Source organism: Paenibacillus pectinilyticus, assembly GCF_001700435.1.
GTDB classification, from domain to species: Bacteria; Bacillota; Bacilli; order Paenibacillales; family NBRC-103111; genus Paenibacillus_E; species Paenibacillus_E pectinilyticus.
Map to the genome: position 1 here is coordinate 346029 of NZ_LYPC01000011.1, position 57671 is coordinate 403699.

51 protein-coding genes (2 of these 51 cut by a window edge) are annotated in these 57671 nt (G+C 44.3%); 19 read left to right on the plus strand and 32 right to left on the minus strand.

Annotated elements, in window-relative coordinates; all coding sequences use genetic code 11:
* On the minus strand, window positions 1-1935 hold the 5' portion of the coding sequence (locus A8709_RS05310) for an MMPL family transporter (RefSeq protein WP_065851130.1). 294 nt of this gene lie to the left of the window's left edge; the window shows 1935 of its 2229 coding nt (coding positions 1-1935); the start codon lies at window positions 1933-1935; its stop codon lies beyond the left edge, outside the window.
* Between the two features lie 165 nt (window positions 1936-2100).
* On the opposite strand from A8709_RS05310, the gene A8709_RS05315 reads away from it, so the two are divergent.
* Together A8709_RS05315 and A8709_RS05320 are read left to right on the plus strand one after the other, a co-directional pair.
* Window positions 2101-2787: a response regulator transcription factor gene (locus A8709_RS05315; RefSeq protein ID WP_065851131.1), complete on the plus strand. Its 687-nt coding sequence runs from the start codon at window positions 2101-2103 to the stop codon at window positions 2785-2787.
* A complete protein-coding gene (locus A8709_RS05320) occupies window positions 2784-3896 on the plus strand; it encodes a sensor histidine kinase (protein ID WP_065851132.1) in 1113 nt (370 codons plus the stop codon). Before A8709_RS05315 ends, A8709_RS05320 begins: the two co-directional genes overlap by 4 nt.
* Window positions 3897-4014: 118 nt before the next feature.
* On the opposite strand, the gene A8709_RS05325 is transcribed toward A8709_RS05320, so the two are convergent.
* The 6 genes from A8709_RS05325 to A8709_RS05350 form a co-directional block, all read right to left on the minus strand.
* On the minus strand, window positions 4015-6147 hold the full coding sequence (locus A8709_RS05325) for a chitobiase/beta-hexosaminidase C-terminal domain-containing protein (RefSeq protein WP_065851133.1): 2133 nt from the start codon (window positions 6145-6147) through the stop codon (window positions 4015-4017).
* Between the two features lie 122 nt (window positions 6148-6269).
* Entirely contained in the window at window positions 6270-6902 is a 633-nt protein-coding gene (locus A8709_RS05330) for a response regulator transcription factor (protein ID WP_065851134.1), read from the minus strand.
* 3 nt (window positions 6903-6905) lie between these two features.
* The gene (locus A8709_RS05335; protein ID WP_065851135.1) at window positions 6906-8135 is read right to left on the minus strand and encodes a sensor histidine kinase; all 1230 of its coding nucleotides are present in this window, start codon (window positions 8133-8135) and stop codon (window positions 6906-6908) included.
* A 217-nt stretch (window positions 8136-8352) separates the two neighbouring features.
* Entirely contained in the window at window positions 8353-12732 is a 4380-nt protein-coding gene (locus tag A8709_RS33995; protein WP_065851136.1) for an RCC1 domain-containing protein, read from the minus strand.
* A gap of 168 nt (window positions 12733-12900) precedes the next feature.
* A complete protein-coding gene (locus tag A8709_RS05345) occupies window positions 12901-14091 on the minus strand; it encodes an epoxide hydrolase family protein (protein ID WP_084224685.1) in 1191 nt (396 codons plus the stop codon).
* Between the two features lie 85 nt (window positions 14092-14176).
* The gene (locus tag A8709_RS05350) at window positions 14177-14572 is read right to left on the minus strand and encodes a MarR family winged helix-turn-helix transcriptional regulator (protein WP_065851137.1); all 396 of its coding nucleotides are present in this window, start codon (window positions 14570-14572) and stop codon (window positions 14177-14179) included.
* A 143-nt stretch (window positions 14573-14715) separates the two neighbouring features.
* On the opposite strand from A8709_RS05350, the gene A8709_RS05355 reads away from it, so the two are divergent.
* The 3 genes from A8709_RS05355 (at window position 14716) to wrbA (ending at window position 16858) form a co-directional block, all read left to right on the plus strand.
* Complete coding sequence (locus A8709_RS05355; protein ID WP_167357006.1) at window positions 14716-15591, plus strand: helix-turn-helix domain-containing protein; 876 nt, start codon at window positions 14716-14718, stop codon at window positions 15589-15591.
* A 209-nt stretch (window positions 15592-15800) separates the two neighbouring features.
* A complete protein-coding gene (locus tag A8709_RS05360) occupies window positions 15801-16217 on the plus strand; it encodes a nuclear transport factor 2 family protein (protein ID WP_065851138.1) in 417 nt (138 codons plus the stop codon).
* A 26-nt stretch (window positions 16218-16243) separates the two neighbouring features.
* Window positions 16244-16858 carry an NAD(P)H:quinone oxidoreductase gene (gene wrbA, locus A8709_RS05365; RefSeq protein ID WP_065851139.1) on the plus strand — a complete coding sequence of 205 codons (615 nt, stop codon included), beginning with the start codon at window positions 16244-16246 and terminating at the stop codon, window positions 16856-16858.
* A gap of 90 nt (window positions 16859-16948) precedes the next feature.
* Here the strand turns inward: wrbA and A8709_RS05370 are convergent, their stop codons facing one another.
* The 7 genes from A8709_RS05370 to A8709_RS05400 form a co-directional block, all read right to left on the minus strand.
* Window positions 16949-17485 (minus strand): VanZ family protein, encoded by a 537-nt coding sequence (locus tag A8709_RS05370; RefSeq protein WP_065851140.1) that lies wholly within the window; start codon window positions 17483-17485, stop codon window positions 16949-16951.
* A gap of 37 nt (window positions 17486-17522) precedes the next feature.
* Window positions 17523-18389 (minus strand): VanY-A/VanY-F/VanY-M family D-Ala-D-Ala carboxypeptidase, encoded by an 867-nt coding sequence (gene vanY / locus A8709_RS05375; RefSeq protein WP_065851141.1) that lies wholly within the window; start codon window positions 18387-18389, stop codon window positions 17523-17525.
* A gap of 101 nt (window positions 18390-18490) precedes the next feature.
* Entirely contained in the window at window positions 18491-19576 is a 1086-nt protein-coding gene (locus A8709_RS05380) for a HAMP domain-containing sensor histidine kinase (protein WP_065851142.1), read from the minus strand.
* The gene (locus A8709_RS05385; protein ID WP_065851143.1) at window positions 19569-20255 is read right to left on the minus strand and encodes a response regulator transcription factor; all 687 of its coding nucleotides are present in this window, start codon (window positions 20253-20255) and stop codon (window positions 19569-19571) included. The genes A8709_RS05380 and A8709_RS05385 overlap by 8 nt, the downstream gene beginning before the upstream one ends.
* A gap of 130 nt (window positions 20256-20385) precedes the next feature.
* Window positions 20386-21036, minus strand: a complete 651-nt coding sequence (locus A8709_RS05390; protein WP_065851144.1) for an MBL fold metallo-hydrolase — start codon at window positions 21034-21036, stop codon at window positions 20386-20388.
* 20 nt (window positions 21037-21056) lie between these two features.
* Window positions 21057-22262, minus strand: coding sequence for a multidrug efflux MFS transporter (locus A8709_RS05395; protein WP_065851145.1), 1206 nt, complete (start codon window positions 22260-22262; stop codon window positions 21057-21059).
* 44 nt (window positions 22263-22306) lie between these two features.
* Window positions 22307-22882, minus strand: coding sequence for a cysteine hydrolase family protein (locus tag A8709_RS05400; RefSeq protein ID WP_065851146.1), 576 nt, complete (start codon window positions 22880-22882; stop codon window positions 22307-22309).
* Window positions 22883-23004: 122 nt separating this feature from the next.
* Between A8709_RS05400 and A8709_RS05405 the strand changes: the two genes are divergently transcribed.
* Window positions 23005-23616: a TetR/AcrR family transcriptional regulator gene (locus tag A8709_RS05405; RefSeq protein ID WP_065851147.1), complete on the plus strand. Its 612-nt coding sequence runs from the start codon at window positions 23005-23007 to the stop codon at window positions 23614-23616.
* A 150-nt stretch (window positions 23617-23766) separates the two neighbouring features.
* Window positions 23767-23922, plus strand: a complete 156-nt coding sequence (locus A8709_RS05410; protein ID WP_065851148.1) for a carbon storage regulator — start codon at window positions 23767-23769, stop codon at window positions 23920-23922.
* A gap of 107 nt (window positions 23923-24029) precedes the next feature.
* Here A8709_RS05410 and A8709_RS05415 read toward each other — a convergent pair whose 3' ends face one another.
* A complete protein-coding gene (locus A8709_RS05415) occupies window positions 24030-28397 on the minus strand; it encodes a helix-turn-helix transcriptional regulator (RefSeq protein ID WP_208607640.1) in 4368 nt (1455 codons plus the stop codon).
* 490 nt (window positions 28398-28887) lie between these two features.
* On the opposite strand from A8709_RS05415, the gene A8709_RS05420 reads away from it, so the two are divergent.
* Together A8709_RS05420 and A8709_RS35390 are read left to right on the plus strand one after the other, a co-directional pair.
* Window positions 28888-29067, plus strand: coding sequence for a carbon storage regulator (locus tag A8709_RS05420; protein ID WP_065851150.1), 180 nt, complete (start codon window positions 28888-28890; stop codon window positions 29065-29067).
* 180 nt (window positions 29068-29247) lie between these two features.
* Window positions 29248-31566, plus strand: coding sequence for a flagellin N-terminal helical domain-containing protein (locus tag A8709_RS35390; RefSeq protein ID WP_065851151.1), 2319 nt, complete (start codon window positions 29248-29250; stop codon window positions 31564-31566).
* 93 nt (window positions 31567-31659) lie between these two features.
* Here A8709_RS35390 and A8709_RS05430 read toward each other — a convergent pair whose 3' ends face one another.
* Together A8709_RS05430 and A8709_RS05435 are read right to left on the minus strand one after the other, a co-directional pair.
* Entirely contained in the window at window positions 31660-32625 is a 966-nt protein-coding gene (locus A8709_RS05430) for a right-handed parallel beta-helix repeat-containing protein (RefSeq protein WP_065851152.1), read from the minus strand.
* Between the two features lie 106 nt (window positions 32626-32731).
* Window positions 32732-33085: a DoxX family protein gene (locus A8709_RS05435; protein ID WP_065851153.1), complete on the minus strand. Its 354-nt coding sequence runs from the start codon at window positions 33083-33085 to the stop codon at window positions 32732-32734.
* 142 nt (window positions 33086-33227) lie between these two features.
* On the opposite strand from A8709_RS05435, the gene A8709_RS05440 reads away from it, so the two are divergent.
* A complete protein-coding gene (locus A8709_RS05440) occupies window positions 33228-33599 on the plus strand; it encodes a winged helix-turn-helix transcriptional regulator (protein WP_065851154.1) in 372 nt (123 codons plus the stop codon).
* Between the two features lie 104 nt (window positions 33600-33703).
* Here the strand turns inward: A8709_RS05440 and A8709_RS05445 are convergent, their stop codons facing one another.
* Window positions 33704-34279, minus strand: a complete 576-nt coding sequence (locus A8709_RS05445; RefSeq protein WP_065851155.1) for a cysteine hydrolase family protein — start codon at window positions 34277-34279, stop codon at window positions 33704-33706.
* Window positions 34280-34406: 127 nt separating this feature from the next.
* On the opposite strand from A8709_RS05445, the gene A8709_RS05450 reads away from it, so the two are divergent.
* Together A8709_RS05450 and A8709_RS05455 are read left to right on the plus strand one after the other, a co-directional pair.
* A complete protein-coding gene (locus A8709_RS05450; RefSeq protein WP_084224688.1) occupies window positions 34407-35018 on the plus strand; it encodes a TetR/AcrR family transcriptional regulator in 612 nt (203 codons plus the stop codon).
* 157 nt (window positions 35019-35175) lie between these two features.
* Window positions 35176-35490 carry a hypothetical protein gene (locus tag A8709_RS05455; RefSeq protein ID WP_065851156.1) on the plus strand — a complete coding sequence of 105 codons (315 nt, stop codon included), beginning with the start codon at window positions 35176-35178 and terminating at the stop codon, window positions 35488-35490.
* A 65-nt stretch (window positions 35491-35555) separates the two neighbouring features.
* Here the strand turns inward: A8709_RS05455 and A8709_RS05460 are convergent, their stop codons facing one another.
* Window positions 35556-35981, minus strand: a complete 426-nt coding sequence (locus A8709_RS05460; RefSeq protein ID WP_065851157.1) for a NucA/NucB deoxyribonuclease domain-containing protein — start codon at window positions 35979-35981, stop codon at window positions 35556-35558.
* Complete coding sequence (locus A8709_RS34420; RefSeq protein ID WP_167357007.1) at window positions 35978-36133, minus strand: hypothetical protein; 156 nt, start codon at window positions 36131-36133, stop codon at window positions 35978-35980. Before A8709_RS34420 ends, A8709_RS05460 begins: the two co-directional genes overlap by 4 nt.
* A 302-nt stretch (window positions 36134-36435) precedes the next feature.
* Here A8709_RS34420 and A8709_RS05465 point away from each other — a divergent pair, with 302 nt between their 5' ends.
* Together A8709_RS05465 and metE are read left to right on the plus strand one after the other, a co-directional pair.
* A complete protein-coding gene (locus A8709_RS05465; protein WP_167357008.1) occupies window positions 36436-37323 on the plus strand; it encodes an HD-GYP domain-containing protein in 888 nt (295 codons plus the stop codon).
* A 132-nt stretch (window positions 37324-37455) separates the two neighbouring features.
* A complete protein-coding gene (metE, locus tag A8709_RS05470) occupies window positions 37456-39750 on the plus strand; it encodes a 5-methyltetrahydropteroyltriglutamate--homocysteine S-methyltransferase (RefSeq protein WP_244163100.1) in 2295 nt (764 codons plus the stop codon).
* 23 nt (window positions 39751-39773) lie between these two features.
* On the opposite strand, the gene A8709_RS05475 is transcribed toward metE, so the two are convergent.
* Both A8709_RS05475 and A8709_RS05480 read right to left on the minus strand, forming a co-directional pair.
* Window positions 39774-40715 carry a LysR family transcriptional regulator gene (locus A8709_RS05475; protein ID WP_065851158.1) on the minus strand — a complete coding sequence of 314 codons (942 nt, stop codon included), beginning with the start codon at window positions 40713-40715 and terminating at the stop codon, window positions 39774-39776.
* Between the two features lie 5 nt (window positions 40716-40720).
* On the minus strand, window positions 40721-43888 hold the full coding sequence (locus A8709_RS05480; protein WP_065851159.1) for an ATP-binding cassette domain-containing protein: 3168 nt from the start codon (window positions 43886-43888) through the stop codon (window positions 40721-40723).
* A gap of 194 nt (window positions 43889-44082) precedes the next feature.
* Here A8709_RS05480 and A8709_RS05485 point away from each other — a divergent pair, with 194 nt between their 5' ends.
* Together A8709_RS05485 and A8709_RS05490 are read left to right on the plus strand one after the other, a co-directional pair.
* Window positions 44083-44463 (plus strand): MerR family transcriptional regulator, encoded by a 381-nt coding sequence (locus tag A8709_RS05485; protein WP_065851160.1) that lies wholly within the window; start codon window positions 44083-44085, stop codon window positions 44461-44463.
* 15 nt (window positions 44464-44478) lie between these two features.
* Window positions 44479-45240 (plus strand): SDR family oxidoreductase, encoded by a 762-nt coding sequence (locus A8709_RS05490; RefSeq protein ID WP_065851161.1) that lies wholly within the window; start codon window positions 44479-44481, stop codon window positions 45238-45240.
* 65 nt (window positions 45241-45305) lie between these two features.
* On the opposite strand, the gene A8709_RS05495 is transcribed toward A8709_RS05490, so the two are convergent.
* Entirely contained in the window at window positions 45306-45767 is a 462-nt protein-coding gene (locus A8709_RS05495) for a phage tail protein (protein WP_065851162.1), read from the minus strand.
* A 147-nt stretch (window positions 45768-45914) separates the two neighbouring features.
* Window positions 45915-47345, minus strand: a complete 1431-nt coding sequence (locus tag A8709_RS05500) for an MDR family MFS transporter (RefSeq protein ID WP_244163101.1) — start codon at window positions 47343-47345, stop codon at window positions 45915-45917.
* Window positions 47346-47495: 150 nt separating this feature from the next.
* Here A8709_RS05500 and A8709_RS05505 point away from each other — a divergent pair, with 150 nt between their 5' ends.
* Window positions 47496-48125, plus strand: a complete 630-nt coding sequence (locus tag A8709_RS05505) for a TetR/AcrR family transcriptional regulator (protein ID WP_065851163.1) — start codon at window positions 47496-47498, stop codon at window positions 48123-48125.
* 68 nt (window positions 48126-48193) lie between these two features.
* Here the strand turns inward: A8709_RS05505 and A8709_RS05510 are convergent, their stop codons facing one another.
* Together A8709_RS05510 and A8709_RS05515 are read right to left on the minus strand one after the other, a co-directional pair.
* Window positions 48194-48796: a class I SAM-dependent methyltransferase gene (locus A8709_RS05510; RefSeq protein ID WP_065851164.1), complete on the minus strand. Its 603-nt coding sequence runs from the start codon at window positions 48794-48796 to the stop codon at window positions 48194-48196.
* Window positions 48797-48850: 54 nt separating this feature from the next.
* Window positions 48851-49453 carry a TetR/AcrR family transcriptional regulator gene (locus A8709_RS05515; protein ID WP_065851165.1) on the minus strand — a complete coding sequence of 201 codons (603 nt, stop codon included), beginning with the start codon at window positions 49451-49453 and terminating at the stop codon, window positions 48851-48853.
* A gap of 127 nt (window positions 49454-49580) precedes the next feature.
* Here A8709_RS05515 and A8709_RS05520 point away from each other — a divergent pair, with 127 nt between their 5' ends.
* Window positions 49581-50273 (plus strand): SDR family NAD(P)-dependent oxidoreductase, encoded by a 693-nt coding sequence (locus A8709_RS05520; protein ID WP_065851166.1) that lies wholly within the window; start codon window positions 49581-49583, stop codon window positions 50271-50273.
* A 25-nt stretch (window positions 50274-50298) separates the two neighbouring features.
* Window positions 50299-51186 carry an SDR family NAD(P)-dependent oxidoreductase gene (locus A8709_RS05525; protein WP_065851167.1) on the plus strand — a complete coding sequence of 296 codons (888 nt, stop codon included), beginning with the start codon at window positions 50299-50301 and terminating at the stop codon, window positions 51184-51186.
* Window positions 51187-51243: 57 nt separating this feature from the next.
* On the opposite strand, the gene deoB is transcribed toward A8709_RS05525, so the two are convergent.
* The 6 genes from deoB to A8709_RS05555 form a co-directional block, all read right to left on the minus strand.
* Window positions 51244-52431, minus strand: a complete 1188-nt coding sequence (deoB, locus tag A8709_RS05530) for a phosphopentomutase (RefSeq protein WP_065851168.1) — start codon at window positions 52429-52431, stop codon at window positions 51244-51246.
* A gap of 32 nt (window positions 52432-52463) precedes the next feature.
* A complete protein-coding gene (locus tag A8709_RS05535) occupies window positions 52464-53645 on the minus strand; it encodes a NupC/NupG family nucleoside CNT transporter (RefSeq protein ID WP_065851169.1) in 1182 nt (393 codons plus the stop codon).
* A gap of 125 nt (window positions 53646-53770) precedes the next feature.
* The gene (deoD, locus tag A8709_RS05540) at window positions 53771-54484 is read right to left on the minus strand and encodes a purine-nucleoside phosphorylase (protein WP_065851170.1); all 714 of its coding nucleotides are present in this window, start codon (window positions 54482-54484) and stop codon (window positions 53771-53773) included.
* 210 nt (window positions 54485-54694) lie between these two features.
* On the minus strand, window positions 54695-56131 hold the full coding sequence (locus tag A8709_RS05545; RefSeq protein ID WP_065851171.1) for an AcpB/EbpR/MafR family transcriptional regulator: 1437 nt from the start codon (window positions 56129-56131) through the stop codon (window positions 54695-54697).
* Between the two features lie 100 nt (window positions 56132-56231).
* Window positions 56232-56732: a PIG-L family deacetylase gene (locus A8709_RS05550; RefSeq protein ID WP_065851172.1), complete on the minus strand. Its 501-nt coding sequence runs from the start codon at window positions 56730-56732 to the stop codon at window positions 56232-56234.
* Window positions 56722-57671, minus strand: the 3' portion of a protein-coding gene (locus tag A8709_RS05555) for a glycosyltransferase (protein ID WP_065851173.1). It continues 154 nt past the right edge of the window; 950 of the gene's 1104 nt are visible here — the last part of the coding sequence; the start codon falls outside the window, past its right edge; its stop codon occupies window positions 56722-56724. The genes A8709_RS05550 and A8709_RS05555 overlap by 11 nt, the downstream gene beginning before the upstream one ends.

Sequence of the window (57671 nt, forward strand, 5' to 3'; positions counted from 1 at the left end):
TTTGCGCCAAATGCTCGAGATCATGAAGATATTGTAATCCTCGCCTAGCGCCACTAAGAATACGAAAGCGTAAATCGGAATCGGGCCTTGCATGGCCGCCGAGCCATACAAATAATGAATAACCAGCCACCCTAAACCAAGAGCCGCACAGTAGGACAAAAGCACCGTGCCAATGAGGTAAATCGTTGCGATCACGGATCGCAGATACACGAATAGTAACAGCATAATGAGCCCAATAATCATGGGAAAAACAACGCGCATATCCCGCTCCGTGGTGATCTTGGTGTCGTACTGCTGCGCAGTCTGACCTGCAATCCACACGTGATCCAACGGCGCTTGCACACCACTTGTTTGGAGTGCTTCTACAGCGGCCTGACGCAGATCAGGGATATGCCGCATCGCTTCCATCGCATACGGATTCATCTTCAACTGAATATCGTAAGCAACGATTTGCGCATTATGCTGGCCAGCCTGAGGGCTGGACACTTGGGCTACATAAGGTAATGCAGCCAGTTTTTGAGCCATCGGCACATCCTTGCCCTGCGTATCGATGATCACCTTGATGGGCGCAAGCTGCCCCGGTGAGAATTGTTTCTCAATCTTTGCAAATCCTTCGCGCGACGCCATATTCTTCGGAAAAGAGGAGAGCATATCATACGTGAACTTGATTTGTGTTGCACATAACGCGGCTCCGCCGAGTACAATCGCCGCGATAGAGATAATCAGCCATGGCCGCTTGATGACAAGCGCACCCATGCGGTTGCGCGGTGCTTGCTCCTGCAGCGGGGCTGGTTTCCCCTTTTGCCTAGCGAGATCGGCCTCCATCTCTCCTGTCTTAGGAATAAACGGCCAAAAGGAGCCTCGCCCGATGATAGCGAGCATCGCCGGAACTAACGTCAAGCTAGCCAACCCCATAATAAGAATGGCCACGCTGAAAGGTACTGCAAACCGCTGGAAGGTGCCATATTCCGCCGCCAATAACGTGATTAAGGAGAGTACGACAGTGAAGCCGCTCATCGCGATTGCCCCCGAAGAATCGAACATTGCGCTGCGTAATGCTTTGGTTTTGTCTCCCTCCGTCTTAAGCAGCTGCCTGAATCTGGAGATGAGGAATAGACAATAATCCGTCCCTGCTCCAAAAAGGAGTACCGTCATAATGGACGTTCCCTGCGTCTCCACCGTTATCCAACCTTCTCCTGCCATCCACCCTAGCAACGGAGTTATCACCAAGTAAGCAATCCCTACGGCAAGCAACGGAATGAGTGCTAAGACCGGCGAACGGTAAATAAGCAGCAACAACACAAGCACCAATAGCACTGTCCCGATCATAACCGGAAGATCCGCGTTACCGAATAGGGCATCCGCATCGATGCCAATTCCCACAGGGCCTGTTACTCTAGCGCTCAATTCACTTTGTGAATCGGCAGCTGCTTGAAATGGATCCGCGCCAAAAATAGTTTTGGCAATCTCCTGCACCGCCAGCACGCTTTCCTTCATCTGACCTTCATCCGTCTGCCTATTGAACATAATTGGTAGAATTAGTGTGCTTCCGTCCTTCGACAGCTGCTCTCTCACCTTCTGTGACGGCATCTGATGCAGCGGAATGATCGAGGTTTGGCCAGGAACAGGCTGTGCCGACAGCATCTCCGTAAGCTTAAGTACGTGTTGCAAATCAGCGTCGGTTAACCCTGTTTCGCGGTGCCATACGACCAGAGCGGGAATATCCGAGCCACTCGGAAACTCCACTTCGGAAACAAGATTCGCCTGAACCGATGGCTTCGTACTGCTTAAATTCGGCGCGTTATTCACAACTTGTTTATTAACCGCAGGTAGAAATAAGCTAAGCATACCTGCGGCAACCAGCCAAACGAGGAATGTCACCCATTTACTTTTTCGCCCCGTTACCCACTTACTAAGACTATATGTGCGATTCATATGCCATCATCTCCCTATTTGCTTGTTGAAACTGACTCCAACCAATCTAACAAGCAAATGTGGTGAACTTATGGAGATTGTCTATCGTTTATGTGGTAACGAGGATTTCCCGTCTTGGGCGTGTATAATATGGCGTATAAGCAGCGAAAGCAGTGGAGGTTAACCGTGGAAAATACCATTCTTGTCGTAGATGATGAAGCGAAAATTCGAGATATTCTCGTCCCCTTTTTGAAAGAGGAAGGATTCCGTGTCCTTACTGCCGGTACAGGCAAACAAGCCCTGCAAATGGCTCAAAGCGATAAGCCAGATTTGGTTGTTCTGGATTGGATGCTCCCCGAAATGAGCGGCATTGACGTCTGTCGTGAGCTGCGGAAATTAAGTCAAATCGGCATTATCATGCTGACAGCGAAAACGGAAGAAATCGACAAAATCGTTGGGCTTGAAGTCGGTGCGGATGATTATTTAACAAAGCCTTTTAGCTTGCGGGAACTGTCCGCTAGAATCCGCTCGGTACTGCGCCGGACACATGGACATGTGGAACAAACCCCATTCCTGCAGCGGGGCACGCTCACGATATCCGAATCGAGCTGCCAGGTTTGGAAAGATGGCAATGAGCTCTCGCTAACGCCGACCGAGTTCAAGCTTCTACTGACACTAGCAGCCAAACCAGGCATTGTGTACAGCAGGCTGCAGCTGTTACAAGCGGCTATGGAGGATGATTTCTTAAATTATGAGCGTACCGTCGATACTCATATCAGTCATTTGCGCAAAAAAATAGAAGACGACCCGGCGAATCCGTCCTATATTCTAACTGCCTATGGATTTGGCTATAAATTCGGTGGCTCATTATGAGTGTTAGGACCAAATTGTTCGGTGCTATGGCTATTCTCATTCTTTTTGTCGGGGTTGCTTACTTGGCTAGCTCACAAGGATATCTACGGAACCATCTGCCTGATCTCGTTGCCGCCTTGGAACAGGAAAGCCTTGATCATCAGGGCTGGCCGCATGCAGCCGAGCTGGAGCAAGGTATGTATACCACGATGATGCATGTCGCATTCAAGGTGATCGGCGTATTCTCTGTCATCGCACTGCTGATAGGTTATTGGTTGTCGCGCGTCCTGACATCTCCGCTGAATCAACTAACAGCGGCCATCAGCCGCATTGGCAAAGGCGATTTGAGCACCGTCATTCCCATTACAACTCAGGATGAGTACGGGAAAGTCGCAGAAGCGTTGAATTGGATGACGGCAAGCTTAGCCCGCTCCGAGGAAGTAAGGAAACATCTCGTTGCCGATGTCGCACATGAACTGCGTACGCCGCTGACCATCCTCCAGGGGAAGTTTGAGCTCATTCAGCACAGCGGCAAAGCCGTGGAGCCCGAAATGCTGCTGCCTATGCAGGACGAAGTAATCCGCCTGAACCAACTGGTCAATGACCTGCATCAATTGTCGTTGGCCGAAGCCGGCAAGCTGCCGCTGGATCGCAAGCGGACAGATCTGTTCACCTTGCTGAACAAGTTGGTCGATTTATTTCAATCCGAGGTCGAGGAAGCTGGTATCGAACTCAGGCTCGACGCTACCACGACAAACTGTGAGCTTGAAGTAGATCCTCACCGCATGACCCAGGTATTCTATAATTTGATCGGAAACGCGATCCGTTACACGCCTTCTGGTGGACAAATCACCGTTCAGTTGGCTGAGCACGTGAATACCACGCGGGATGAGCTGGTTATCCGTATTTCTGATACGGGGAGGGGTATATCAGCTAAGCATTTGCCCTTCTTGTTTGACCGGTTCTACCGCGTAGAGGATGATCGATCACGGGGGAGCGGCGGCATGGGACTGGGGCTTGCGATTACCAAGCAATTCGTTGAAGCCCATGGCGGATTCATCGAGGTCGCAAGTGAGGTTGGCGAGGGAACGAAGGTTACGGTTTATTTGCCGCGCGGTGTGCACATTTAAGAGCGCTAGGACACTCTTTTTATGAGTCATTCCATGACATGAAAATACATCAAAAACCCCCTGAACAAAAGTGTTCAGGGGTTCTGTGGTTGTTTTGGCACACTTTTACAGGTGTGATTTATCTGGGCATCGATGAAAGTTGACTTAACAACAGCTTCACATCGTCACCATCAAATACGCCATCAAGGTTTACGTCCATATGCCGTTCAGGATTGCTCGCGATTAATGCAATGTCATCTACACCAATCAGTTGATCCAGCGTAAGATCTAGCTGCTTGAACGTAATGATCGATCTAGCTGTAATGGCATTGTTCAAATGAACCGCGCTTGTTCGAAACGCTCCGCGCTGTATGTCGACGGCAACTGAGGTTGCATCCAGTATGACAGGCGAGGAGAACATAAGTACAATCGTTTGATGACTCGGATCACTTAGATCATAGTAAGCTTCTGAGGCTGTGACTCCCTCGCCATTTACATGAAGTTGGAAAAGATTTCGCTGCAGTAAGTAGCTAATATCCAATGGGGATGCAACTTTAATAGTGACTTCATTGCCCGACCCATTGCTAAAGGTAGCTAGCACAGGAACGTCTGCCAGGGTGCTTTCCAGCTCAATGATGGCTGATTCTGCATCGGTTAATTTACTTAGTAATAAATTGGTGACCAACTGCTTTTGATTACTAGTGAGTTTATCATAAGCCGCACGTATCGTCTGAATGGAATCACTGTCGGATAATCGCACATCATAACGGGATGGCAAATTCGTCATGGCTGAAATAATCGGTTCCGCCGCTGCCTGAGAGGCATTAAAGAAAACCTCGAATTCAACCAGACCAACATAAGCATTTCCTTTATTCAATGTTAACTTAATTTGACTTGATGTGATTGCATGAAAGTTAACTGTATTTACAGTATTTTCTTTAGATGCTCCATCCTTATTGCTTACTGCCGCAGGTGTTTCCGGTGTTTTACTTTGATTGGGAACTTCACTCCAACCGTTACCATTCCAATATTCAACAGTATAACTAGATGGAGCTTGTACACCTCCGCCATCATTAAATACGTATAACTTGATCTGATTAAATAACTTCGGCGCCCCAAAATTATACACTAACGAATCTGATGAATTTCCGGAACTCCAATTAGTCCAGCGATCATGCGCCCCATCTGAAAAGTCGAATATGCCATTCACCGTTTTCTGTCCATCATCTTCACCATGCCCACAACATGTATACGAAGCTGTCACTTGTGGATAGCCGGTCACACTTGAATATAAAGCAAGGTTAACATCAGCGTCATCTAGTAACGTAATGGATGTAGAGTAAGATTCGCTTCGGTTGCCAGCAGCATCCTTCAATTTTACGTATATAGTCTTCTGTCCCGCGCCCGGTGGCAACGTATAGAGTTTGTTCTGGTTGTAGGGCTCCCATTCGGACCAAATCTCCAGATCATCTGAGAATTGCATGTACGCTGCGCCTGTGCCTAGGTCGTCTATGGCTAACCTGACTTCGTTATCATATGTACGTTGAACGCCACCGACGATCGCAGCCCTTACAGCTGGCGGTGATGTATCGATATTCACTATCATCGGCTCAGAGCTCGATGAATTTCCAGCAGCATCTGTTGCATATGCGGAAATCGTCCGAGTCGAGGTTAAAACAAAGGGATTTGTATATTCCGAAGGATTATCTCCCCACATTTGGTATCTTTTATCTACCGTATCTGACGAATAGGTAATGGTTACGGTTACTTGACCTACTGGGTCTGTAGTGGATAATGTAATCACCGGAGCCTGCGGAGCAACCGTATCGATCTCAATGTTTGAATGCGCGCTTAATGCTGGTAGTTCTGTTGAAAGATTGGCATTCGTGCCATCCTCCGCTTGATAGATACTACCGCCATTCAAAGTAAGGGCATTGCTGCTTACCCAATCCAAATTGGTCGTATTTTGGCCTGTTTGTGGGATATAGGTAAAGATGAGTGTATCCGTACCGCTACCCGACGTATAATTGGCTATCCCTCCGCTATTCAATGCAATTGAAGGGACACCTGTCACGGTCATTGCGGTATCGTACGTAACACGAATAGCAATCTCTTTGCCAGCATTATAGGCCCCATTACCGTTTAGTGATGTCACTGAAACAATTTGTGGAATGGGCGGTGCCGGATCGGCCTTTGAGCTGAAAGGAACCACAAGCCATAAACATATAAAAATGAATGAAGCCAACAGTCCCCGTTTACCAAGAGTGAACAAATCATTTCCCCCTACTACTTCCAATTACTTGAATTATAACATGAACCCCATCATCGAAGTAGGTCTTTATTCCTATATATTTTATGAAGACATACACTCTTGTCCATTTTTTGACATTATATTTATACTAGTATGTTTAATTCCTTCGCACGTTGTATTGCTTGTATCCGATTATTTACATCTAGCTTTCTGTACACATTTTTAATATGAGATTTCACAGTTTCAGCCGCGATGTTCATCTGAACGCCGATTTCCTTATTCGTCAATCCGTCTGTCACTAAGTGAAGGGTTCTGATCTCTTGATCCGTCAGAGAAACAATTGCAACCCCTTTCTTTCTTTTTGACAAAATTGGATACTCCATTGTTGACGCAACGGGTACAATTGTCTTTTTCATCTGGGTTTTCCTGATTTTATCCCATGTCATCAATAGCCGCTGTGCCGTTACAGGCTTCATCAGATAGTCGAGTGCATGTGTTTCAAAAGCTTGCACAGCATAATGATCATAACCCGTTACGAAGACCACATCGATAGACGCATTGAGATTAGATAACAAGTTGGAAAACCGCATGCCATTGATTTCCGGCATATAAATATCAAGAAATGCAATATCAATCGGATTTGTTTTGACAAATTCATAGGCTTCCAACGGGTTCATAAACGTATGACAGTCGCCAACTTCACCACTTTCTATAAGTAACTTCTTCATACGTTTCAACGATAATTCTTCATCATCCACAATAATGGCGTGCAGCATATGTTAACCTCCACTTGGCATAATAGGTCTTATGGGGATGTCGAAGTATACCTTGGTCCCTCTCCCCTCCATGCTTTCAATGCGAATACCCTGCCCGTAAAGTAGCTTGATCCGCTGATTTAAGTTCCATAACCCAATTCCCGTACCTTGTTTCTTACCATTCGGGTTCCATATTTCCCTCATGCCGGTTGCCGTCATGCCTATCCCATTGTCCTCTACGACAAAACGAACGACACTATCCGTTTCTTTTTTGATAGATATGTTCACAGTCCCTCCTCGTAAGGTTGTCATTAAACCATGCTTAATGGAATTTTCCACTAAAGGTTGCAGAACTAGCGGGGGAATCCACATATCCAGATGCGTATCCACATCATACGCCACATTTAATCTGGCCCCAAAACGCGCCTTCTCAATATTCAAATAAGTTTTGACCAACTCCAACTCGTTATCGATAGTCGTTAAGGCATCCATTTGTTTAAAATTAAAGCTGCTTTTCATATATTGCGATAGATCTAGTGTTAATGCTTCTGCTTTTTGGGGTTCATCAATGCATAATGCGGCAATTGAATTCAGGGAGTTATATAAGAAGTGAGGTTTAATTTGGGAACGTAAAAAGGAGATTTCCGCGTCCTTCGCGGTTGTTTGCAGTTGCTGATTTTCCAAAAGGATCTCTTTAATGGTCTCGTTTAATGATATAAATAGCCAAACAGTTGTTGCAGTCATACAGACATAAATACCATTGATCAGCAGAAACTGAATGGAAATCCCCCTAATCAATGACCCTGAAGTTACGCCCATAAGACAATAAAACATGGAAAGGAGCAGGGCTAGTCGTATTCTTTTCTTCTTGGTTGCTTTTAGGAATGAATTCTGGCACATAAGGATGGCCGGCATACTAACTACAAGGGTTATGGCTGTTGTATAGAAGCCCAAATCAACACCAAGATATATGCGATATATGATGATCGTCACTGTTAGGAATAGACCTGTTTTCCAACCACCGTACAAGGTCCCTAGTAATAACGGAACTATTCTGATATCCAAACGAATTTTGGAGGTAACATACGCTGGAAAAGACATGCAAAGAACAATCGCTATCGCCAATAGAACAGCCTGAAGGATATTGCTACTTCTCCATCTCCTCTCATGTTTCGCACCAAGCAATGTTTGGAAAGTGAATACTAAGGTTGCAATCAACGCTAACTGCAGCAGAAAGTCTTTGACTATGTTCATACGCGTTGAATCACCTTCTAACTCTATCGGATTTTTCTTAATTTTAATCAACAATATTTTTAATAATTCGACATTTTATTTCAAATGCCTGTACGATTCAACATTAGAAATATTGGAAAATTATAATAGCAAAAGGTTCCCCTTCCAGTAGAGTAATCTACCAGAAAGGCAACCCCTATTTTCATACTCTTTTTCATAAAAGATGGTGTTGCTTGTGCTACGCTGGATTTACTATCTGAATATCCGCTGAGGGCGCAGATATGTTTCCTGCTGCATCCACCGCGTATAACACATAAGTGCCCACAGACTCACCGTACATGTATAAATAGCCAGTAACATTCGCAGCAGATACAGCCCCTATATTGTTTCCAGCGGCTGACTTAATACTGTTCAGATCCGTAATGTTTTGTGATTTTAATACCAAATACAAATTTGTGACTTCATTGCTTGAAGCAGTAATTTGTGTAAATCCTGGAAAGAGCGTAGCATATCCTATGAATGAAACGGTTGGAGCCGTTCTATCGATACTAAAATGTAGATATTGGACGATATTTAAACTATTATTACTGGTTGAGGTTGTCGTTATCTTCAACGTATAATTGCCTTCTGATGTAATTGAGGTCCTATTTGTATAGGCAACCTCACCCTGGCCGTTCGTATTTAACGTTGCTGTGCTAGAGGTATTTGGTGCGTCTACCCATGTTGGATTTATGGATTCTACTCCTCGATAGGATACGCCCTCAGTAACACCAGAAACTGCTACTGCTAATGGTGTTGCTGGGTCATTAAATAGATTGAAGTTAGCAACCTTGCTTGGTGTAGACCGACTGGAAATTTCACCACTTCCGAGAAGGCCATTCGTAGCGGAACCCCATGTCCAAAGATCACCATTGGACCGTAATGCAATGCTTGTGGCTCCTTCACCACCGGTAATTGCCATAACATTGGTTAGATCACTTACCGTTAGAGAAGGCGCCCGATTATCACCCGTGATATTCCCTAACCTACCCTCTTCATTATAGCCCCATGAGTACATCTTGCCTTGATCGTCTATTGCAAAAGAATAGTAATTCCCTGCTCCAATTCGAGTAATGTTAGATAAACTTGTCACTTCATATGGAACTAATTGATTAATATGATCTGTTCCGTTACCAATTTGTCCCATATCATTGAAACCCCACGTATAAACAGCGCCCGTTACACTTAATGCCACGGTATGTTGATTCCCATTTTTGATATCAACGATAGCCGGCAGTCCCTCAACTTGAACTGGAGATTTTTTATCTATAATTGTTCCGTCACCAAGCTGTCCATGATCGTTAGCTCCCCAAGCCCAGACAGTTCCATCCGCCTTTAAGGCAATGCCTACATCAGACCATTCGCCTCGAACGGCTATGACATGATCTAAGCCCTGAACTTGAGTAGGCGTTTCATAAATTGTAAATTTCCACACAGTACCGTCGCTTTTGACAGCAAGGATATAAGATCCCTCTGCAGAAATGGATACGACATGATCAATGCCAGCAATTTGTTTAGGACCAGTTAAATCGTAGTAGCCCCACTTCCAAATATGCCCATCAGCTGTTAACGATGCCGTATATCCTTCGCCTGCTTGCACAGCTATGATATTCGCAGGCAGGTTAGGAACTGCGTATATTTGTGTACGAGGCGTTTGCGTCCCGTCTCCAATTTGCCCGCCATAGTTATAACCCCACGTATAGACTTGACCATTTGTAGCTAGCGTGGCGATATGTGCTTGGCTTTCAGAAATCCGATTTGTTGGCAAAATGGAAATGGCTTGGACGACATAGCTCACTCCTGCCGAGTACACACTGGACTGACCTGATGCAGCTACGGACTTTACTTTTAGCGTATGCGTCCCCACTGTTAAGGGGTCAATGGCAAGTGTTAATGACGTTCCTGTAGCCAGGCCAGAGCCAACCTCAGTCGTGCCATCTGTATCATAGACAGTGACACTGCTACCAGCTACTAGATCTGCAATCGTGATCATCGGTAAATGATTAGACAGACTGCCATCCACAGTAAAAGTAGGAACGGGAACAATAATGGCTGCTTGGAAGGCTTCAGTCGCTGATGCTAGTACTGTAATGGCCGCATCCACATCATTCTGTGTTGCTATGGAAGATGTTTGCACAGCAGATGCTGCTGCGATTGCACTTTCATAAGCGTCATGCGCTTCTTGCGAAACTTTCCCTGTCTCAAACCCCACCGTGTGATTGCTAAGCAACGTAGTTGCTTGAGAGATGGCGGTAATTAAATCTGATTTGTCAGCTGGCGGCACTTCATTGGCATCATTTACATCCTCAATCATCCCAAATATTTTATCTGCCGTATCAAGGTCGCCGGCCTGTGCAGCAAGAATAGCATTCCTATAGAAGGTTGAATTAACGGGAATAGCATTATTTCTTCCAGTTGCTGTATTTAGAACGTTAACCAAGTCGATATCTTCCCCATGATAAGCTTCAATCGTTGCAATGGCTGCTGCTTGGGCTGCAGGATCGCCCGATAGTCTAACCACTTGAACCGAGTAGATGTCATAATACGATCTATCCGCATAGTAGACGTAAATTTGCACTTCATTTGAGCCTACTTCAAGCTGCTTAGTATCATCTTCGTAATTTAAATGTATCGTTGATCCCGCGTTCATCGGTGTAGCTGTTATTAATGTGCTCGTTACATTAAACGGTACAGTCGCTGTATAACTCCAAATATCTGGCGAAAAACCTGGAATCAAGGTGACATCGCTTAACTGTAAGGCAAGCAATCGACCATCTTTACTCGTGGTATCCTTTAATACGGTTACCTCAAACTCTTTTGTTTGGGGTGTTCCTGCGTCTTTCGTGATCGTCGCTATCAAATGAACGGTACAATTACCATCCGCAAAAGCAGGACGTGTAACTACACCTGTATTCGCAATGACTGCCGTGTTATCTGAACTCCAGGCAATGGTTGTACTATTAGATCCTCTTGTACTCAAACTCAAGTCTGCTATTACCGCAGTTAATGCTGAGTTCGTACTACGAATTGTATCTGCTGTCAGCAGCGCTTTCGCCGCTGTGATAGCTTCATCCGCCGTTTCTTGAGACGGAGGTGTTGGTGTTGGTGTTGATGTTGGTGTTGATGTTGGTGTTGGTGTTGGTGTTGGCGTTGGTGTCGGCGTTGGCGTCGGTGTTGGTGTCGGCGTTGGCGTCGGTGTCAGCGTTGGCGTTGGTGTCGGCGTTGGTGTCGGCGTTGATGTCGTTGGTGCTGACGTCGGCGTCGGTGTTGGTGCAGTTGTATCTGTCGTTTTGGTAGGAGGTGTCTCAAAAGTAGAACCACCTATATTCATCGTTGCCAGCACAATCGTACCTTTACCTAGCATTTTAACGATAGCATCTAGAACAAGATCATTGATCTTCGCTCCCTCGCTAAGATTAAGTACCATCCCCGTTGAATTCGATGTTGCATTCATTTTCTGAATCGTACCTTCAGGCATATCAATTTGTAATTGCTGTGAGCTCACATTCACCGTATTAAAAGACCCTGCCAAAGTAACCTTTGAGCCCGCTGGAAGTGATGAACTGATATTGACATTACCAAAGCCATTCCCTGTTGAATTGGATTCTTTCAGAATAGCGGGGGACTTTACACTGACTAAAGCAACTGTCGTGGTTCCCTCGGAGACGATACGCACTGTACCCGTCCCAGACTTCTTGTCAATAATAATGTCAACGAGTACGGAGTTATCAAAATGGATACTGTTCTCGCCACCGCCTTGTACGGTAACTTTACCAGTGACTTTAACATTCTCCAAGAACGCATCGCCATTGCCAATGCCTTCTGCTAATAAGAGATCACCGTTAATGACCATATTCCGAAGTGTGACACCTGCAACATTCACTGTTACATTCTTATTAATTGTCTCCACGCCAGTTTCCGGACCGTATGTGCCTGCGGCTTGATAGGCCACGGTTTGTGCCGCTTGGGCGCGATCTAGGGTAACAACGGCTTCCGCGCGTGTAATAGGCGCCGATGGTTTAAAGCTATGATCAGCTTCATACCCATTCATGATTTGCGATGCCACCACTTCCTTGATGGCGTCTTTACTCCAAGCTGCCATTTGGTTAGCATCTATGAAAGCTACCGTTGTGGTGCCAGCTGACACGTCCAATTTCAATAATCGGCTTACGATTACAGCTACCTCTTCGCGGCTAATCGGTTTATTGATACCAATCGTTCCATCCGAATAACCCGTGATATAACCGGCTTTAACCGCTTTAGCTACTTCAGAATGTGCCCAATTATCTTTGGCCACATCACTGAATGCAATTTCCGACATTTCTGTAAATCCAAACGAGCGATTAATTAAAGCGATAAATTCCGCTCTTGTTATCTGATTATCCGGCCTGAAACTGCCGTCCTCATATCCTTTAATGAACCCTTTATCGATCCATGCAGAAATTTTACTTGCTGCCCAATGTCCTTGAACATCCGATGTCACGGCTGCAGTTGCACCGAATGCAACACCAAATGATGAAAATAATAAGCTTGCCATAATGATTATCGATAGCAGCTTTTTGACGAGTAAATTCCTCATTTAATCTCCCCCTTATATGGTGCTTCTGTCACGATATAATCACACCCCCCTAACTATATCCCTTATAATTCGACAAAAAAATCCCCCATTCGGGGGATACGTATGTGTAGGTGGCATCAGATTTTGACGGTAGATTCAGAATAAATTAGTAGATAGCCACCCTTCCTCTTAGTTATAATAGGCCTCACGCAAGTCAGAGGCGACAATAGTCGGTTCCTCCCATTCCAAAAAGTGCCCACCGCAGTCGAGCTGGTTCCATCGTACAATGTTGATACTGCGTTCTGCCCACTCACGCGGCATAAGGAACATATCTTGACCAGCCAACAACATGCTCGTAGGAATTTTCACATCCACACTAAATGTTTGGCTGCGGGTGCATTCGGCATAAAGCCGCATAGACGATGCGATTGTCTCCGTCACCCAATAAATGGTCAAATTTGTTAGTAGGCGGTCGCGTCCATAACGAGCTACGAAATCTTCAGGACGATCGGTCCAACCATGAAACTTCTCCAAAATCCATGAAGCTAGCCCGGCAGGGGAATCGTTAAGAGGTACGGCAACTGTCTGTGGTTTCGTAGCTTGAAGCAACGCATATGCCCATTCTGATTGCATCCAAGCTGCAGCATTCGCAATGAATTCCTTTTCAGCAGCACTGCTGTCTTCAGGCACTTCCGATACAATCAGATTAGTCCCTGAGAAATGCAAGCCGATCAACTCTTCAGGATGCTGTTCAGCTATATGCATGAGAACACCTTGCCCCATATCACTTCCTCTTCCAATATAACGCTCATAACCCAAAACCTCAGTCATTAAAGTTGAAAGGATGCTAGCCATTCGTGCTATATCCATGCCTGCTTCTTGTGGGCGCCCTGAGAACCCGTAACCAGGCAGGCAAGGAATAATTACATCAAATGCTTGATCCGACTGTCCCCCATATGCTGCCGGATTCGAAAGCATAGGTGCAATCTCCGTCATCTGCACGAAGGAGCTTGGCCATCCGTGAAGCATAAGCAGCGGTTTAGCAGCTGGCCCTTGTCCGCGCAGATGAATAAAGTGAATCTCTACGCCATCGATCGTCGTCATAAATTGAGGAAGTTCGTTCAGAGCTCTCTCTTGTTCACGCCAATCAAAACCATTCCCCCAATATTCAACCAACTCACGCAGCACGACATCATCCGTTCCATAACTCCATCCGGATCCTTCAATGCGGTCAGGCCAGCGCGTTTCTTTGAGGCGACTAAAAAGATTATCTAAGACCTTCTGCTCAATTGATATTTGAAACGGATGCGGAGCAGTAAATGTCAGAGTCTTTGTTTGATTTGCGGGTGGCATACTTTCGGCATCATTAGTGAATTTCATAAATAAGCACCTTCGATTCTTTATATTTGCGTGCGCACGCACATAAATATATCAAGCATCTCTCACTCTGTCAATACGATTAATTTCAAGTAAGAGAAAATGTCATTTTTTCCTTGTTACCCTGAAGGACATCCTCTATAATTTGCGTTATTTCTGGCAACGTTCCTTTGTAGTCAACTCTTCCCTGTTCGGAAAGCCTCACTACTGTACTCCTACGATCTGAGTCTCCCGATCTTTTTTCAATCGTATTGCAAGTCTCCAAACGTGCAACAAGGCGTGATACAGCGCTATGACTCAAATTAACTGACCGGCTCAATTGGTCAATAGTAAGCCCTACTCCATCATCTTTATCAAGGACAGAAATAACAGCGAACTCACTTATTGTTAATGCATAACGAGCCCTCAACAATTTTTCTAATCGCTGATTCAAAGTCCCATGCAGTTCGTCTAGTGCCATCCACGTTTGTATTGCTTTATTCATATCCCTACTCCACCTAACATTTCATGATCATTTTATTCTACCATATCATCTATCCTACAGAGACAGCAAGCGAGCATCTGTTTACAGGATGTCGATGTCTCATGCTATACTTTATTTATATAACAACTGTTCGGAGGGATACAATGAATAAGGGCCTAAAGGACTTTTCGAACATTGGCGCGCATTTGGCACTAACTAGTGATGAGCTTAACTGGCCGCGAATACGGCTTATGCAATGGGATCACATTTCACCTAATCAAGCATACGATTCATCTTTAAGTACCGATCATATCATTACGATCCATGGTTCGGAAGAACCCGTGAAACTTCAAGCCTTCCATCAATTTAATACTCTAAATGGATTTACCCGAGCAGGCGACATTCAGGTACTCCCTGCTGGGCACAAGGCGCATTGTCAGTGGTCTCAAACTCTTTCTTTTTTGAAAATAGAAATCAAACCTCACGTCTTAGATGAAGTCGCCGAAGAATCAGGATTTACATGGTCCGGTCATCTGAATTTAGAACATAAATTTCTTGTTCAGGATTTCAAACTGCTGCAATTCAGTGAATGGATGCTGGAAGAAATACGCAACGAAGGCTCAAACGGCAAGCTGTACCGTGATTCCTTAACGAATATGACAATCATTCATCTGCTTCAGCATTACACAACAGGTTTAGAGAAACGCTTACCTCCAGGAAGTACAACAAATAAGCAGATTTCAGTAGTAATTGCCTACCTGCAGGAGCATTTGGAACGTGACGTTCCTCTTGCCGAATTAGCCGCAGTTGCGCATCTGAGCCCCTCTCATCTCATTCGACTCTTTAAACAAGCTACAAGTCTAACCCCGCACCAATATTTGATCCAGCTGCGGGTCGAGCATGCTAAAGTTCTAATCAAGTGTGGAAAACTCAGAATGAAAGACATTGCCGCACAGACCGGCTTTGCCGATCAAGGTCACTTCACAAAGCTGTTCAAGCGAGTGACGGGGGTTACGCCAGTCCAATATGCTGCTCGTTAAATCATAATTCCATCAAAGTTACCCCTAACGCCAGGCAATGAAATCTCTCATTGTGCTGGTTTTTTTATTTTCTAAAAAGGGATGTGAATGGAGTCATTTTATACAAATTACAAGTCTTTTTGTTCAATACTCTACCCAGTTGAAGGACTTAAACTAGGTGTATAGCTGCTAATCGCTGCTTACACATCAATCGAAAAGAGGGATCCTGTATGGATGGAGCGCAAATTATTAGATCTTTATTACTAGCTGAGGCCAGTCAAGATATTCAAGCGATGGCTGACAAGCTGGCGGATAACATTGTATACGAGACACCTTTTGTCTTGCCGGGAGTGCCTAATCGGATTGAAGGCAAAGAACAGCTGATCCAGCTTTTGACACAGTTTATCGGGAAGGATCAAGGCATGTATGCAACGTGGAATATTTTCAATATCAACGTATATCCTGCCGAAGAACCTAATCTCTTCTTTGCTGATATGCAAGCTAAAGGCACCGTATCTAGTAACGGCCATGTGTATGAGCAGTCCTATATGAGCGTATTTCGCATTCAGTCTGGGCGTGTGATTGAGTGGCGGGAATATTTTAATCCACTACCGCTCCAGGCAGCGATCGCATCCCTTCAAGTTTAATTTTACATAGGAGAGGAAGAAAACAAATGAGCACTGTCCATTTAACAATTTTATATTATAGTTCCACAGGAACCAACTACACCATGGCCCAAACAGCTGCGGCTGCGGCATCTGAACTAGGAGCAGAAGTACGTGTTGTACGTGTAGCGGAACTTGCGCCACAAGAAGTAATTGCCTCTAATCTTGCTTGGAAAGCCCACGTGGAGAAGGCCACGTCTGTGCCTATCGCTACGTTAGACGACATTGGATGGGCAGATGCGGTTATCATTAGCACACCGACTCGTTTCGGTAATGTTGCATCTCAATTAAAACAATTTCTAGATACGACGGGATCTCTCTGGGCACAAGGTAAACTTACGAATAAAGTCGTCTCGGCTATGACCAGCGCCAGCAATTTGCACGGAGGCCAGGAAGCAACAGTGTTATCGCTGTATACGAGCATGTACCATTGGGGAGCTATTGTGGTAGCGCCAGGTTATACTGATTCTTCAATTGCCGCCGCTGGAGGAAATCCTTATGGCACTAGCTTGACTGTGGATATAGATGGGAAGTTTGATATCAACGGACTAGAAGCTGTTAAACATCAGGCGAGACGTGTTGTTACCGTTGCAGGGGCTCTTAAAAAGGGATTTAACGTGTAAACTCCACTGCCGACTAAAGTTTAAATAGAAAACCCAGTATCTATGTTATACAGAAGGAAGACCATCCTGTGTTTCGGGTGGTTTTCCCTTTTAAGAAAATGACGCAAACCTACTCGGATGCCCCGACGGGCTGTCACTGTCTGGCATATTGTTTCTTCCCATCAGCTTATATATACCGTAGCCCAGTATCCCCCCACTGACATTTAGAATGAGATCATCCACATCAAAGCTGCCCATCGAAAAAACAAGCTGCAAGCATTCTAAACTTAAACTCAATCCCAAGGATCGCATGAATATTCCGCTAAGTGTCATCCTTCTGTTGTGCGACATCAGAAGAAGTAAAATTCCGAACGGTATGAACAGCGCAATATTTCCAAACAAGTTGATAACATCATGGTTGGTGAGCCTTTCTATATTCATCGAGATAGATTCAAAGGGAGTAAAATTGGCTAGCTGCAAGCGATTTTTGAAATAACCAGGATACTCCAATCCTCTCTGAAGTTGGTGCCACAGGAACGTGATATCTATCGAATCGAACTTAAACAGAATAATTTTAAATACCGCATATATATAAATAGCAAATATGGCAGGCACGACGATGTCATCCCGTACTTTGGCTTGTTTCATTCTATTTCTTCACCTTCCTACGATTCAGGGGTACAAACTATGGGAGCACTGTCACAATGACGCCATCCATATTGTTGCCAGATATCTCATACTGACGATGGTTAGGCACATGGATGGTCGTATTTTGGGAAACAGGATAATAAGTAATCTCGTATTTCTTGCCATTGACTGTCGTCGAGACATGCTTTTGTTCCTTCAAAAACGCTAAATATTGTTCCAAACTGAAATTCTTTTCTTGCATAATCACACTGTGAGGCAGCCCTACATATCGAAAATGCCAAGGCTCATATTGAATACCTGTTATAGCCGTCTTATCCTTCGGATAACGTAAAATAAACCCGTAATTCCAAGCGTTTTTGGTCAGCCACTTACCTTCGGGCGCTTGATTCATCTCTGATTGCGTAGACCCAATATCGAGTGCCAAACCTAGGTTATGTTCGCTATAGCCCGCTGGCAAAGCATAATCAGGTCCCATTTCTTTATAGAGCTGACCTTGCTCTTTGTTATCTCGATAACCACTGTTAATCATAAAATGGTTGATCCCATCTTTAGCTGCCGAACTCATCATACTGCCAAATCTCTGGGCCACACTTTGCGACAACTGAACCTTATTATCCAGCAAGCCATATCCCTGAACCAGCTCCTTATGCTGATACAAATTGACCACATCCCCTTTTAAACCGGAAGAGTGGACGGGATACTCCGCATTAATCAATACGAGGTTACCTTGATAAATCTGTTCTTTGCCTACTTTTATCGATGTATCATTGCTTGGGGAAGTTAGCACTTGCGTGTCTCTTTCTACTCTACCTGGGTCACCGACTATATCTCCCGTTGGCTTCTGTTGAATGGCTTCATAACCTAGCAACACGAGTATGACAAGCCAAAAAACCCACTTCTTCATCTTCAGTTCCCTCCTTAACCTTGTGTGCGTGCATTAAGAATAAGGAAAACTGTTTAAATCAGAAGTGGGTCAAACTTAAAGTTTTTCTTAAATTTCTTGGTTTACTGTGGTATCCGTACCTCAAAGCATGTCTGAATCACACTGCTTTGAACGGAAATCGTTCCAGCGTGTTGCTCCACAATATTTTTCGCAATGAACAAACCGAGGCCTGTACTTCCCTCCTGCTGGGTGCGTGCCCGATCCCCGGTATATAACATATCGAAGATATAAGGCAGTTCTTCCTCTGGAATACAATCACCATAATTAATAATTTGTACAACAGCATCTCCTGCATCTTCATAGCCGTTTATATCGACAAACTGACCATCTTTACCATAGCGGTTAGCATTCGTCAGAAGATTCTCAAACACACGTGCCAACAACTCACCGTCTCCCCGAATACCCAAGTTTGGCGTTAGGTTTAATCTGACTACCAAATGGTTTTTCTCAAAAAGGGGGTATAACTCTTCATTTAATTGAGTGAGAAGCTCACTTAGATCGATTGGCTTTTTTGCTATAGAAAGCATACCGTAGTTCATTCTTGTAATTTCAAAGAGTTCATCAATCAGCCTCTCTAAGCGCCGAGATTTCGTAAATGCAATGGTCGTGTAGTGCTTGATTTGCTCCAAAGTCAACTGATCATCCCGCAAAATAAAATCCAAATAGCCTAACACAGACGTCAGCGGCGTTCGTAAATCATGAGCTAGGTTCACAACGAGCTGATCCTTACTGCTTTCCGCAAAATCTCCTCGTTCTACCGCCTTTTGCAGCTTTTCACTTGCCATATTAATGTCATCTGCAATATCTTTGAACTCGTCATTGGATGAAATGTGTACACGACTTTGAAAATTACCACTTGCAAGCCGATGAATACCCGAAGATATCTCACTAAAATAGGTTGCATAAGGTTTGGTAAGGAAAAAGAAAAACAGAATAGCCAGCGGAATAAAAACAATTAAAAAAAAGTTTAAATCCCCAATAGTCCCGATAAAATGACGAAACTTCGCTAATGGATCCTCCCTGCGCACGCCCGCATAATAAAACTGAAGCGCCTTATAGAGGATGTAGGTAATCATACCGGACAACAGCATACTTAAGCCTAATAGCATGATCATTTTGGATCGAAAACTTCGCAGATTATTAGCCATTGAACGTATATCCCACACCCCAAACCGTTTTGATCAATTTGTTGTCATCCCCTAATTTTTTGCGCAGCGTACGAATATGAACCATCACCGTGTTACCACTTTCATAATAAGCTTCGCCCCACACTTGTTGGAAAATATGCTCCGCACTAAAGACTTTCTTAGCATGACTGGCTAGCAGGTATAAAATATCAAACTCTTTGGGTGTCAGCTCAATAGGCTTGCCATAGAGGGTAACGGTCCGTTGATCCGGATCAATGGTTAATCCGCCAGCTTCCAAGGCAGACTTATTTCCTGCCGCCGACTGGTTTAACTGCTTCGATCGCCGCAGCTGAGCATTCACCCGAGCAACCAACTCCATAGGATTGAAAGGTTTGGTCATATAATCATCCGCCCCCATCACCAATCCTGTGATCTTATCCAAGTCAGAGGACTTCGCACTCAAAAAAATAATCGGCATATGATACCGTTCTCGAATTTGGCGAGTCACTTCATAGCCATCCAGCTTGGGCATCATGATATCTAGAATGGCTAGATCAATCGGGTACGATTGAACCGATTGAATGGCTTCTTTCCCATCCGATACTTTGATAAGGTGGTAGCCCTCTTTTTCCAAATGCAATGCAATAAGATCCGCAATCTCTACCTCATCATCCGCAATCAAAATTGTGGTGCGTCTCATCTATATCCCACTCCGTTTACAGTTAACTTAACAACCTTCATCTTTATTATATCACCAGCTTACAATATCAGGATAATGGCCCACAACGCAAAAAAAGCCCCTTATCAGGGCTTTTCCATTGTTCAATCATCTATTCATACTGCATAGTAACCGTACCCGCATAGCGCGATAAGCTCTCTTGAGTCACTTCCAACGTTCTGACTTCGGTCGTCTTCTGCCCCACAGCGCTAAGGAACTTGTCTGCCTTCGCGAACATGATTTTCCCCAGCAGACCCAACGCCTTCGTGCTGTAGTGCATCGGAATCGCAACCTTCGCTTGCAACTGGCGCATCACTTGCGCGGCTTCTGCGCCGTCGAGCGTCATTCTTCCACCAACGGGAACGATGAGAATATCCACCTTGCCGATGGCTTTTACCTGCTCTTCCGTCAATAAATGTCCCAAATCGCCGCAATGACAGATCGTCAGACCATCGATCTCGAAGCGGAAAACGATGTTAGGGCCTCTCTTTTTACCATTCACCTTGTCATGAAACGTCTTGAATCCGCTAATGTTCACATCGCCGCGGCTATAAGTCTTCGGCTCGTTCACCAGTAAATAATCGCCTGATGCAGCTTTAATTTTGTTGTGATCGCTATGGTCATGCGTAACGACAACAATGTCCGATTCAATAGGAACCGGCATGCGGTAACCAAGAAATTTATAATAGGGATCAATGAGAATCCTTGTGCCAGCCTCTGAAGTCAGTAGAAACGATGAATGACCGTACCATTTTATCCGCATACTGAAAGCTCTCCTCTTTTTTACATCATCAGTTTTTCTTTCTTATTCAGCTTTGTATATACGTTAACATACACCCAAGCAGCGTTTATTAACAACAGTAAACCTGTGATGAGGAACACGTATTGGACACCGAACCAAGCTGCCACTTGCCCGCCAAGAATGGCGCCGCCGAATACGCCCAAATAGCCAGCCGACATCGCAAACCCGAATACTCTGCCCGTGAGATGTGCGGGTGTAATTTTCTTAATCAACACATTCACGGAAGGCGTCAGCCCCGCGGCTGTTAGCCCTAACATAAACCGAAGGCCCATCAATTCCCACGGATTGCTTACGAAAGCTTGCGGTATGAAAATAATGCCTGCTGCCAGCAGCGACACCAGCATCACTTTATGGACGCCAATTCGGTCCGATAGTTTACCTAATCTTGGTGCGGCAACGATGTTAGCCAGCCCCGAAGCTGAGAAAGTTAGTCCCGCAATTAATGCGACATGCGTAGAGTTATGGGACAAATGCGTAATATATACAGTAAGAACAGGCTCGACTGAATATAAGGCCACGGTTAAGACAAAGAAGGTAATAAACATCGTAATCGTTAAACTTTTCTCCGGAAGGAGCTTCCATACCTCTTTGAGGTTCAGCAGCTTCTTGTCCTCACGTGTGAAGTTTTCCTTCACGAATAAAAGTGTAGTAATGAAGGCGACTAGCAGCAGTCCACCTGTGATGAAGAAGACGTTGCGCAGGCCGAATCCCTCTTCTATAAAACCGCCAATGGATGGTCCCAGCAAGGAACCCGCAATGCTTGCCGTTGAAAGCAAACCAAGCGCATAGCCTGTGTGTTCCTTATCTGTTTGTGTTGCGATCAAGGTCGTACAAGCCGTTGCATATCCCGTTATGACACCTTGCAATAATCGCAATCCGATCAGAATGTACACATTGGTGGCAAAACCCATACAGCCGATCACGATTGCCATACCAAGACTTGCCCGCAACAGCATGGGCTTTCTTCCGAATTTGTCCGCGGCCAACCCCCAAATCGGGGAGAAGATAGCTGAAATGATGAAGGTGATACCGAACGCAAAGCCCGAAAGCTGCGCGATCTTACCCGTATCCGCAACACCAAGATGCTGAATATATAGCGGCAAAACGGGTGCGAGCATGCTCATGCCCACACCCGAAACGAACATGCCGAACCAGCAAACAATTAAGTTCCTTTTCCAAATCGGCATAAAACTACGCCTTCTTTCCTTGGGGCCGGTTACAGCCCCATTTTTCAATCTAGGGCAGCGGCCCAAGCCTCAACGGTCAGTACCTCCGCTTGGCGCGGGAAGATCTTCTCCGTTAGCACACGGTGAACTTCAGGATCGTTATCGAGGCAAGCATCCGACAACACCGTAAGCGCAAAGTCGCGATCCGCGGCTTCCCGCAACGTCGACAGAACGACGCCGCTCGTCGATATCCCGCTGAGAATCAGCGTATCGATTTGGCGTCCGCGCAGGATGACTTCCAAGTCGCTGCCGGTAAACGCGCTGACGCGAAGCTTCGTTACGATAGGCTCGCCAGGCAGAGGCTCGACGGATTCATGGATTTGCGCTCCGAAATCCGTTGGCGTCATTGCGCCCCATCCCGCTTCAGCAATCTTCGAGAACGTCTTATTTCGAGGGCTGACCTCAGGAAAACCCTCGCGGAACGCGAGCCGTACGAAAATAACCGGAATATGGTGGCTGCGAGCAGCTTCTACGGCTTTTTGAAAAGGAAGCAACACTTCACCATTTCCTGAGAAACGGGATGCAATGGCATTTTGTACATCCATAACTAATAGTGCAGCATGTTGGTTTGAATTTGGCATATGTGTTGTACGCTCCTTTTGACTATGATAGTATTAAGCGGAGATGTCTCCACTTAATAATAAACGGAGAGGTCTCCGTTTGTCAACCTGACCATTATCGACAAGTAGGAAGTGATGAAAGCATGACAGATATAGAGGAAACGCAGGGCCGCTTTGAGCGCCGTGATGCCGCGGAGAATCGCCAGCGCATATTAGATGCTGCGCTCCGGCTCTTCGAGCAGAACGGGGTCGAGCCCGTCAGTATGAATCAAATAGCGACAGAAGCGAAGATCGGACCTGGAACGCTGTATCGCCGATATCGTAACAAGGGCGAATTATGCTTGGATTTAATGAAAGAGAACATCGTTCTGCTTTTTGAAAATATCGATGCCTACTTAGAGCAGAATCGGACAGCGCCACCAAGCCAACGGTTGAAAGGGATTCTCGCCTTATTTATCCGCTTCAGGGAAAAAAAGTCCCAACTGCTTACAGGTGTAGAGGAATCTGCTTCGACGAATCGTTCCAAATCTCGCACACAAAGTCCGCTATACATCGAACTTCATCAACTATTAGTTGAAGTCCTGGACGAGATGGCCGCGTCTGAGCAAGATCCGCCTAACAGCACCTTCAAAGCCGATATGCTCCTGATGGTTTTGAGCAGTGAATCGTATTCCTTTCAAAAGGATATCCGCGGCTATTCGCCTGACTTGTATCTGGAACAACTTTGGTTAGCTTTTTTCCCGCATGTACGCTAGATGTCCTATAACTTTAGTTATAGCGCTCTGTAGAACGCTCTCAATTTCTTTGAAATCTTTTTTACCACTCCTACTTTCGTCAGATCACTTTTCTGCGAGAATATCTTATGATTAATCTTGTAGAACTAAATGCAAGGGAGTGCATGGGATATGTTGGTTGTTGGTAGAAAGCCTGGGGAATATATTGTCATTAACGAAAATATTATTGTGAAGGTTGTAAAGACCGAAGATGGGAATTTGCGCTTAGCGATCGAAGCGCCGCAACATGTACCTATTATGCGTGGAGAATTGATTCCTCATCAATAAATGAGTCTCATGGATGAGCAAAAAGGTTGCCGCCTTCAAGTGGAAGGACAACAACCTTTTGCTCATTTTTTTGTTTTATAACGGCTATCAGGCCCTTATGCCTTGAACTAGCCCAGGAGCTGCAATTCTCTAGCTCTAGATATCGCTTGCACACGTCTATTCACTTGAAGCTTGCCAAATAAGTTCGAAGCGTGGCTCTTCACGGTTCCTTCTGTGATCTCCAACTGGAGAGCAATCTCTTTATTGGACATGCCTTCAGCCATAAGCCGAAGTATTTCAATTTCGCGATTGGATAAGGATTCAACGAGGGAAGGCACCGCTTTCACTTCAGCCGTTTTGGCTACGAAATTCGGTTGTTCTTGTAATTGCCATAGCTTGATATAGGCCGTTCGAGAAAAAGCCATTTCCAACACCTCTAGCCGCTCTGCATGGAAAGCATCTGTCGTTAGATTATTCTCCAAGTACAGAACGCCTTCTCGATGATCTGGGTAGCGCAGCGGCAAGCACAGTATCGATCTCGGCACATGCCGTTTCACATAGGAATCCGTAGCAAAAATGCTTTGCCGTGCATCTGCAAGAATGACAGCTTCCCGTGTTCGCATGACGTACTGAACCACAGCAGCAGAATACTGGCCTTCCCTGCTTTCCAGGTTTTCTTCATCTGTGTTTATATCCTCTTCCGCTTCGATATCCAATTGCCCGCCTTTGCCCAGCAGGACCAACCCTCTCTCGGCCCCAGCAACTCGAATAGCCAGATGAAGGAATGTCTCCAGCAATTGGATCTCCGCCGTCTCCTTGGCAATCGCTTGAGATGCCTTCCGGAGTGCATCCATAATCCACTCTTTATCCAATCCATCTTGAAGCTTACTCGGCATAGTGCTGCTCGGATTGTCCTCAAAGACCACGTGCGTTTCTTGCACATCTGATCCCGTACCAGGTAAGGTCTGAAGAAATGGATACCGCTCTTGCAGGCTGGCTACTTTCCCATAAGCTCCCCACTTCGAGTAAGCCTTGACCGCTTGCTGAAGATAGGCTTCCGCCTTTGTTGACGTCTCCACGGCTAGCTCCATGCGGGCTGCCAGTTCGTTCGCGATCGCTTCATCCTGCGGATAGCCGGCTTCCTGTGTCAAACGTATCGCTTGGTCATACAGCGTCCCCGCTTTCAGCGGCTTGTGCTGAATTCTGGCTAATTCTGCCTGCATAATCGCATACTTAGCTAATGTGCCCTCAGGATAAGCCTTCGTCCACCGTTTCATCTGAGTAAGTAATCGCTTTATTACTTTACGGTAACGGCGCTTGATATCACTTGAAGCATTTGGATAAACGGCCATTAGGGCTAATGCATAATAAAAGCAATGTTTGCGATTAAAAGATAGGACGGATGAGCCTGCCTCGAATTTCTTCGTTGCTTCCGCACAGACAACCGCGTCTAAATAGTGTCCATATAAGTAAGACACCTCAAGCTTGCACGTGTAGTAATAAGATAAATTATGCTTATGTGAATTGTTGCCGATTTCCCCTTGCAAGAAGTCGCTCTCATTAAAATGTACACCACTGAATGTCAATTTCGCTGTCGTTGGCGGACTATGCAGAAGGCGAATGTATTGCAGCGTGAAGTGCAGCACCTTCAACGTCATGATATCTAATCCTCGATTAGCCGATTCCTCATATTTCTGACAAATATGATGCATATAGTTCAGATCGTTGCTCTCTGATATGACCTGAGAGGAGATGGCGTATCCCGCGTAAACCATATCTCCGCATGCCAGGCTTAACTGTGATGCTTTCTCAAAGTGAGCATTTGCTTCTTTAGGCTGCATCGATTGCTTGATAAGCGCCACGATTAATTGAATCTTGCCTTTTAATTTGACACTATCCATGCCTTCGGCAAATCGGAGGGCAAGCTGCGCTAATTGTAAGGCGACTTTATCTTTTTTCAAACCGAAACACAGCGTAATGGCGTAAGAACCAAGGGCAATGGATAACGCCTCGGAGCTACCTTGCTCCATCGACATTCGGACATATTTGGCAAACAAAACAACAGCTGTTTTCTCATCCATAATAAATAAAATCGAAGATGAAGCCATAACGATGTCCGCCAATGCTTTATGTAAAGGATCTTGACTAATAGGTAAATCCTCGAGATGTTTCATTTTTCTGGCTAACCATAGCTGTGTGTAGGTAATTTCAGTTGCCATGGTAAGCGGTGAGCATTTTCGCGGTATCTTGAGCCCGAACTCGGCCATCGCCGTTAAAGCAATATCGATCGCGACCTCCTCTTTCTTCTGAAAGGCGTACATCGAGATCTGGATGACATAGATTTTGGCCCGCTCCGCTAAATTATCTACACGCAACAGCAGCTCTTCCAGAACTTCCTTGGCTTGATCGAGTTCACCACAGAAATACTGGCATTCCGAGCTTTCTAACAGGAGACTCGTATACAGGGCATTGTGGCGCGTCAAACCCTCACTCGCAATTAATTGAGTGCCCTTCTTCAAGAGTTCGAGTGCCTCTACGTAAGCTGCTCTGGCTTTGGCCTTCTTTCCCGCTCTCAAGTTAAGCCTCGCCAACTGTTCGATTTCCATCCCATCCCTCATAAGCCCGCTACCTAAATTGAGATGATGCACGACTTCAAAGAGACTGGATTCAGGCCGGTCGGATTCATAATGCTGATGGAGCAACCGACCGATGGTCAAATGAATCTGTTGTTTTTCTTCATCCGGTATGAGATCGTAAGCCGCTTGCTGAACTTGATCATGCAAGAACCTATAGGTATCCTGCTCTGTCAGCATCAAGCCTTCACTAACCGCGGGCAGCAAATCTTGCTCCGTAGATGTGATTTCTTTCTCCTGTAGCAGCGCCAATAATCGGATATCAAAAGCAGTTCCAATACAGCTTGCTAATCTCAGCACAGCACGCGTAGCTGCAGGGAGTGTGTTAAACCTGCCAACAATCAAACTAATGACATCCTTAAAGCCTTCCCAACTTTGAATGGCTGGCAGATTCCAATCCCAGGAGCTCTTATCTGAGTTAAAATAGAGCAGATTCTCTTCATACCAAGTTTGTAAGATTTGTTTAATATAAAAAGGGTTTCCTGCCGTTTTTTGGTATAAAGCGTCGGCCAAAGACTTGATGCTGGCTTGATTCGTGTGCAGCATGTCGGCAAGATAATGTAGAACAACAGGATACCCTAGCATTTGAAGGTCCATCTGATGAATCGTCGCTTCAGTTCTATACGACACACCTAGAAACCGTTCACGCCCTATTTCTACTTCATCCATTTCATGGCTTCGATACGTTCCGATGATACAGAGAGACGTATGGCTCGGATCACCAATAACGACACGCAGCAAATCGAGCGAGGCTGAATCCGCCCATTGCAAATTATCCATCCAAATCGTAAGCGGATGATGACTGTCTGCAAATACCTTAATCAAGTTGCTGAACTGCGTCTGATATCGATGTCTCGCTTCATTGGGCGGCAGGCTCTCTACGGGAGGCTGCTCACCGATGATCAGTGTCAGTTCACTAATCACTTCTGTGAGTACAATGCCGCTTTGACCAAGCGCTGCTAAGATCTTCTTTTTCCATGAAGCAATCTGATCTTCACTGCTTGTTAGAATCTGTCGAATCAAATTGCGAAATGCTGTAATGAGCGAGGCGTACGGAATCGAGTGATTCAATTGGTCGAACTTGCCTGAGATGAAATACCCTTTCTGCTGCAGAAGAGTCGCTTTAAACGCATTCACAAGGGTTGTTTTGCCGCTACCAGCATGACCCCCAATGAATATCACTTCCATCTCTCCCGAACAGGTTCGCTCATAAGCCTCCAACAAACTCTGCATTTCCAATTCTCTTCCATACAACTTATCTGGTAAATGAAAACGGCTTATACCATCTACAATGCCTAAGGGAAATGGCTTAATTTCCCCCCTTTCCTCTAATTGATACAAGCCATTCTTCAAATCTTCACGAAGACCATAGGTACTTTGATATCGATGCTCCGGTGTTTTGGAAAGCAGTTTTAAAACGAGTTCATTCACCATTTGCGGGATATCAGGCCTAAGTTGTCTCGGAGGAACAGGAAGCTGCGCCAAATGGGCATAAATCCACTCATTCGCAGCTTGCGCCTTAAAGGGGACTTCTCCTGTCAGCAGTTCATACAGCAGAATACCTGCTACATAGAAATCGCTGCGCTGATCGACTTTCCGCTTCAAACGGCCTGTCTGCTCGGGTGACATATAGGCAAGATTATCGCTAGGTTCAGCTTGCTTGAGGGCATCTTGCTCCTGACTCTGTTCGAATTCGGCCCCATAATGGAGTTGAATCCTCTGATCATCCAGAAATTGAATGTGAAGGTGCGCGGGGTGTAAATCATGTCCCATCCTTCCACTCAGATGCCTTTTTCTAATTAACTCAACTAATTCCAGAGCGACGAAGAAAAAAGTGCGTATATCTCCCAATCCTACAGACATCAGGGACTTTAGGCTCATTAGTTTGCTTTTATCCATTCCGTGTCAACCTCCATTTAACGAGTTACTGAAAGAAACCATTTAATACGCGTGAAAAATAGGTATGATAATGTCATATTTTAGGACTATGTTTCTACTTTTTGGATAAAATATAGGTCTAATTACTCATTAATATAGTTATCGGTTTTATTTTCAAAAAAATTTATAAAAAAGACTAAACATTTTAAAAGATATTGTCGATAGATTAGTTAATCACATAATTACTTACTCATGGACGAGTAAATAAGCATAACGTTTCAAGGATGATGTTTGGGAACGTTTGTGCCTATTTATTCGTCTTTTTGTCGTTCGCTTTCTATTTATCATAACTGAATCAATGCTAGGCTTATGGATGAGCAAACAAGTTGTTGTAATTCTTCAGGACGAAGAAGAGCAGCGCTATGTTTGCTCATTTTTTATGTTCAATTCGAGAGTGAGATAAGGAGATGAGCCCATGCTAGTGTTAGGAAGACGGCCTGGAGAATACGTGCTTATTGATAACAACATTATGGTGAAGGTCGTGAAAAGCGATGAGGGGCATTTACGGTTGGCTATAGATGCACCAAAGCATATTACCATTGTTCGCGGAGAGTTATTGGAAGATCGCAAAATGGAGTTCGACAAGGCCGAATAAGATGAAGTCCCCCTTCCACTTAAGGATGAGTGGTGTAGTCAAGGAAGACACGCAGTGCGACACATGCAAAGCCTAGAATGATCAGCGCGCGATCGGTTCGGCTTTGCAATTCGCCTGGTAGTTGCTTCAAAAGGATGCAAATGGAAAGGCATCCTAATACACCACATGGAGGTAATAAGAATGAGAATTAATCACAACGTAACAGCATTGAACACGTACCGTCAATTGGGCACGAACACAGCCAACCAAAGCAAATCCATCGAGAAATTGTCTTCCGGTCTTCGCATCAACCGTGCAGGTGATGACGCTGCTGGTCTAGCAATCTCCGAAAAAATGCGCGGTCAAATCCGCGGGTTAGACCAAGCTTCCCGTAATGCGCAGGATGGTATTTCTTTGATTCAAACAGCTGAGGGTGCACTAAACGAAACTCATGACATCCTACAACGTATGCGTGAGCTGGCTGTTCAATCTGCCAACGATACGAACACAGCGAATGACCGCGGCGCTATTCAATCCGAGGTTAACCAATTGACTTCTGAAATCAACCGTATTGGTAACACAACTCAGTTCAATACTAGAAACCTTTTGAACGGTGATGTTTCCGATAAAGCCGGTGTTGTAACTGCTGGCACACTTACTGCAGGAGCTACGACACTTAGCAACCTGAAATTGGATGAGAAGAGTTCACTAGCTGCAGGTAACTATACGGTTGCTGTCACAGACTCCGTTGTTAAATCGGCTACAACAACAGGTACAGCTGCAGGAGTTAGTGGTGTAAGCATCGATCCAGCAGCAACATTAGCAGCTGGCACATATAGCATTGAAGTAGCGGCTACTCCAGCCAAAACAGCAACTGCCGGAACATTGGATGACGGCATCTCCGCAGTAGCTATTGCTGCTAACTCTGCTGCAGCTGATGGTACACATACACTTGCTGTAACTAGAGCAGATACAACTACGAATTTAACAGGTGCTGCTGGTATTACAGCTGTAACAATCGCAGGTAATACGAACGATAACCTGACTGGAAGCTTCACAATCGAGACTTCGAAATCTACGAATATCACGACTGCGAATGCAGCTATTACGGGTATTACAATTAGTGATTCATCCACCCTTGGTGGCGCAGGCTTATCTGCTAAGTTTGATGGCTCAGGTAATATGGCTTTGTTCGCATCGGACGGAACAACTAAAATTTCCGACGATATCATTCTGGACTCCAATACGCAAACTTACAAAGTATATAAAGCTGGTGTAGACACTGGAGTAACAATTAATACGACGACTGGTGCAAACACTGCTACTGGTTCGGCTACATTCAACGTTGATACTACGCTTACTATGAAACAAGGTACGACTACCGTTGGTTCCGCGACTGTAGCTGGGGGTACTCCTGCTGGTAATACTACAATAACAGGAACGGGTACTTACTCCGGTACTTCATTTACAATCGCTACTGGTGGTACTGCAGCTTCTGCAACGACGGGTGTTCAAGCTGGTCTCGCTGGCGGAACAACGAATAGCTTCGATATTCAGCATGGCCTTAGCGCATCCTTAGATGGTGGTGCTGCTCAAACCTTTACAGCTGGTTCAACATTAACATTTGCTAATGGCGTAAGCTTCACAACAAGTGCTGATATTACCAAATACGACACTGCTGCTGCTGAGAACTCCACGTTCACCGTAGGAACAACAATTCAAAACACAGCTACATTGAAATCAGGTGCTGCTGGTGTTGGCGGCGCTGTAGCTGGAGCTCAACAAGTCATTGCAGGTGATAATGGCACATTTACATTTGGAAATGGTGTTTCCTTCACAACTGGCACAGTAGCTGCTGGTACACATGATTTCACAGTTGCTGATACAACAACTACAAATGCAACTTTGAAAAATGGTGCTACAACTGTTTCGACATTGACTGGTATTGCTGCTAACTCCACATTAGATTTCGGTAGTGGATTGAAAGTGGACGTTGCTGCCAAAACAAATGGTTCTGCAAGCTTCACAGTGACTGGTGATATTAAAGATCAATCCTTAACAATGCAAATCGGTGCTAACGAAGGTCAATCCTTCGCAGTTAGCGTAAACGATATGCGTTCTAAAGCTCTTGGTATTACTGGTACTGCTGGTTCAGCAGGCTTTACAAGTTCGAATTCAGTAACAGATGGTACAAACAATGCACTTAGCGAAGCAGCTCTTGATTTGAGTACGCCGCAAAATGCTTCTGCAGCTATCACGAAACTAGATGCTGCGATTAACAGCGTATCTTCGGAGCGTGCTAAACTTGGTGCTTACCAAAACCGTTTGGATCACACGATCAACAACTTGAACACTTCCTCGGAGAACCTAACTTCCGCTGAGTCCCGTATTCGTGACGTAGACATGGCGAAAGAAATGATGAACCAATCTAAGAACAGTATCCTTGCACAAGCAGCTCAAGCAATGTTGGCTCAAGCGAACCAACAGCCGCAAGGCGTGCTTCAATTGCTTCGTGGTTAATACTCGCTTTACTGATAGGGACTCTAGATTTTCTAGAGTCTCTTTTTTTACGCAAAAAGCCACCAACAGCAATCTGTCAGCAGCTTTTAAAGTTCATTCATCGATTTTATTCTGAATAATGTTGTTGTTCTCGCCCAAATCTTTGATGTTCTGTGGGTTATTATCTTTGAGCTGGTTATCGAACACAAAGTTCGCTGTATGCGGAGCATGGATGAATACACCGTTATTATCATTCCGCTCCAATTTATTTCCCTGAATGTCATTAAAATCAGAGAAAATAGCAATACCGCTTTGGTGATTACCCTTAATCTCGTTAAACCCCGCGAGGTTATAGTTAAATGCGAGCAGCACGCCGCTCCCGTGGTTCTCTTTTATTTTGCTTTTTAAAATATAGTTATTCGTGCTCTGAGCATTTACGCCGTTATCCCCCTGATCGGATAATTTATTAGCTAGTAAGAGGTTATTGTCAGACTGGCTAATCATAATCCCATCACCTTTATTTTTGGAAATCTGATTACTCACTATGGCATTATGATTGCTGGCGATGACCTCGATACCATGGACTGAGTTATGTTTCAGTTTATTTTGAATCACCCAAGTCCCTGAAACAACACTTAATCGAATCGCCGACCCCACACCTGCGCTGCCAATTTGTTCAATAGTGTTTTTCATAAAAAGATTGCCAGGGGAATTATTTGCAAAAATACCGAGTGGATCTTCCGAACCATTTATATCACTTATTTTGTTGTGAATAACACGATTAGATTTCCCATTGAAAATACGAATACCGGTCGACAAGTAGTTCTTTATTTTAAAACCTTCAATCTCCACACCAGCTGCATTATTTAATAAAAATGCTTCAATAAGGAAATGTCTTCCATCGAGAATAGCACTATATCTGCTGTTAGCAACAATGCGAAGATTGCTTTTCTCACTAGGAATCTGCACGCTTTCATAATAAATGCCTTTGTGCACCAAAATGACCTCCCCTGGATTCGCCAAGGTAACCGCATCTTGAATTGCCGTCGGAGTGTTGGGAAATACCTCAATGATCGCCATGCCATCCTCCCCATTCACAAGAATCTACTAGCTGTACGATAGTAAATTCAAGGCTCTGTTAGTTGGAACGGCGTATTGACCAGATGGGATTATTTATTTTACTTCGTCATAGACGACCTACGGCTACGAATAAAGCTAATACCAAGAAAACGATATTAACGCCAATTTCTTTATACTCTTTACGTTGGATATGAAATAAAGCTCCGAGAAGAACGACTACAGCAAGCGCGAACGCAGCTATCGGCGTCAAACCTGGTGCGATATTCGTTGCCTCAGGCAGAATTAACCCGAGAACCCCAATTAATTCCACGATACCAATTAGGAAAACCAGCCCTCTCCCGACTTCTTTTGCCCAAGGCCAGGACGTTTTGGCTTTGTCATACTGAAACGCTTTCATCCAACCCGAGAAAATAAATCCTACTCCTAGAATCCCTTGCACGATCCATAATGTTATATTCATGATCCGTTAGCTCCTCTGTTTGTGCATCTTTAACGCCTAGGTATATAATATTTTGTAGGGTACGTTTATGGAAGTAGGCACTTAAACTAAACCTAGTATACATAAATAAACCATAGGAAGATCAAGGCTCGGAGGGCATGAAATGACGACTTATTGTAAATTTGAAAAGGCGTTGGATATCCTTGTTGGGAAATGGAAGCCTGTTATCTTGCTTCGCCTTTTTGCAAATGGCACTATGCGATTTAGTGAACTCCAACGGGCGATTCCCGATATTACGAAAAAAATGCTCACCCAACAATTACGTGAATTAGAGTATCACGATATTATCCACCGCGAGGTGTATCACCAAATCCCTCCTAAAGTTGAATATTCCATTACAGCATACGGGCATCGGATGACCCCTCTCTTGCAGGCCATGAATGACTGGGGAATTGGCCATATGGCTCATTTGGAGGAGTTATATGGAGAGAACCGCGCGGAGAAACTAATTGAGGGTGAATCTTTCATAGATTAAGTAACTCTTTGATCGTATCTATTTGCTTGAATCCTAATGATTATTTTTTGTCCTTATACAGCAAAATGGCACCTGCACATACTGAACAGGTGCCATTTCTATCGTTAACTGGATAAAGAAGCAACCCACGTTTCAACAGATACTACCTCAGCCTGATGAGGAAAAACCTTCTCAGTTAAAACGCGATGGACCTCAGGATCCGCATCAATACAGGCGTCGGAAAGCACCGTTAGTGCAAAATCTTTATCCGCCGCTTCCCGCAGAGTCGATAGAACTACCCCGCTTGTGGCAATCCCGCTGAGAATGAGCGTGTCGATCTGGAGAGATCGAAGAATTACCTCTAGATCACTTCCGGCGAACGCACTCACTCGAAGCTTAGTTACAATCGGTTCTTCTGGCCGAGGTTGCAAGGATTCGTGAATGTGCATCATCGTTTCTGGAACCGCCGACGTACCTGCTCGACTAGCAATACCCCCGAACATTTTATTTCTCGAACTAATCTCGGGATAACCCGCGCGAAAGGCAACTCTTACATAAATAACAGGAATCCCATAACTGCGTGCTGCTTCAATTGCCTGTTGGAACGGAAGCAGTGCCTTCTCATTGCCTACAAACCGCGACACGACACTGTTTTGCATATCCATGACTAATAGTGCGCTTTTGCTCTGCGAATTATGCATGTGTCTCATACTCCCTTTCCCTAAATTAAACGGAGAACTAATTCCGTTTATAATTATACGGAGATCATTCTCCGTTTGTCAATAAAATGCTAGTGGTGTATGATTTATGAAGAGGTGAGATCCCTAAATGTCTAAACTACCTGTTACGACCGGTGACGGCGATACCCTAGATTCCGTCGTCCCCTCCGCTTCCGGGAAAGCATTGCGTGCAGACGCCCAAAGAAACCGGGATAAGCTGCTCCAAGTTGCCCATACGGTTTTTATGACCGAAGGCATCTCCGTCTCGATGGATGAAATCGCCCGGCGTGCCGGCGTTGGTGTAGGCACCGCCTACCGGCATTTCCCAACGAAGGAAGATTTGTTCGGGGCCGTCATTGTCAGCCATAAGTCACGTCTTATCGAAGAAGCAAGTCAATTACTTCACCACGACAATCCAGGTGAAGCGTTCTTTCAATATTTTGCAGCAACGATACGCGAAGGAATTGCAAATAAGGCGATCACCGACGCCTTGGTTAGCAATCTGAATATAGAAACTGGGCGGTCGGAAATTGCGAGGGATTTCTGGAGTGGGCTCGACCATCTTCTCGTCCGCGCCCAACAACACGGCTCCGTTCGGTCAGACGCTTCTATGGAGGACATCAAACTTCTCCTTATCGGCATCTTACAGGCAACCGGGGATAGTCGGACGTTTCCAGAACGCGTCGTGTCCATCCTATGCGACGGTCTTCGCAGTGAATAACAAACATAACCGATTGGCTCCTTACGAGATCGCGAGAAACTGTTTTCTATTTCTCGCTGGCGTGACGAGAGCCTTTATAATCTGACTAATATAGGCACATGTGGGTAGGCATATTCATAAGATGGATTCTAGAACATACAATCCGGAGGGATATGCAATGAGTAGTCACCCGATTTATCCGCAGCAAACCCTATATCAAGCCGACCCTGCTTTCGTACAATCGCTAAGCCGCACGCAGCAACAGCTGTATGACGCAGGAAATAAATGCATGAACCGCCCTGTTCGCATTCAGATGCTGAACGGACAGATCCATGAGGGCACCATCTCCCATATGGATGATGGCCATCTTTATTTACGAGTCTCGAATCCAAACACACGTGGATTCTTCAATCCTTGGGTTCCAGCGCCTGTGAACAACAACGTCATCTTACCCTTAGTACTTTACAATTTGCTTGTTATTTCACTGTTATAAGCTTTTCTCCCCATCGCAAAAAGGCATCCTGCTCTCACCAGCAGAATGCCTTCTTTCATTTCTACCTACTTTACGACAACCAAAACCCTTGTGCCATCTGGATAACGATCTAACTGATTGCCAATCCAAGACCCTGCTCCACGATTGTCTGAAGGGGTTATATAAGCGATGTCCGCTCCCTTGCCACCTTCCGCGCACATGGCCATGGGGAACTCGTCTCTGTCCTTATTGGGCTTTGTAGGAACACCCTTCAATGACTCCTTACGATTCCCCTCAGCACCTTTACGGTCAATGGTACAAACAGAAGTTTTACCATGCTCCTCTGCTGTCTTAATGTGTGCCGCGGTCTCTGGAAAACGATCCGTCGGGACAACTAGCGTATATACGGTTTCATCTTGATTGCCCATTACTGCAATGAATTGATCTTTGAACATATATACGATTGTGACAAGTAATAACATCAGGACAATCACTGCTAGCTTCTTATTCATTCTATATCCACTTCCAGCTCAAACCGCCCCACTTCTGGCATGACAATTTGAACATTAATGGTGGTTCCATCCTCTAACTCCAGTATCCATTCTTCTTTGAACTCAGACATCGAGGCGGCTACGATTTTTTTGTTAAGTATCTTCTCAAACAAGTTAATGTCTCCTTTTATATAAAATACAATCATTGCTATTCATATTTTTACATAATTCGACATTTATTTGTCGATATTTAGCAATATTTCAGTTTTTAAGTACTATTTTCATTGCTATCTTGTTCCTTTTATACTATTATACAGGAAAGAATGCCCATCAATGGGACGATTAAGGTAATACTTCTTCTAAATTCCTCCTTTTAACTGAGGTGCACAACATGATCAATCCTAATAATAAGGTTCAGATAAATAATTGGCTAGTCCGGAGAACGACTGCCTTTACAATACTTTTCTTCATCCTTTTGTTTGTAGTCATACTAATTGAAAAGTTTTACCCTACGGAAAATTTGGCAAGTATGTATCTGATCCCATTAATCGTGGCAGGGTTTGCATTCTGGAAGCACCTACCTATACAAATCATTGTAGCTGGTGTTCTAACGTGGATCTGCAAGCATTACGCCCCTTACGGAAATCTACTAAGTATCCATGTGGTTATTGCGCAGTGGTTAACCTACACGTTAGCCATTCTGTCCGTCTCTACTTCCATACGCTTTTATATTAAGGAGAAAGAGAATACGCTGAATCTGACTTTTGCCTTAGCCAAATCGTTGGACTCCAGAGATACGCACACCGCATTTCATTCCGAGAATGTGGCCAGGTACGCTTTTTTAATAGCCAAAGAAATGAAGTTACCCAACCGCGTATGCGATCATATTTACTTAGGTGGCCTTCTCCACGATATCGGGAAAATAGGCGTGTCAGAGACTACCTTATCGAAGCCAACCTCTCTAACCGAGGACGAATACAATGCGATTAAACAACACGTGACCATCGGTTATAATATGGTGAAACATATCCCCTCGTTCGAGAAAAACGGAATTTTGGATATGATTTTATATCATCATGAGCGTTACGATGGAAAAGGGTACCCTGAAGGGTTAGCAGGTGAGAGTATTCCCCGTTTGGCTCGCATATTGTCAGTTGCTGATTGTTTTGATGCGATGACTTCGACACGTGTCTATCGAAACAACATGGATCTGGCATTTGCCATTGATCAGCTGCGCAAAAATCGCGGGACACAATTTGACCCCGAAATTACTGACATTTTCCTAAGGGTACTTGAGAAAGAAGGACCCGATCTTATTTTCCAAATCGAAGATATAAAGAAACGGCCTGTTTTAGCCTTATAAGCTAGACAGGCCTTTTCTATGCCTTCTTTGCCCTCCAGCATTATCATGTTGCCCCATATAAAAAAACTATACCTCGACATAGTATTTATGTATTTTCCGATAGCAATCCCTTCGCTCTATAATGAGATCAAAATGAAGCGTAGGGAGCTGTTAGCATTGCAAACATCCATTATTGGCTATCCGAGAGTCGGGACATTACGGGAGCTTAAGTTCGCATCCGAGAACTATTTTAAAGGTGAGATTTCCATTGATGAACTGAACCAAACAGGTGCAAACCTGCGAGCAGCGCATTGGAAAATCCAACAAGAGAACGGCATCGATTTTATTCCATCGAATGATTTCTCCTTCTATGACGGTTTACTCGATACCGCTTGCTTATTAAATATCGTTCCAGAGCGCTATCAAGCGCTTGGCCTCAGCCCATTAGCTACCTATTTTGCAATGGCTCGCGGTTATCAAGGCGAGCAAGGCGACGTTAAAGCGTTAGCGATGAAAAAATGGTTTAACACGAACTATCACTATATGGTTCCTGAAATTAATGATGCTACAACTATTCAATTAGCAGGCACGAAGATGTTCGATGAGTACTTAGAGGCGAAACAGCAAAATGTAGTAACAAAACCTGTTCTAACGGGTCCCTTTACGTTACTTAAGCTTGCCAAGTACACAGGTGTCAAACAAGCCAATGACTTCGTACGTGCAACTGCAGAAGCTTATGTCGCCATCCTAGGACAATTGAACGAGCTTGGCGTAGCTTGGGTTCAACTTGACGAGCCTGGATTAGTAACGGATTTATCGCAAGAAGATATTGCACTGTTCTCGAAATTATATGCGCAAATTCTATCCGCAAAAGGGAATGTCAAAGTTCTTGTTCAAACCTATTTCGGCGACATCCGCGACTGCTATCAAACGCTTCAAGAACTGCCATTTGACGGAATCGGCATTGATTTCATTGAAGGTAAAGAATCGCTAGCACTTGTGAAGCAATATGGATTCTCAGACGATAAAGTGCTGTTTGCTGGTCTTGTAAACGGTAAAAACATATGGAAAAATCAGTACAAACGCACGCTTGGACTCCTTCAAGAATTACGTGCACAAGTTAAACAGATCGTGCTTAGCTCCTCCTGCTCCCTTCTTCATGTGCCTTATACCCTAGCACATGAAACGAAATTGCCGGTTGCGTCCAAACGCTACTTGGCATTCGCAGAGGAAAAACTGCAAGAATTTGCACAACTCAAATCAATTGCAGATCAAGCTGATCCGTATTCAACGGACCTCTATTTGAAAAATGAGGAGCTGTTCAACAGCGTTCGTTTTACAAATAACGAGGCTGTTCAAGCGAAGGCAGCGGCCCTGACCGAGGCTGACTTTACAAGATTGCCGGCTTTCGGTGAACGCGAAGCGATTCAACATGCCAAGTTCAATTTGCCGCAGCTACCGACGACAACCATTGGATCTTTCCCGCAAACAGCCGATGTTCGTGCGAATCGCTTTGCTTTTAAGAAAGGCGACATCACCGAGGAGCAATACAAACAATTTAACTTCGAGAAAATTGCCGCTTGCGTCGCGCTTCAAGAAGAAATTGGCCTTGATGTACTTGTTCATGGGGAATATGAACGTAATGACATGGTTGAATACTTCGGCGAGAGCTTGGATGGATTTATGTTCACAGAAAAAGCATGGGTGCAATCCTATGGAACAAGATGCGTGAAGCCGCCGATTGTATGGGGAGACATTTCCCGTTCCAAACCAATGACGGTTGAATATTCCGCTTATGCCAAAAGCTTGACTAGCAAGCCAGTTAAAGGGATGCTGACAGGCCCGGTAACGATTCTGAACTGGTCCTTCCCTCGTGAAGATATCAGCCTAAGAGATAGCGCATTCCAGATTGCTCTAGCTATTCGCGACGAAGTCTTGGATCTTGAAGCGAATCACATTGAAATTATCCAAATCGATGAGGCTGCTTTAAGAGAAAAACTGCCATTACGGAAATCCGATTGGCAGAGTGAGTATCTAAGCTGGGCAATACCTGCTTTCCGCTTAGTGCATAGCGGTGTCCAAGCCGAAACGCAAATTCATACGCATATGTGCTACAGTCAGTTCAGCGATATTATTCGCGATATTGATGCCATGGATGCTGACGTTATTACGTTCGAAGCTTCCAGATCAGACCTTGCCATTATTGATGTCATCAATGAATGCGGGTTCCAAACGGAAGTTGGTCCAGGGGTGTACGACATTCATTCCCCGCGTATTCCAAGTGTGGAAGAAATCAAACAAGGACTAACTCGCATGTTAGCCAAAATCGACACCGCTAAATTGTGGGTCAATCCGGATTGCGGACTGAAGACGCGCGGCGAAAAAGAGACGTGGGCTAGTTTGAAACAATTGGTTCAAGCTGCGAAAGAAGTAAGAGCAACGCTCTAATCGCGTATTAAAAGAGGATGAACTCAACTGAGTTCATCCTCTTGATTTATAATCGTATAGCCGAATTCTGAAATCACACTTTTCAGCTTCTTCACATAGTCGGCGGCAAGCAGGCTCAAATTGGCTTTTTTATTCGTGATGTAGCCAATTTGCATATGCTCATCGGTACGCAAGCGCACCGATTTAATCTGCTCACCATTCAAATCGGAATTCAGCACACCCGAGCTGATCGTATACCCATTCAACCCAATGAGGAGATTGAATAATGTGGCCCGATCACTCACAAGTATTTTCTTCTTATGCGTTCTGGTGCTTAAGATTTCCTCTGAAAAGTAGAAGGAATTGTACTCGCCCTGCTCAAAAGCCAGGCATGGAAATTCATCTAAGTCTTCGATGTCCAAGATCGACTTCGCAGCAAGCGGATGCTCCGCGCTAATGAAGACATGAGGTTCCGCCACAAAAAGCGGGTGGAATTGAAGGCCATTCTCTTTCAACATTTTCTGAATAACCTTCTCGTTGAAATCATTGAGATAGAGAACCCCAAGCTCACTGCGCATATTGCGCACGTCTTCAATAATCTCGTGCGTCCTCGTTTCGCGCAGCGTACACTCGTACTCGTTCGTGTTTAAGTCTTTCAATAGACTAACGAACGCTTGAACCGAAAAAGCATAGTGCTGTGTGGATATCGAACACAGTTTTTTCGACGGTTTTTTATTCATATACCGTTGCTCAAGCAGCTCTGCTTGTTCGACCACTTGCCGTGCGTAGGATAGGAACTCTGCCCCCTCATTCGACAGCACGATCCCCTTCGATGAACGCAGGAAAATATCAACGCCAATCTCCTGCTCTATTTCCTTGACTGCGCTAGACAAGCTCGGCTGCGAGATGAAAAGCTGCTTCGCAGCCTCACTGATGGACCCGCAATTCACGATCGTTAAGATATATTTCAACTGTTGTAGTGTCATGCTAATCAGCCCTTCAGGCTATGATAAACCGCCATCATATCTCGTTTATTCAACTCACGAATACGATTGAAAATCGGAATATCTGCAACTGCCTCAGTCCGTAAGTTTTCAGCAACAACATCACTTACTTTGCCAGTTAGCCATGTTTGCACGTCTACGCCATCGACGATTTCCTTACGCCCTTCATCATTAATCCCACTGACATAACAGCTCACACAAGGCACCGATAGCTTGAATACCCCATCATGAAGACCATCTTCTGAAATGACTTTCTTCCCGCCACAGAATGGGCATGGATGACTTGCTTTGATTTTATTGATTTGAGTAACAATTTTGGCGTAGCCGAACGCTTCGTAGACATAGGTTAGTTTTTTGTACTTGCCATTCGTGAAATACTTATCAATGATAACTTCTCTGGTTTCGGTGATGTCGGGGAAATCACAGATCGTAATCCTGTTTTTACGGCTGATTGCTTCGATATTACCTTTAATCTGATCCCAGAATGGCACGGCATTTTGTAAAACGACTTCATAACCGACAAAGCTAGCCAGATCCAGTTCAAGCATTTTCAGCGCAACTTGTGTTTCCCTTGGAAGTAAAGAGACTTCTTCGGTAAGCGCCATGGCGCCGCCGACAATGGATTTTAGTTTTTCTAGTTCGGGTAATCTGCCTACAGTTTGAATGATGGGATCAATCGGCTGTTGAATCAGCTCACGAATATCCGTATCACCGAATTTGAGCTTCTTATGATGGTTCAAGACAGTTCCCTTACAAACTTGGCAAGGAATCATTTCTTTGGAGGCTTTCATAGCCTCTTTAATCTCCAGATTCTTCGAAATCACCATATAGCGTCCTAGGATGAGATTAAAGCCTTCCCAAGTGCGCGAAGCCTTCCCTGCCCTATCATAGAATGACTTTTCCCAATATCCATATAGGAATGTATGCTTTTCTGCATCCGACATCTCATTATAGCTTTTACTCATATCGTGACCCAGTTCATTCTTGATCTCTTCAAAAATGAAATGCAATTTAGCATGTTGGTAATATTTCAAAACATCCATGACCTCAGGGAGGAATAAGCCATCCCAGAATGGTACGGTTTTGTCCTGAATGAGAACATCCATATCAAAGCGTTCAATGACACGACGGCCCGAACAACTCGGGCAATGATTGTCTTGATAATAGAAATCAAAGCTTCTTGTATCTTTATTGGTCGGATGGGCAGCCACAATATGGTTGATCAACCCGCCGATTTCATACAGAAAGCTATATTGACTATACAGGTGGCGTTCCAGATCAATGGCGATAACAGGCGCAATCGTTTCCGACTCGTATTCACCATAAATTACACGGGCTATTGGCGATAAGCTCTTTAAAATACCACCCTTATAGACATTCTCTGCCTGTTTAAAATAGTCCAACTGATTCTCTTGCAGATAATGAATCCCTTCCCGCTGTTTCAGCGTGGAGGAAATATGCAAGGGAGCATGGCTATCCTCCTGATGCTCTGAACGATAGTAATCCTCATGACTAACAACATCCAGATGTCGAACGGGCTCGGGCTGCCTTTTGCCAAAATCAATAATAAAGTCAGAGCTTTCCATCATATAAGCATTATGCTCGATCATCAGGATTGAGACAGATTCGTCTTGCAGAATGTCGCGAACACTATCAATGAATTGGTTCAAAATATTTTGAGATAACCCTTTGGAAGGCTCGTCAAAAATAAAAAGAGTATGCGGGTTTCTTGCATTCGTAAACAGCTCAGAAACTAAATGAACACATTGAAATTCACCGGTCGATAAGGACTGTGTTTTTCTCTCCAGTGTCAAATACCCAAGCCCAAGCTTAATCAATAAACTCAAGCGCTTATGAGCAATATCTTCATTTGGTAATTCATCAATAATATCCTCAATCGAGCGCCCAAAAATATCATCAATATCCTCACTATATTTCGTAAGCTTCTTTTTAATATCAAGAAAAGTCGCAACGGTCGAACGGCTGGAAATCGATTGGTTACGATCTTGCCCAACCACGACCAGCTTATCTTTGGGGTAACGTTTCTGGAAATCTTTGACCATGCACTCGTTGACAAGGGTAGACTTCCCACAACCTGATTCCCCTGTAAAGGTGACCAGTCTATTCATAGGGATTTGTAGCTCTTTCATTTGAATATTACGACAGTAAAGATCCTCGAACTGATAGTAGTCTGTTGGCGTTGCCTTATTTAATTCGCGATTGACGGGTTGGGGACGCGGCGATTCTTCAACAATTTTCCCGCCGTATTTACCGCTGCCTGGTCCAAAGAATAATTGATCATCCGATGTGTCCAGCACCGTGTCCGAATGGTCAATGAGCCAAATTTGATTCTTATAGCCCAACTGTTTAATTTCCGCCAAAATTTTCAACAGCGTCTGGTGATCAAGTCCCACCGAGATTTCATCAATGATAATCACCGTATTCTCACTGGTTGCCATGAATTCTGCCAAGTAAAGCCGTGTGATTTCACCGCCCGATAAGGTGCCCATGATGCGATTGATCGTTAAGTAACCCATATTCATATTGATGATATTTTGAAGAATATGCTGCTTTCCCTCACTAATTTGCAGTTCTTCTGCAAGGGAAAGAATCGTTTCTATGCTTAAGTTATTGAGATCGGAAATACTATGTGGTTGATTCCTTACTTCCATCTTATATTGCTCAACTTCTGGATTGTACCGCTTGCCTCCGCACTTCGGGCATTCGACATTTTGCGTCATACTGCGCCCTTTACAATCTGGACACCAGCCTAAGGCATTATTAAAAGAAAACACTTCTGGAGATAGATCGAATTTCTCAGCAATACACACGCGGATCTCTTTAAAAACACCTGTATGAGTGCCTATGGTTGAACGAGGATTGGATGAAATCGATGATTTCCCGAGAAAAAGGACTAGGGGCATTTCCTCCATCTTGATGGCACTAAAATTTGTTTCCATAATCTCAGGAAATAAATATTGATATTCCGCCTTCGGCAATAAAGAAACGAGCCGTTTCTTGGATTCTTCACCGATCGTTTGACAAAACGTTGTTTTACCAGATCCAGACAAACCAGCAATTCCTAACGATTTATCTGTGGGTAGTGTGGCATCTAATCGGTTAATATTGTTCGAAATTAATTGATTTATTTGCATGAGGACATCCTTTCTATTTTATATCTATCTTTATAAACCTAGTATTTCCATGTTAGCACAGTGTTAAATATATGCATTCATTTTTTTCGAATCAAAGGTAATGAAATCTATGGTTGTTCTTGTTGACTTAAACCATGGTTTAAGTTGTATGATGTTCCTGTCGACAGCGAAAGCTACAACTTGGAGGACTCCAAATGAAATATTATTCCATTAGTGAAGCTTCAGCCAAATTCCATGTGCCAGAATCAACGATTCGTTATTATGAAAAAAAAGGGCTCCTGCCGCTCATTGAGCGGAACGAAGCTGGGCGGCGGTTATTTTCAGAAGGCCAAATGGCGCTCCTCGGAACCGTTGTTTGTTTAAAGAACACGCACATGCCTATTAGCAGTATTAAGCAATATATCGATTGGATCGTAGAAGGTGAAAGCACCCTCGAGCTCCGACTTGACATGATGGAGAAGCACAAGAAAGCTGTGTTAGACGAAATTACGTTGATGACGGAATCCTTAGAAGGCATTGACGTCAAAATTACACGTTATACCAATCGTATGAAGGAAATAAACGAAGATAACTAAGAGGAGAGAACCTATATGAAACTTTCAGGAAATACCATACTCATTACAGGCGGAAGCTCTGGTATCGGATTAGCTTTTGCACAACGCTTTCTTAAGGCTGGAAATACTGTCATTGTGACTGGACGTCGTGAACATATCCTTGAACATGCGAAAGACAACTATCCTAACCTTATTACTCGTGTAAGTGATCTGGCTGTGGAATCTGAGCGTATCGCATTGTTTGATTGGGTAACAACGAACTATCCCGATGTGAATGTGTTAGTTAACAACGCAGGTATCCAACAACGATTTAATGTGCTCAAAACAGATGCGAAAGATAACTGGCGTTATTTCAATCAAGAAATCACAACGAACATTGAAGCGCCATGCCATCTCTCCATGCTGTTCGCACCCTTTTTTGCAGCAAAAGAAGAGGCAACAATCATTAACGTCACTTCGGGATTAGCTTTTACGCCGTTTGCGATTGCTCCTATTTATTCCGCGACGAAAGCAGCGCTTCATTCCTTCACAATCAGCCTGCGGCACCAGCTTTCTGAAACGTCTGTAGAGGTCATTGAAGTGGCTCCTCCGGCGGTGAGCACAGATTTAGGTGGAGCTGGACTGCATACGCATGGAGAGCCCCTAGATGCCTTTGCAGACGGTATTTTCGAAGGATTCCAAGAGGGCAAACAGGAAATCGGATATGGTACGTCTGTCGCGCGCTTACGCATGTCACGAGATGACATCGACGCGTACGCAGCAAGTATGTATCAGGCAACAAAGGGCTTCGTTGAGTAATTGGTTAAAAGGAACGTGCTTATATATAAGAAAAACTCGCCTTCAATGGCGAGTTTTCTTTCATCTTAATATTGTCCCTTAATTACAAAAAACGAACCCCGAATGGTTCCAGCCAGTTTAGACTTCTGTCTAGCAAACTTGAACTTCTCTGCTAGCTCCTTCGGTATCTCCATCCCCTCAGAAAGCTTAAAACCAACAGCCCGCTTCTTAGGGTCATCAATCGTATACATGACATTAATGCTAAGACCATCCTCGTAAAAAACGTAGGTAAATTGAATGTTTTCTACTTGGAAACGTGACGTTTCTAAAGGTTTGGCTGCAAAAGAAATACCCCGTTCTTGCAAAATAAGGTTCGCATAATCAAGGCTCTCCTGACTTTCACTAGCCGGTACAACTGTAAATTCATGTTCATATTTGTTCATAAAGTAACGGGCTTCATTGGCACGTAAACCAGCAAGCGCTTCTGCTACAGGTGAAGACTCTAAACCAACCGTAGACACATTTTTGAAATCAACGATATACGACATGTCCATCCCTCGTTCTCTCTCATGATTTTCTAAAACCAGAAAATTAATCTTCTTTATCTATCAAATATTATACCAAAAATGAGTCCATATAAACCTTCATCTTTTGATTAAGATAAATAGAAAGACACCCAAACGGGTGCCTCTGCCTTATTTTTTACCTTTCGACAACAGGAACGCCGGAATTACCGCAAGTGCGGTGAATCCGATTGACCACCAGAAAGCCGCCTGATAGGCATCAGCGATCGTATGCATGCCAGAAACTCCCGAGCCCTTGATCTGATGATCGATGACGGTTGCCAAGATCGCTGATCCAAAGGCACCCCCAATTGTCTGAAAGATTCGCGTCGAGATGCTCGCATGCGGGATCTGTTGCTTGCTTAGCCCCTGGTAGGCGGAAACCATGATCGGAATAAAGATCCCGTTTAATGCCGCCCCACGTAAGAATTGCGCGGCTCCAAGCAGCACGTAACTTGTTCCTGCTCCCGAGAAGGCGAACGGAATCGTACCGACTACCGTTACCGCCAAACTAAGAAGAACGATATTGCGCGAACCCATGCGATCCGCCAACCCTCCGATCCAGCTCCGTGTTGCCAGCATCCCAAGCCCTTGAGGAATGAGCAGAAGACCCGTATACAGCACACTCTCGCCGCGTACCTGCTGATAATATAGAGGCAGCAGCAGCATGGCCCCGTTCATTACCATCCCTGAGAGGAATAGCGTTACGTTCGATGCGAGAAAGTGTCGTGATCGGAACAGCCGAAGATCGACCAAGGGCGATTGTTTCATACGCAAAGCGTAGATAACGTAAGCTATCATCAGCATTGCCCCTCCTATGAGCGGAAGTGTTACCTTGACGCTGTTCAGTCCACCGTGGGTGCTGACCCCAGCAATGCCGTAAATAAGCGCGGCAAAAGAAGGAGATAGTAGCAAGAGACCGATGACGTCGAGACTCGGCTTGCTAGTAGCTGGTGCATCGGACGGGATATGGCGCCAACTCATCCAGATCGCGATGATCATGATCGGGATGTTCACGTAGAAGATCCAGCGCCAATCGAGATTATCTATGAGGAGTCCGCCGATGACAGGTCCGAGGATGGGACCGATCAACGCTGGTAAGCTAATAATAGAGATGAGCCTGCCGAGATTGCGGCCACCTGCTGATTGAACGAGCACATTCTGCATCGTCGGGATGAGCAGCCCCGCTCCAACCCCTTGCAGGAGTCGAAAGCCGATCAAACTGCCGGTATTCCACGCTAACGAACATAAGACGGATGAGACCAGGAACATCACGAGCGAGAATAGATACACCTTTTTCCCGCCAAAACGCTGAATCGCCCACCCCGAGATCGGAACCGCTAATCCCATCGTGAGTACGTATCCCGTCACGACCCACTGGATTGCGGATACCGTGCTGTGCAGATCGGAAGCCAGTTTGTCGATGGCGACATTGATCATGGTTGAATCTAGTTGGGACGCGACAGCTCCGAAAACAAGGATTAGGGCGACTTTCAGTACGTTTGGATCTATTTTCTCTTTGGGCGGTTTGGCGGCCTTCGCCTCCGCTTTTATCATCGCCATTTGGCTTCACCTCTCGTCGTTCATTTAGGGTACGGTACGTACCGTACCTTATATAAATAAGATATGATATTCCGACGAGAAATGCAATATAATAATGTTAGAAACGAGTTTCCTATTTCATACATAAGTAACCATTGAGAGGATAGAATTATGGCTGAATTGAGAAAAGAGCACGCCTCAGACAGTGGCACAGGGACGCGCCGCCGTGGCGACGTGCTTGAAAACGCGATTCTGCAGGCTGCTTGGGACGAGCTTGGGACAACCGGCTATAACAGTCTTACGATGGAAGCCGTGGCCTTGCGAGCCAAGACGAACAAGACAGCGGTCTACCGAAGATGGCCGAGCAAACCACAACTGATTATCGCCGCCATTATAAAATATGGAACAAAGCCTTCCCTTGAAGCTACGGATACTGGCGATCTGCGGACGGACGTGGTAACTTTTTTGCAAGGTGTTTTGAAACCGCTGCAAGCGATCGGCGCGGAGACCATCCATGGGCTCATGAGCGAATACCCTGGCAAGGAGCACCCGCTCTCGACACCACTGCCCCCAAGGGCTGACGGCGCGCTTTTCGCTGCTATGAAGACCATCATCAGCAACGCGGAGAAGCGCGGTGAGCTGCAGACGAGCCAACTGCCGGAACGGGTCATCTCTCTTCCGATCGACCTCGTGCGATTCGAGCTGCTGACTACCCATGTCCCGGTATCCGACGAAGCCATCGCGCAGATCGTTGACGAGTTATTTCTTCCGCTTGTACGAGCGGCATCTCAAGCAAAATAAAAAGAGACCCAGGTGGGTCTCTTTTTTCATTCACATCGATCACAAACGAGTTCATTTCCGCCTAAAGTTTACTTTTGAGCATCAAGAACAAACATCGAGGCATCTTGTCCCATAAATATTTTGCTTCCAGAATAAAAAGTTTTGGATTGTACATTCCTATACCCTATTTTCGTCATCATGTCAGCTAGCTCAGCTTGATTAAATCCGTTATGAACCATATCGGACACGACTTTTTCATTTTTATCGAAATCTACAATTAGTAAATGTCCTCCTACATTCAGAACATCAAATAATCGGGATAAAACGAATTCGACATCAGGAATATGGAGTAAAACCTGAGCCATGAAAATATAGTCGGCATGCAAATCCGATAGACCTTCCTTTTCAAAATCAAAGCATAATGTATCTGCATGTTGAATATGTAAATCAGCCATTTTTTGCTTGATTTGATTGATCATGTTTGGTGAAGTATCCAGAAAGAGCATCGACTTAAATTCGTTTAACAAGTTCATGCCGACAAGACCTGTTCCACACCCAAAATCAATCGCATTCTTACTTTGAGCGTCAACTACGTATTCACGAATGGCGTCTGACGATGCCTTGGCAATTTGAATTCTTTCGGGCGTGTCATACATATTGGCTATCATTTCAAATTTGTCTGTGTTTGCCATTGTTATTTCTCCTATTTGCATAAACGTGATTTTCAAAGAGAACGATCCGCGGCTTCACAGCAGTCCCCAGCCTTTTATGAGATGTCGCGTAGCCGTTGTCGCCCGTTCCACAATGTCTTCCGTCGTGAGTTTCATGTGGGAAAACATACCCTGGTAATACATATCCGAATAGCCTTGACTAATAGCTAAATGTGCTTCCAATAACTCGACAACTTGGGTCCAAGTCGCATGTGGTTTGGCTTCTTGAACTAACGAAAGCAGGAAATCGACCATTTCGCGTTTTCGTTCTTGAAATTCTGTGAATTGTGTCCCTTTCATTGCAACAAATAATTCAACACCGACAAATTGGTCAATGGCATGCATGACATAAGCACCGGCCGTCGATGCTAGACGATAAATCGGATCATTTCCAGCCGCATCCGTTGCAGCACGCATTTTCGAGGTAAGCTCAGTTAGAAACGCTATCCCAGCTGCCGCAAGCAGACTCTCTCGGTCTGGAAAATGTCGATAAGGGGCAGCTGAGGATACCCCCGCTCGCTTCGCTACCCTAGCAACAGAGAATCCGGCAAGTCCGACTTCCGAGATCAACTCCAGTGAAGTGCGGATCAGCGTTTCTCTCAGGTCTCCGTGATGGTAGCTCCTTTCAATAGTGGACATGTTATCACTTCCTTTATGTTGATTGTACACTACTACCCCGCCCAATGTAATAGACAACTTACATTGAACCTGTTAGTATGTAAGAGTGCTCTTACATTTAAGAAAACCGAATAGGAGATGTGTCACGATGACCCTTACTTTAATAACAGGTGGCAACAAAGGGCTTGGTTTTGAGGCCGCTCGACGCCTCATTGAACTAGGTCATACCGTTTATATCGGCGCCAGAGACGCAGAACGTGGCTTAAAAGCAGCCGAGGAACTTGGCGCCCGGTTTGTCCTTCTCGACGTGACGGACACGAATTCTGTCCATGCCGCGGCAACTGAAATCATGCAAAAAGAAGGCCGTATTGATGTTCTTATCAATAATGCTGGAATCACTGGTGCATTCAAAAAGCCTGAAGATATCACGGTTGACGATATCCGCCAGACTTATGAGACCAACGTCTTCGGTATTGTTCGAGTTACGCATGCTTTCCTTCCCTTGCTACACATGTCGGAATCTCCCGTTATCGTCAATGTCAGCAGTGGGCTAGGATCTTTCGGTATGGTTACGAATCCCGACACATTGGAATCGAAAGTGAATGCTCTTTCTTATACTTCATCGAAGTCAGCCGTAACCATGCTCACGGTGCAATATGCAACAGGGTTGCCTTCTATTCGGATCAACGCGGTAGATCCGGGGCCCACGAAGACTGATCTTTCCGGGCATGGACATCAGACCGTACAAGAAGGCACAGATGCCATCGTTAGAATGGCTACTATCGGTAAGGATGGACCTACGGGCACCTTCACTGACCGCAATGGCGTAGTCCCCTGGTAACGTCCAATCATAAAGGAGAATCCTTATGAAAACAGTTATTATAACAGGCGCCAATTCAGGGTTAGGCTTTGAATGCGCACGAAATATTTTGCTGACAGGAACCGAATACTTCGTTGTCATGGCCTGTCGGAATCCAGACAAAGCACAAGCGGCCAAAACCGCGCTTATGAATGAAACAGGAAACAACAACGTTGAAGTCATGGGATTGGATTTATCATCCTTGCAGTCCGTTAGAGACTTTGCAAAGAATTTCATGAATAGCTCTCTGCCGCCTCTTTATGGAATTGTATGTAACGCTGGAATAGCCGGCACTCACATCGGGCAAACGGTGGATGGATATGAGCTGATTTTTGGAACAAATCATTTGGGGCACTTTTTGCTTACAGCCTTATTAATCCCAAACGTTATGGATAATGGCCGTATTGTGATTGTGAGCAGTGATATGCACAATCCTCCCGGCGGTATTTCTTACCCTGGCGCTAATATACTTGCTGATCCTGAAAACGGCTTGAGCAATAGATACCCTTTGAGCAAGCTGTGCAATCTTTATTTTGCCTACGAGCTCTCAAGAAAGCTCGAACACATGCAAAAACCGATTACCGTAAACACGTTTAATCCCGGCTTGCTGACAGAGACAAACTTAAGCGCCGGTCATAAAGACCGGTTTACTGAAGAGTTTCTTGAACGTGTCAAAGATTTAATAGGTTCGCTACCCGTATCATCGGAAGCCCTTGCGGGTATGGTTACTGACCCTCACTTTGGCACAGTTACTGCCACATATAATGACAGAGGAACGATCAAGCCATCATCTGAACTGTCTTATCATGTTCAAAACCAAACTGATTTATGGACCACCAGCGTTATCCTTTCTGGCTTGGCAGATGAAGACACTTTTCCAGAACTAAAAAGGTAGCAACAAACAAAATCCTCAACCCATCCATAACAATATGGCGGGTTGAGGTTATCATGTTTATCTAAGCAGCTGTAAGAGACTCTGTCCAAATCGCGGCATTTCTACATCAAAGTTATCAGCAACCGTTGCCCCAATATCCGAAAATGTCTTACATACAGGCAGCTCGCCTTGCCCAGTGAAACTGTTGCTGTAGATGAGTAAAGGAACATACTCACGGGTATGATCAGTGCCCACATGAACGGGATCATTACCATGGTCTGCTGTTATGATGAGAAGATCATTTTCGCTCAGCTTGGCAAGTACTTCATTTAAACGAGCATCAAATTCTTCTAACGCTTTCCCATACCCGATCGGATCTCTACGATGTCCATAAAGTGCATCAAAGTCAACCAGATTCAAGAAACTAAGTCCTGTAAAATTAGTATCCATTGTCTCCATAAGCTTATCCATGCCATCCATGTTTGACACGGTGCGCAAAGACTTGGTGACACCTTCACCATCATAGATATCTGAGATCTTACCAATGGCTAGAACATCGAACCCAGCATCCTTGAGCTCATTCATCACGGTTCTTCCATAAGGCTTTAAGGCATAATCATGCCGGTGCGGCGTTCTCTTGAAACTCCCCAACTCCCCCAGAAATGGCCTGGCGATCACTCTGCCTACCATATATTCCTCACGCATCGAAATCTCTCTGGCGATCTCACAGATTTGATATAGTTCATCCAAAGGAACCACTTCTTCATGAGCCGCAATCTGAATCACGGAATCTGCTGACGTGTAGACGATGAGTGCACCCGTGCTCATATGCGCTTGCCCAAGTTCATCCAGAATAGCTGTACCACTAGCTGGCTTATTCCCAATAACCTTACGTCCCGTTCTTTGTTCTAATTCGTTAATGAATGCATTTGGAAATCCTTCAGGAAACACTTTGAACGGAATATCGATTTTCAAGCCCATAATCTCCCAATGCCCTATCATCGTATCCTTCCCATTCGAAGCCTCTTGCATTTTGGTGAAATACGCTAAAGGCTGCTCTACTTTGGGTACTCCGGGTATGGGGTCAATATGGCTTAATCCTAACTTAGATAAAATAGGAACATGCAGCCCATTCATTTTTTCTGCAATATGCCGTAATGTATGTGATCCTGTATCACCATACTTTGCTGCATCGGGAGCTTCACCGATGCCTACAGAGTCCATGACAATGACGAAAATCCGCTTAAACCGAGGTGTTTGTTGCATGTTAAAGCTCCTTCTATGCTACCTGTACGCAACTAAAATATGATCCCGATAACGATGGCTGATAAAACGCTTACAAGCGTAGCTCCATATAGCAATCTTAATCCAAAGCGAGCAACCACGTTCCCTTGCTTTTCATTCAAGCCTTTTACGGCACCCACGATGGTACCAATGGACCCAAAGTTAGCAAATGAGATGAGAAATACAGAAACAATGGCTGTCGTACGATCACTAAAGCTGCCCTTGATCTTAACAAAGTCAAGCATAGCCACGAATTCATTCGCCACTAATTTGGTAGCCATAACGCTGCCTGCACGGACAGCTTCAGACCATGGCACACCCATTACAAAGGCGATCGGTGCAAAGACATAACCTAATGCTTGTTGGAACGAGATACCGAATATACCAGCGAAGACGCCGTTAATTAAAGCAATTAACCCGACGAAACCAATCAACATAACCCCAACGACGACGGCTACCTTAAAGCCATCCATGATATACTCGCCCAGCATTTCGAAAAATGTCTGTTTTTCTTGTTCCTGAACTTCAACAATATCCTCTTCAGGTTTAACCTCATAGGGGTTGATGATCGATGCAATAATAAAGCCGCCAAATAGGTTTAGCAGTAATGCAGCCACAATATATCTAGGCTCCAGCATCGTCATATAGGAACCTACGATCGACATGGATACCGTCGACATAGCTGATGCACATAGCGTGTACAGACGCTGTTTAGACAATAATCCGAGTTGGTTTTTCACCGAAATAAATACTTCATTCTGTCCAACAATAGCAGCGGCAACCGCATTATAGGATTCCAATTTCCCCATACCATTTACTTTACTTAGGACCAGACCAATATACTTGATAATAAACGGTAGTATTTTATAATGTTGCAGAATCCCGATGATTGCTGACATAAATACGATAGGCATTAGCACAAAGAGGAAGAAGGTATGTGCCCCTTCATTGGCCAAGCCACCAAAAATGAAGTTAATACCTTCATTGGCATATCCCAGTAATTTCGAAAAGCTATTAGCAAATCCCTTAATTAAGAACTCTCCTATACTCGTCTTGAGTAGAAGCAATCCTAAAACAATCTGAACCACAATCATGACAAGGATTGGCCGGTATTTAATCTTTTTCTTATCGTTACTTGCAAGCCATGCCAGTAGTAGAACAATAATCAGACCCGCAACAGAGATGAAATAATGCATCTTGACCCCTCCAAATTTTTGTTTATTGCGCCAACAGGTTTCCACGTATTAATCCAATATTTCGGATAGATTAACTCGGTTATATTCCAATGAACAGCCCGCCGCGATCTCAATAGGTGTTAAATTTATATGGTGTCATCAATGACAGTATCGAGAGCGATTTCTACCATTTCATAAAAGGACTGTTCACTTTCCTGATGAGTTAAGTGCTCTTGCCTTAATAATTGACTACCCACCGTCAACATAGACAGTGCTTTTACACCATATTTAGCCGCTAACGTATAGAGCGATGTGCTTTCCATTTCTACCGCTAATACCCCAAAGTCCATAAATTTGTGGAGTCGATCCAACGTTTCACGGTAAAATTCATCCGAGTTATAAATATTGCCAACAAAGACGTTGGCTTGTTTACTTTGTGCTAGTTGATATGCTTTCATCAGCAAGGCGAAATCCGCCGTAGGTGCATAGTTGCAACCATGAAAAATCTTCTCTGTCAGATTGCTGTCTGAAGACACCGCTTGGGCCAATACAATGTCGCGGATATTTACTTCTTTTTGCATCGCACCACATGTACCAATACGAATTAACTTCTTCACTTCATAATCGACGATCAGTTCCGTTGCGTAGATGCTCATCGATGGATTGCCCATCCCTGTCCCCTGTACCGACACCGGCACACCTTTGTATAATCCCGTGTATCCATACATACCTCTTACCTCGTTATAACAATACGCTTCATCTAAAAAGTTCTCCGCTACAAATTTTGCCCGCAAAGGATCTCCTGGAAGCAAAACACGATCTGCTATTTCTCCTTTTTTTGCGCCTAAATGCCTGCTCATATGGTTTCCTCCAATAAACTAAACTCAGATTTTTCGAAATCGCTTCCATTTACTGACTTAGAAAATAGATGCTTTCGCATTTTCCAAACGACTTTCCTTAAGGAAGGAAGATCAGCTTTCATCGTTTGGAACCTACATTGAGCATAAGGTTTTCTATCATCACAAACTAGACCAAAATCTTACGCAGGATGCGGAAAATATTTGATCAAATTATAGAAGCAATTCTTTACGAATATTGTCCAGATCTCTTTTGGATGGAATCGTAGAAATAGTAACAACAGGCACTGTCTTTAATGCAATCGGGATATTACTAATGACGAAATCGATTTGATGCTGCTGCACCATTTCGTCGGTTAGTCCTTTCATAATGGACGTATTAATGATTAACTGATCCCCGATTTCCTTTTTAATCAAATCCGCTATGTAGTGGCGAATCGAGAATTCTTCCCCGATCACTAAGAAGGCCTTTTTCCTTTTATAACGTAAGCTTGAACGAACAATTAGGGTTAATTTTGTTAAATGATAATCATTATACAGGATAGCAGGGTAAGCTTCATTCCACGTTCTCATGCATTCTTGCAATTCTTGATAGATCTGCTGGCACTCCTTTTGCACATATGTCGATAAATTGCTTTTTGAAATCATCATCCATTCCGGAATTGCATTATCCATCAAAAGCTTGTCTATGAAGTTATAGATCTCCAATATAAATCGTTCTTCCATATCCATATTCGGATATACCTTTGCCAATAAGGTAAAAAGCAGATTACCCATTGGATACGCTTCTTTATCCTTGTATAATTCCACTTCTTTCAGCGGTGTCATTTCCGATCCTTCGTAATAGTGATATTGGCTGAGACTCACGCGTGATTGTATAAAGAATAGTTCACTTTTGGGGAATTCGATAGACAGTTGATCTTCTAGACTCTTCGCAAGCGTTGTTACCGGCAAATAAAACATCTCTTGTTCCCAGGGATAACTACTCTCGTCGACTTGTACGCATTTCCCTTTCGTAACCCGATCTACGACAATCGCCAGCAAAAAGGATAATTTCCGTTTGGAATTGATAAAATAAACTATATTTTTTTCATTTTCTATATGTGTGATTAACTGATTCATATCATCAAAGTTCATATTCGCAAAAGGCCATCCTGTAAATTCATAGGCATCACCATATAACTTCCAATAAAAATACCGTATATTCATTTCATTCCCTTTGATTTTAGGGGTGGAATACGTAATGTGTATTTTATACGGTTTCAGATCATGATTATTCAAATGTACAATCAGCTTCTTCAACGATGAGGTGCTCATAAACATTTCTCCAGCAAGCTCCTCCACTGAGAACCGTCCGTCGGTGGTAAACAATAAATGCATCAGCCGATAAAAGGTGGTCTGACTGAATATAGAAGACATCACTTCACTAATCGTCTTCCCTCGTCCATCACGTCGAAGAAATATGCCCTTTCCTCTAGACACCTCAATCGTGATATCAAGTGGCAACTGCTTACTGATCTCTTCAACCATCTTACGTATTGTTTTATCTGAGATTCCTAGGCTGTTCTCAACTTCGGCTAAGGTAAACCATCTTTGTTCCGTATCAAGCAGTGTTAAGAGTTCGCTTGCTAATGTATATCCCTTATCCATGTTCCCACCCTGTTTCTTATTAATTACAACCCTCTAAAGAAAAGTCGATTCCCCCAGAAGGAAGAATCGGCTTTATGATCTGTTTGTCCTATTTAACGCATTACCTTACTCGCTTAATGATTTCATAACAAATATATCGTTCTAAATCTTCAATATCCTGACTTTCATAGCATTCTAACAGCAATTCTTTCTTAGTTAATATTTTTTTATCTAATTTTTTTTTCGATGTTTCGAATACGTAGATATTTCGATCAACCAACTCATGCACAATTTTGGATATCGCGATGTGTTGTGTGTGTCCATATTCCCCTTTTAAATTATGAGTGACCACTTTGGCTATCGGTTTCCGTGCAAGCACCTCGGCTATATCCGCCTTCAAACGAAGCTGATCAAAATCGCCATCCCATTTATCTTCATACTCCCACATTTCAAATTCCGCTTGAACCTTCTTCATTACTTTCTGAAATTCTTTGCGTCTGAGCTTGTTGTTTCCGTTTGTCACACAAATGACCAGCCATCCTTTTTCCTGTATGAGCTGGGCCCCGCCAAATATCATTTCATCATCGGGATGAGCAACAATCATTATTTTATCATAACTCATGATTTTTCATCTCAATGACCCTTGATCTATATATGTTAAGTATTCTCTTGGTTACGACAGAAATATCCATTGATTGCTTCATAGTTCGCCTCAACTCTTTTCGCCAATGCGCATGTTGTTCTTTATGCTGCACGCCATCTAGGATAGCTTTGGTAATATGGCTCTGATCCATCGGCAGATAACATTTATGATCACAGAAATAATAGTTCAAGGCCTCATTGAAATTATCAAGAGTTACTAAGCCAAACGTTCCTTCGGTACCGATCGCGATTACCGGGCATTCGCAAGAAATGGCTTCCAACGCAACTCTGCCAGTTCCGACAACATAATCGCTTATCGCGTATAACTCAGACATATCCTCTCGGTTGCCCATATACCGGATTCGCTTTGATTCTATTTTATCGGTAATACGCTTCTTAATTTTCATAGCATGCATACCGCCACCAGCGATAAGAAGATGTAGATTAGGGAGTGCATTTAGTAATTTTTCTTCACTAGCATCTAACAACAGATTGCAAATCTTATACTTGGTATCCTCTAACCTGCTGGCGTACAGAATGACTTTGGCTTTCTCGGGAATGTTTAATTTACTTCTTAGATTGGACTTGTGGGGCCTGAACTTTTCCATATCAATCCCATTTGGAATGAATACGGTAGAGATGCCATGCTGTTGCAAATGATTCTGAACGGGTACACTAACACTAATAAAAGTAGGTTCAATAGCGCATTGCTTGAATAAGTCCATTGATTCCGCGAGGTTATAATACATACCATGAAAGGTATAAATCAAAGGTATCTTTAATTCCTGAGATAATTGCACAGCAATCCTGGCACTGCTCTGCAAATGAGCGTGGATCACATTAATTTTGTTGATTCGAATCCAATTCTCCAGTTTCTGTTTATTGGTTATATCTCTATGGATTTTGCAATTAAGCTTTT

Coding starts and splice junctions, on each gene's coding strand:
- A8709_RS05320 (WP_065851132.1), top strand. CDS start 2,784: ATGAGTGTTAGGACCAAATTGTTCGGTGCTATGGCTATTCTCATTCTT.
- A8709_RS05330 (WP_065851134.1), bottom strand. CDS start 6,902: ATGCTGCACGCCATTATTGTGGATGATGAAGAATTATCGTTGAAACGT.
- A8709_RS05335 (WP_065851135.1), bottom strand. CDS start 8,135: ATGAACATAGTCAAAGACTTTCTGCTGCAGTTAGCGTTGATTGCAACC.
- A8709_RS33995 (WP_065851136.1), bottom strand. CDS start 12,732: ATGAGGAATTTACTCGTCAAAAAGCTGCTATCGATAATCATTATGGCA.
- A8709_RS05345 (WP_084224685.1), bottom strand. CDS start 14,091: ATGAAATTCACTAATGATGCCGAAAGTATGCCACCCGCAAATCAAACA.
- A8709_RS05350 (WP_065851137.1), bottom strand. CDS start 14,572: ATGAATAAAGCAATACAAACGTGGATGGCACTAGACGAACTGCATGGG.
- A8709_RS05355 (WP_167357006.1), top strand. CDS start 14,716: ATGAATAAGGGCCTAAAGGACTTTTCGAACATTGGCGCGCATTTGGCA.
- A8709_RS05360 (WP_065851138.1), top strand. CDS start 15,801: ATGGATGGAGCGCAAATTATTAGATCTTTATTACTAGCTGAGGCCAGT.
- wrbA (WP_065851139.1), top strand. CDS start 16,244: ATGAGCACTGTCCATTTAACAATTTTATATTATAGTTCCACAGGAACC.
- A8709_RS05370 (WP_065851140.1), bottom strand. CDS start 17,485: ATGAAACAAGCCAAAGTACGGGATGACATCGTCGTGCCTGCCATATTT.
- vanY (WP_065851141.1), bottom strand. CDS start 18,389: ATGAAGAAGTGGGTTTTTTGGCTTGTCATACTCGTGTTGCTAGGTTAT.
- A8709_RS05380 (WP_065851142.1), bottom strand. CDS start 19,576: ATGGCTAATAATCTGCGAAGTTTTCGATCCAAAATGATCATGCTATTA.
- A8709_RS05385 (WP_065851143.1), bottom strand. CDS start 20,255: ATGAGACGCACCACAATTTTGATTGCGGATGATGAGGTAGAGATTGCG.
- A8709_RS05390 (WP_065851144.1), bottom strand. CDS start 21,036: ATGCGGATAAAATGGTACGGTCATTCATCGTTTCTACTGACTTCAGAG.
- A8709_RS05395 (WP_065851145.1), bottom strand. CDS start 22,262: ATGCCGATTTGGAAAAGGAACTTAATTGTTTGCTGGTTCGGCATGTTC.
- A8709_RS05400 (WP_065851146.1), bottom strand. CDS start 22,882: ATGCCAAATTCAAACCAACATGCTGCACTATTAGTTATGGATGTACAA.
- A8709_RS05405 (WP_065851147.1), top strand. CDS start 23,005: ATGACAGATATAGAGGAAACGCAGGGCCGCTTTGAGCGCCGTGATGCC.
- A8709_RS05410 (WP_065851148.1), top strand. CDS start 23,767: ATGTTGGTTGTTGGTAGAAAGCCTGGGGAATATATTGTCATTAACGAA.
- A8709_RS05415 (WP_208607640.1), bottom strand. CDS start 28,397: ATGTCTGTAGGATTGGGAGATATACGCACTTTTTTCTTCGTCGCTCTG.
- A8709_RS05420 (WP_065851150.1), top strand. CDS start 28,888: ATGCTAGTGTTAGGAAGACGGCCTGGAGAATACGTGCTTATTGATAAC.
- A8709_RS35390 (WP_065851151.1), top strand. CDS start 29,248: ATGAGAATTAATCACAACGTAACAGCATTGAACACGTACCGTCAATTG.
- A8709_RS05430 (WP_065851152.1), bottom strand. CDS start 32,625: ATGGCGATCATTGAGGTATTTCCCAACACTCCGACGGCAATTCAAGAT.
- A8709_RS05435 (WP_065851153.1), bottom strand. CDS start 33,085: ATGAATATAACATTATGGATCGTGCAAGGGATTCTAGGAGTAGGATTT.
- A8709_RS05440 (WP_065851154.1), top strand. CDS start 33,228: ATGACGACTTATTGTAAATTTGAAAAGGCGTTGGATATCCTTGTTGGG.
- A8709_RS05445 (WP_065851155.1), bottom strand. CDS start 34,279: ATGCATAATTCGCAGAGCAAAAGCGCACTATTAGTCATGGATATGCAA.
- A8709_RS05450 (WP_084224688.1), top strand. CDS start 34,407: ATGTCTAAACTACCTGTTACGACCGGTGACGGCGATACCCTAGATTCC.
- A8709_RS05455 (WP_065851156.1), top strand. CDS start 35,176: ATGAGTAGTCACCCGATTTATCCGCAGCAAACCCTATATCAAGCCGAC.
- A8709_RS05460 (WP_065851157.1), bottom strand. CDS start 35,981: ATGAATAAGAAGCTAGCAGTGATTGTCCTGATGTTATTACTTGTCACA.
- metE (WP_244163100.1), top strand. CDS start 37,456: ATGAAGCGTAGGGAGCTGTTAGCATTGCAAACATCCATTATTGGCTAT.
- A8709_RS05475 (WP_065851158.1), bottom strand. CDS start 40,715: ATGACACTACAACAGTTGAAATATATCTTAACGATCGTGAATTGCGGG.
- A8709_RS05480 (WP_065851159.1), bottom strand. CDS start 43,888: ATGCAAATAAATCAATTAATTTCGAACAATATTAACCGATTAGATGCC.
- A8709_RS05485 (WP_065851160.1), top strand. CDS start 44,083: ATGAAATATTATTCCATTAGTGAAGCTTCAGCCAAATTCCATGTGCCA.
- A8709_RS05490 (WP_065851161.1), top strand. CDS start 44,479: ATGAAACTTTCAGGAAATACCATACTCATTACAGGCGGAAGCTCTGGT.
- A8709_RS05495 (WP_065851162.1), bottom strand. CDS start 45,767: ATGTCGTATATCGTTGATTTCAAAAATGTGTCTACGGTTGGTTTAGAG.
- A8709_RS05500 (WP_244163101.1), bottom strand. CDS start 47,345: ATGGCGATGATAAAAGCGGAGGCGAAGGCCGCCAAACCGCCCAAAGAG.
- A8709_RS05505 (WP_065851163.1), top strand. CDS start 47,496: ATGGCTGAATTGAGAAAAGAGCACGCCTCAGACAGTGGCACAGGGACG.
- A8709_RS05510 (WP_065851164.1), bottom strand. CDS start 48,796: ATGGCAAACACAGACAAATTTGAAATGATAGCCAATATGTATGACACG.
- A8709_RS05515 (WP_065851165.1), bottom strand. CDS start 49,453: ATGTCCACTATTGAAAGGAGCTACCATCACGGAGACCTGAGAGAAACG.
- A8709_RS05520 (WP_065851166.1), top strand. CDS start 49,581: ATGACCCTTACTTTAATAACAGGTGGCAACAAAGGGCTTGGTTTTGAG.
- A8709_RS05525 (WP_065851167.1), top strand. CDS start 50,299: ATGAAAACAGTTATTATAACAGGCGCCAATTCAGGGTTAGGCTTTGAA.
- deoB (WP_065851168.1), bottom strand. CDS start 52,431: ATGCAACAAACACCTCGGTTTAAGCGGATTTTCGTCATTGTCATGGAC.
- A8709_RS05535 (WP_065851169.1), bottom strand. CDS start 53,645: ATGCATTATTTCATCTCTGTTGCGGGTCTGATTATTGTTCTACTACTG.
- deoD (WP_065851170.1), bottom strand. CDS start 54,484: ATGAGCAGGCATTTAGGCGCAAAAAAAGGAGAAATAGCAGATCGTGTT.
- A8709_RS05545 (WP_065851171.1), bottom strand. CDS start 56,131: ATGGATAAGGGATATACATTAGCAAGCGAACTCTTAACACTGCTTGAT.
- A8709_RS05550 (WP_065851172.1), bottom strand. CDS start 56,732: ATGAGTTATGATAAAATAATGATTGTTGCTCATCCCGATGATGAAATG.